Annotated in this window: 59 protein-coding genes and 3 tRNA genes (2 of these 62 only partly in view); 26 read left to right on the top strand and 36 right to left on the bottom strand. The window is 72.0% G+C overall.

Annotated features, from left to right (window positions below):
* The 3 genes from QT381_RS05620 to QT381_RS05610 form a co-directional block, all read right to left on the bottom strand.
* Positions 1-481: the 5' portion of a carbohydrate ABC transporter permease gene (locus tag QT381_RS05620; RefSeq protein WP_289247791.1), read on the bottom strand. The gene continues 473 nt to the left of window position 1, outside the view; only the first 481 of its 954 coding nucleotides appear in the window; the start codon lies at positions 479-481; its stop codon lies beyond the left edge, outside the window.
* A complete protein-coding gene (locus QT381_RS05615; protein ID WP_289247790.1) occupies positions 481-1,647 on the bottom strand; it encodes a carbohydrate ABC transporter permease in 1,167 nt (388 codons plus the stop codon). Before QT381_RS05615 ends, QT381_RS05620 begins: the two co-directional genes overlap by 1 nt.
* Before the next feature lie 121 nt (positions 1,648-1,768).
* Positions 1,769-3,115: an ABC transporter substrate-binding protein gene (locus QT381_RS05610; RefSeq protein ID WP_289247789.1), complete on the bottom strand. Its 1,347-nt coding sequence runs from the start codon at positions 3,113-3,115 to the stop codon at positions 1,769-1,771.
* 292 nt (positions 3,116-3,407) lie between these two features.
* Here QT381_RS05610 and QT381_RS05605 point away from each other — a divergent pair, with 292 nt between their 5' ends.
* Positions 3,408-4,421, top strand: a complete 1,014-nt coding sequence (locus tag QT381_RS05605) for a LacI family DNA-binding transcriptional regulator (protein ID WP_289247788.1) — start codon at positions 3,408-3,410, stop codon at positions 4,419-4,421.
* Between the two features lie 114 nt (positions 4,422-4,535).
* Here QT381_RS05605 and rplL read toward each other — a convergent pair whose 3' ends face one another.
* The 4 genes from rplL to QT381_RS05585 form a co-directional block, all read right to left on the bottom strand.
* Positions 4,536-4,925, bottom strand: a complete 390-nt coding sequence (rplL, locus tag QT381_RS05600; RefSeq protein ID WP_289247787.1) for a 50S ribosomal protein L7/L12 — start codon at positions 4,923-4,925, stop codon at positions 4,536-4,538.
* A 69-nt stretch (positions 4,926-4,994) separates the two neighbouring features.
* Positions 4,995-5,510, bottom strand: a complete 516-nt coding sequence (gene rplJ, locus QT381_RS05595; protein ID WP_289247786.1) for a 50S ribosomal protein L10 — start codon at positions 5,508-5,510, stop codon at positions 4,995-4,997.
* A gap of 264 nt (positions 5,511-5,774) precedes the next feature.
* The gene (locus QT381_RS05590; protein WP_289247785.1) at positions 5,775-7,265 is read right to left on the bottom strand and encodes a sensor histidine kinase; all 1,491 of its coding nucleotides are present in this window, start codon (positions 7,263-7,265) and stop codon (positions 5,775-5,777) included.
* Positions 7,262-8,008 (bottom strand): response regulator transcription factor, encoded by a 747-nt coding sequence (locus tag QT381_RS05585; RefSeq protein WP_289247784.1) that lies wholly within the window; start codon positions 8,006-8,008, stop codon positions 7,262-7,264. Before QT381_RS05585 ends, QT381_RS05590 begins: the two co-directional genes overlap by 4 nt.
* Before the next feature lie 106 nt (positions 8,009-8,114).
* Between QT381_RS05585 and QT381_RS05580 the strand changes: the two genes are divergently transcribed.
* Together QT381_RS05580 and QT381_RS05575 are read left to right on the top strand one after the other, a co-directional pair.
* Positions 8,115-8,732 (top strand): YqaJ viral recombinase family protein, encoded by a 618-nt coding sequence (locus QT381_RS05580; protein ID WP_502877456.1) that lies wholly within the window; start codon positions 8,115-8,117, stop codon positions 8,730-8,732.
* A 149-nt stretch (positions 8,733-8,881) separates the two neighbouring features.
* Positions 8,882-10,486, top strand: a complete 1,605-nt coding sequence (locus QT381_RS05575) for a hypothetical protein (protein WP_289247783.1) — start codon at positions 8,882-8,884, stop codon at positions 10,484-10,486.
* Between the two features lie 98 nt (positions 10,487-10,584).
* On the opposite strand, the gene QT381_RS05570 is transcribed toward QT381_RS05575, so the two are convergent.
* Complete coding sequence (locus QT381_RS05570; protein WP_289247781.1) at positions 10,585-11,208, bottom strand: Pr6Pr family membrane protein; 624 nt, start codon at positions 11,206-11,208, stop codon at positions 10,585-10,587.
* A gap of 113 nt (positions 11,209-11,321) precedes the next feature.
* Between QT381_RS05570 and QT381_RS05565 the strand changes: the two genes are divergently transcribed.
* On the top strand, positions 11,322-12,275 hold the full coding sequence (locus tag QT381_RS05565; protein ID WP_289247845.1) for an NADP-dependent oxidoreductase: 954 nt from the start codon (positions 11,322-11,324) through the stop codon (positions 12,273-12,275).
* 141 nt (positions 12,276-12,416) lie between these two features.
* On the opposite strand, the gene rplA is transcribed toward QT381_RS05565, so the two are convergent.
* From rplA to QT381_RS05545, 4 genes are all read right to left on the bottom strand, one after another.
* The gene (gene rplA, locus QT381_RS05560) at positions 12,417-13,109 is read right to left on the bottom strand and encodes a 50S ribosomal protein L1 (protein WP_289247780.1); all 693 of its coding nucleotides are present in this window, start codon (positions 13,107-13,109) and stop codon (positions 12,417-12,419) included.
* Between the two features lie 2 nt (positions 13,110-13,111).
* Complete coding sequence (gene rplK / locus QT381_RS05555) at positions 13,112-13,543, bottom strand: 50S ribosomal protein L11 (RefSeq protein ID WP_289247779.1); 432 nt, start codon at positions 13,541-13,543, stop codon at positions 13,112-13,114.
* Positions 13,544-13,695: 152 nt separating this feature from the next.
* Positions 13,696-14,088: a type II toxin-antitoxin system VapC family toxin gene (locus QT381_RS05550; protein WP_289247777.1), complete on the bottom strand. Its 393-nt coding sequence runs from the start codon at positions 14,086-14,088 to the stop codon at positions 13,696-13,698.
* Between the two features lie 10 nt (positions 14,089-14,098).
* Positions 14,099-14,362: a hypothetical protein gene (locus QT381_RS05545; RefSeq protein ID WP_289247852.1), complete on the bottom strand. Its 264-nt coding sequence runs from the start codon at positions 14,360-14,362 to the stop codon at positions 14,099-14,101.
* Here QT381_RS05545 and QT381_RS05540 point away from each other — a divergent pair.
* Entirely contained in the window at positions 14,321-14,611 is a 291-nt protein-coding gene (locus tag QT381_RS05540) for a helix-turn-helix domain-containing protein (protein WP_289247844.1), read from the top strand. The genes QT381_RS05545 and QT381_RS05540 overlap by 42 nt on opposite strands.
* A gap of 194 nt (positions 14,612-14,805) precedes the next feature.
* Here QT381_RS05540 and nusG read toward each other — a convergent pair whose 3' ends face one another.
* The 3 genes from nusG to QT381_RS05525 form a co-directional block, all read right to left on the bottom strand.
* Positions 14,806-15,873 carry a transcription termination/antitermination protein NusG gene (gene nusG / locus QT381_RS05535; protein ID WP_289247776.1) on the bottom strand — a complete coding sequence of 356 codons (1,068 nt, stop codon included), beginning with the start codon at positions 15,871-15,873 and terminating at the stop codon, positions 14,806-14,808.
* 54 nt (positions 15,874-15,927) lie between these two features.
* Positions 15,928-16,203: a preprotein translocase subunit SecE gene (secE, locus tag QT381_RS05530; RefSeq protein ID WP_289247775.1), complete on the bottom strand. Its 276-nt coding sequence runs from the start codon at positions 16,201-16,203 to the stop codon at positions 15,928-15,930.
* A gap of 124 nt (positions 16,204-16,327) precedes the next feature.
* Positions 16,328-16,400 (bottom strand) — tRNA-Trp (locus QT381_RS05525).
* A 173-nt stretch (positions 16,401-16,573) separates the two neighbouring features.
* Between QT381_RS05525 and QT381_RS05520 the strand changes: the two genes are divergently transcribed.
* The gene (locus tag QT381_RS05520) at positions 16,574-17,773 is read left to right on the top strand and encodes a pyridoxal phosphate-dependent aminotransferase (protein ID WP_289247774.1); all 1,200 of its coding nucleotides are present in this window, start codon (positions 16,574-16,576) and stop codon (positions 17,771-17,773) included.
* Between the two features lie 79 nt (positions 17,774-17,852).
* On the opposite strand, the gene QT381_RS05515 is transcribed toward QT381_RS05520, so the two are convergent.
* The 3 genes from QT381_RS05515 to QT381_RS05505 form a co-directional block, all read right to left on the bottom strand.
* Positions 17,853-19,133 carry an MFS transporter gene (locus tag QT381_RS05515; RefSeq protein WP_353889755.1) on the bottom strand — a complete coding sequence of 427 codons (1,281 nt, stop codon included), beginning with the start codon at positions 19,131-19,133 and terminating at the stop codon, positions 17,853-17,855.
* Positions 19,134-19,311: 178 nt separating this feature from the next.
* Entirely contained in the window at positions 19,312-19,947 is a 636-nt protein-coding gene (locus tag QT381_RS05510; RefSeq protein WP_289247773.1) for a GntR family transcriptional regulator, read from the bottom strand.
* An 81-nt stretch (positions 19,948-20,028) separates the two neighbouring features.
* Positions 20,029-20,604 carry a response regulator gene (locus QT381_RS05505; protein ID WP_289247772.1) on the bottom strand — a complete coding sequence of 192 codons (576 nt, stop codon included), beginning with the start codon at positions 20,602-20,604 and terminating at the stop codon, positions 20,029-20,031.
* 202 nt (positions 20,605-20,806) lie between these two features.
* Here QT381_RS05505 and QT381_RS05500 point away from each other — a divergent pair, with 202 nt between their 5' ends.
* The 4 genes from QT381_RS05500 to QT381_RS05485 are packed head-to-tail and all read left to right on the top strand — an operon-like array spanning position 20,807 to position 24,344.
* Entirely contained in the window at positions 20,807-21,682 is an 876-nt protein-coding gene (locus QT381_RS05500; RefSeq protein ID WP_289247771.1) for an ABC transporter ATP-binding protein, read from the top strand.
* Positions 21,679-22,545 (top strand): ABC transporter permease, encoded by an 867-nt coding sequence (locus tag QT381_RS05495; RefSeq protein ID WP_502877455.1) that lies wholly within the window; start codon positions 21,679-21,681, stop codon positions 22,543-22,545. The genes QT381_RS05500 and QT381_RS05495 overlap by 4 nt, the downstream gene beginning before the upstream one ends.
* Positions 22,546-23,718, top strand: coding sequence for a sensor histidine kinase (locus QT381_RS05490; protein ID WP_289247770.1), 1,173 nt, complete (start codon positions 22,546-22,548; stop codon positions 23,716-23,718).
* Entirely contained in the window at positions 23,715-24,344 is a 630-nt protein-coding gene (locus tag QT381_RS05485; protein ID WP_289247769.1) for a response regulator transcription factor, read from the top strand. The genes QT381_RS05490 and QT381_RS05485 overlap by 4 nt, the downstream gene beginning before the upstream one ends.
* Before the next feature lie 12 nt (positions 24,345-24,356).
* On the opposite strand, the gene QT381_RS05480 is transcribed toward QT381_RS05485, so the two are convergent.
* A complete protein-coding gene (locus tag QT381_RS05480; protein ID WP_502877454.1) occupies positions 24,357-24,749 on the bottom strand; it encodes a winged helix-turn-helix transcriptional regulator in 393 nt (130 codons plus the stop codon).
* Between the two features lie 91 nt (positions 24,750-24,840).
* Between QT381_RS05480 and QT381_RS05475 the strand changes: the two genes are divergently transcribed.
* Positions 24,841-25,488, top strand: coding sequence for an NAD(P)-dependent oxidoreductase (locus QT381_RS05475; RefSeq protein ID WP_289247767.1), 648 nt, complete (start codon positions 24,841-24,843; stop codon positions 25,486-25,488).
* 76 nt (positions 25,489-25,564) lie between these two features.
* Here the strand turns inward: QT381_RS05475 and QT381_RS05470 are convergent, their stop codons facing one another.
* From QT381_RS05470 to QT381_RS05455, 4 genes are all read right to left on the bottom strand, one after another.
* Positions 25,565-26,707: a UDP-N-acetylmuramate dehydrogenase gene (locus QT381_RS05470; RefSeq protein WP_289247766.1), complete on the bottom strand. Its 1,143-nt coding sequence runs from the start codon at positions 26,705-26,707 to the stop codon at positions 25,565-25,567.
* Complete coding sequence (locus tag QT381_RS05465; protein WP_289247765.1) at positions 26,707-27,111, bottom strand: MaoC family dehydratase; 405 nt, start codon at positions 27,109-27,111, stop codon at positions 26,707-26,709. The genes QT381_RS05470 and QT381_RS05465 overlap by 1 nt, the downstream gene beginning before the upstream one ends.
* A complete protein-coding gene (locus QT381_RS05460) occupies positions 27,108-27,581 on the bottom strand; it encodes a MaoC family dehydratase N-terminal domain-containing protein (protein WP_289247764.1) in 474 nt (157 codons plus the stop codon). Before QT381_RS05460 ends, QT381_RS05465 begins: the two co-directional genes overlap by 4 nt.
* Before the next feature lie 479 nt (positions 27,582-28,060).
* Complete coding sequence (locus tag QT381_RS05455; protein WP_289247762.1) at positions 28,061-28,711, bottom strand: hypothetical protein; 651 nt, start codon at positions 28,709-28,711, stop codon at positions 28,061-28,063.
* Between the two features lie 209 nt (positions 28,712-28,920).
* Between QT381_RS05455 and QT381_RS05450 the strand changes: the two genes are divergently transcribed.
* The 3 genes from QT381_RS05450 to QT381_RS05440 are packed head-to-tail and all read left to right on the top strand — an operon-like array spanning position 28,921 to position 31,785.
* Positions 28,921-29,583: a response regulator gene (locus QT381_RS05450; protein ID WP_289247760.1), complete on the top strand. Its 663-nt coding sequence runs from the start codon at positions 28,921-28,923 to the stop codon at positions 29,581-29,583.
* A gap of 1 nt (position 29,584) precedes the next feature.
* Positions 29,585-30,787 (top strand): sensor histidine kinase, encoded by a 1,203-nt coding sequence (locus QT381_RS05445; protein WP_289247759.1) that lies wholly within the window; start codon positions 29,585-29,587, stop codon positions 30,785-30,787.
* Positions 30,784-31,785, top strand: a complete 1,002-nt coding sequence (locus tag QT381_RS05440) for a DUF8320 family protein (RefSeq protein WP_289247758.1) — start codon at positions 30,784-30,786, stop codon at positions 31,783-31,785. Before QT381_RS05445 ends, QT381_RS05440 begins: the two co-directional genes overlap by 4 nt.
* A gap of 76 nt (positions 31,786-31,861) precedes the next feature.
* On the opposite strand, the gene QT381_RS05435 is transcribed toward QT381_RS05440, so the two are convergent.
* Entirely contained in the window at positions 31,862-32,095 is a 234-nt protein-coding gene (locus tag QT381_RS05435) for a FitA-like ribbon-helix-helix domain-containing protein (protein ID WP_289247757.1), read from the bottom strand.
* A gap of 79 nt (positions 32,096-32,174) precedes the next feature.
* On the opposite strand from QT381_RS05435, the gene QT381_RS05430 reads away from it, so the two are divergent.
* Genes QT381_RS05430 through QT381_RS05420 form a run of 3 tightly spaced genes read left to right on the top strand, consistent with a single transcriptional unit; the run spans position 32,175 to position 34,725 of the window.
* Complete coding sequence (locus QT381_RS05430) at positions 32,175-33,101, top strand: ABC transporter ATP-binding protein (protein ID WP_289247756.1); 927 nt, start codon at positions 32,175-32,177, stop codon at positions 33,099-33,101.
* A complete protein-coding gene (locus QT381_RS05425) occupies positions 33,098-33,910 on the top strand; it encodes an ABC transporter permease (RefSeq protein ID WP_289247755.1) in 813 nt (270 codons plus the stop codon). The genes QT381_RS05430 and QT381_RS05425 overlap by 4 nt, the downstream gene beginning before the upstream one ends.
* The gene (locus QT381_RS05420; RefSeq protein ID WP_289247754.1) at positions 33,907-34,725 is read left to right on the top strand and encodes an ABC transporter permease; all 819 of its coding nucleotides are present in this window, start codon (positions 33,907-33,909) and stop codon (positions 34,723-34,725) included. The genes QT381_RS05425 and QT381_RS05420 overlap by 4 nt, the downstream gene beginning before the upstream one ends.
* A gap of 12 nt (positions 34,726-34,737) precedes the next feature.
* Here the strand turns inward: QT381_RS05420 and QT381_RS05415 are convergent, their stop codons facing one another.
* The 3 genes from QT381_RS05415 to QT381_RS05405 form a co-directional block, all read right to left on the bottom strand.
* On the bottom strand, positions 34,738-35,268 hold the full coding sequence (locus QT381_RS05415) for a GNAT family N-acetyltransferase (RefSeq protein ID WP_289247753.1): 531 nt from the start codon (positions 35,266-35,268) through the stop codon (positions 34,738-34,740).
* 82 nt (positions 35,269-35,350) lie between these two features.
* Positions 35,351-35,424, bottom strand: a tRNA-Met gene (locus QT381_RS05410).
* A gap of 32 nt (positions 35,425-35,456) precedes the next feature.
* Positions 35,457-35,528 (bottom strand) — tRNA-Thr (locus QT381_RS05405).
* 83 nt (positions 35,529-35,611) lie between these two features.
* Between QT381_RS05405 and QT381_RS05400 the strand changes: the two genes are divergently transcribed.
* On the top strand, positions 35,612-35,926 hold the full coding sequence (locus tag QT381_RS05400; RefSeq protein WP_289247752.1) for a hypothetical protein: 315 nt from the start codon (positions 35,612-35,614) through the stop codon (positions 35,924-35,926).
* Between the two features lie 22 nt (positions 35,927-35,948).
* Here the strand turns inward: QT381_RS05400 and QT381_RS05395 are convergent, their stop codons facing one another.
* Positions 35,949-37,193 (bottom strand): MFS transporter, encoded by a 1,245-nt coding sequence (locus QT381_RS05395; RefSeq protein WP_289247750.1) that lies wholly within the window; start codon positions 37,191-37,193, stop codon positions 35,949-35,951.
* Between the two features lie 99 nt (positions 37,194-37,292).
* Between QT381_RS05395 and QT381_RS05390 the strand changes: the two genes are divergently transcribed.
* A complete protein-coding gene (locus tag QT381_RS05390) occupies positions 37,293-37,937 on the top strand; it encodes a hypothetical protein (RefSeq protein ID WP_289247749.1) in 645 nt (214 codons plus the stop codon).
* A 17-nt stretch (positions 37,938-37,954) separates the two neighbouring features.
* On the opposite strand, the gene QT381_RS05385 is transcribed toward QT381_RS05390, so the two are convergent.
* Positions 37,955-38,662: an SDR family oxidoreductase gene (locus QT381_RS05385; RefSeq protein ID WP_289247748.1), complete on the bottom strand. Its 708-nt coding sequence runs from the start codon at positions 38,660-38,662 to the stop codon at positions 37,955-37,957.
* Here QT381_RS05385 and QT381_RS05380 point away from each other — a divergent pair.
* Positions 38,625-39,353 carry a TetR/AcrR family transcriptional regulator gene (locus QT381_RS05380; protein WP_289247747.1) on the top strand — a complete coding sequence of 243 codons (729 nt, stop codon included), beginning with the start codon at positions 38,625-38,627 and terminating at the stop codon, positions 39,351-39,353. The two genes, QT381_RS05385 and QT381_RS05380, sit on opposite strands and share 38 nt — an antisense overlap.
* Positions 39,354-39,416: 63 nt before the next feature.
* Here the strand turns inward: QT381_RS05380 and QT381_RS05375 are convergent, their stop codons facing one another.
* Positions 39,417-41,270 carry a glycoside hydrolase family 13 protein gene (locus tag QT381_RS05375; RefSeq protein WP_289247745.1) on the bottom strand — a complete coding sequence of 618 codons (1,854 nt, stop codon included), beginning with the start codon at positions 41,268-41,270 and terminating at the stop codon, positions 39,417-39,419.
* A 59-nt stretch (positions 41,271-41,329) separates the two neighbouring features.
* On the opposite strand from QT381_RS05375, the gene QT381_RS05370 reads away from it, so the two are divergent.
* Entirely contained in the window at positions 41,330-43,084 is a 1,755-nt protein-coding gene (locus QT381_RS05370) for a glycoside hydrolase family 13 protein (RefSeq protein ID WP_289247743.1), read from the top strand.
* A gap of 205 nt (positions 43,085-43,289) precedes the next feature.
* Positions 43,290-43,757, top strand: a complete 468-nt coding sequence (locus QT381_RS05365; protein ID WP_289247741.1) for a hypothetical protein — start codon at positions 43,290-43,292, stop codon at positions 43,755-43,757.
* A 646-nt stretch (positions 43,758-44,403) separates the two neighbouring features.
* Here the strand turns inward: QT381_RS05365 and QT381_RS05360 are convergent.
* The 4 genes from QT381_RS05360 to QT381_RS05345 all read right to left on the bottom strand — a co-directional run bounded on the left by QT381_RS05360 (position 44,404) and on the right by QT381_RS05345 (position 47,931).
* Positions 44,404-45,303 (bottom strand): M23 family metallopeptidase, encoded by a 900-nt coding sequence (locus tag QT381_RS05360; protein WP_289247740.1) that lies wholly within the window; start codon positions 45,301-45,303, stop codon positions 44,404-44,406.
* A 59-nt stretch (positions 45,304-45,362) separates the two neighbouring features.
* Complete coding sequence (locus tag QT381_RS05355; protein WP_289247739.1) at positions 45,363-46,175, bottom strand: inositol monophosphatase family protein; 813 nt, start codon at positions 46,173-46,175, stop codon at positions 45,363-45,365.
* 26 nt (positions 46,176-46,201) lie between these two features.
* Positions 46,202-46,405 carry a hypothetical protein gene (locus tag QT381_RS05350; protein ID WP_289247738.1) on the bottom strand — a complete coding sequence of 68 codons (204 nt, stop codon included), beginning with the start codon at positions 46,403-46,405 and terminating at the stop codon, positions 46,202-46,204.
* Between the two features lie 101 nt (positions 46,406-46,506).
* The gene (locus tag QT381_RS05345) at positions 46,507-47,931 is read right to left on the bottom strand and encodes an XRE family transcriptional regulator (RefSeq protein WP_289247737.1); all 1,425 of its coding nucleotides are present in this window, start codon (positions 47,929-47,931) and stop codon (positions 46,507-46,509) included.
* A 198-nt stretch (positions 47,932-48,129) separates the two neighbouring features.
* Here QT381_RS05345 and aceA point away from each other — a divergent pair, with 198 nt between their 5' ends.
* A complete protein-coding gene (gene aceA / locus QT381_RS05340; protein ID WP_289247736.1) occupies positions 48,130-49,443 on the top strand; it encodes an isocitrate lyase in 1,314 nt (437 codons plus the stop codon).
* A gap of 44 nt (positions 49,444-49,487) precedes the next feature.
* Positions 49,488-51,125 (top strand): malate synthase A, encoded by a 1,638-nt coding sequence (aceB, locus tag QT381_RS05335; protein WP_289247735.1) that lies wholly within the window; start codon positions 49,488-49,490, stop codon positions 51,123-51,125.
* A gap of 54 nt (positions 51,126-51,179) precedes the next feature.
* On the opposite strand, the gene QT381_RS05330 is transcribed toward aceB, so the two are convergent.
* On the bottom strand, positions 51,180-52,481 hold the full coding sequence (locus QT381_RS05330; RefSeq protein ID WP_289247734.1) for a HupE/UreJ family protein: 1,302 nt from the start codon (positions 52,479-52,481) through the stop codon (positions 51,180-51,182).
* A gap of 116 nt (positions 52,482-52,597) precedes the next feature.
* Positions 52,598-53,350 carry a FadR/GntR family transcriptional regulator gene (locus tag QT381_RS05325; RefSeq protein WP_289247733.1) on the bottom strand — a complete coding sequence of 251 codons (753 nt, stop codon included), beginning with the start codon at positions 53,348-53,350 and terminating at the stop codon, positions 52,598-52,600.
* A gap of 167 nt (positions 53,351-53,517) precedes the next feature.
* On the opposite strand from QT381_RS05325, the gene QT381_RS05320 reads away from it, so the two are divergent.
* Both QT381_RS05320 and QT381_RS05315 read left to right on the top strand, forming a co-directional pair.
* Positions 53,518-54,915 carry a GntP family permease gene (locus tag QT381_RS05320; protein ID WP_289247732.1) on the top strand — a complete coding sequence of 466 codons (1,398 nt, stop codon included), beginning with the start codon at positions 53,518-53,520 and terminating at the stop codon, positions 54,913-54,915.
* Between the two features lie 75 nt (positions 54,916-54,990).
* Positions 54,991-55,237, top strand: partial view of a gluconokinase gene (locus tag QT381_RS05315; protein WP_289247840.1) — the 5' portion only. 257 nt of this gene lie beyond the right edge of the window; only the first 247 of its 504 coding nucleotides appear in the window; it begins with the start codon at positions 54,991-54,993; its stop codon lies off the right edge, out of view.

Below are 55,237 nucleotides of genomic sequence, written 5' to 3'. Positions count from 1 at the left end.
GGGAGAACAGCGACAGCAGCGGCACGAGGGTCATCTGGATCGGCACGATCTGCAGCGCGAACACGCCGACGAACAGGAAGTCCTTGCCCGTGAAGTCGATCCACGCGAACGCGTACGCCGCCATCGCGGCGATCACGAGCGGGATGACCGTGGCGGGCAGCGCGATCGAGACCGAGTTGACGAGCGACGCGAGCAGATTGTCGTTCGCGAGCACCGTCTGGTAGTTCTCGATCGTCAGGTCCCAGTTGACGAAGACGCTCCACCAGCCGGTGCGCACGACCTCCGACTGCGGCCGGAGCGAGGTCACGAACAGGCCGAAGGTGGGGATCGTCCACAGCAGGGCGATGATGAGCGACGCGATCGTGGCGCCGCGGCTCGTCAGCCGCCGCTTCGTGCGCTTGACCACGGAGCGCACGTCCGTCGCCTCGATCGCGCCCTTCCCGGAGCGCGTCACGGGCAGGTCCACCGGTGTCGCGCTCATCAGCGCACCTCCCTGGTCTTCTTGATCTGTCGGGCGTTGTAGATGACGATCGGCAGCACGAGCAGGAACAGCAGCACCGCGAAGGCGCTCGAGCGTCCCGGCTCGAACTTCTGCAGCAGGGTCACCATCTCGTTGGCGATGACCGAGGTGTCCGGATACGCGGTGCCCATGGTGCGCACGATGTCGAACACCTTGAGCGACGCGATCGAGATGGTCGTGAGCACGACGATGAGCGAGGGACGGATGCCGGGCAGCGTCACGTTCCAGAAGCGCTGCCACGCGTTCGTGCCGTCGATCTCGGCGGCCTCCAGCTGCTCGGTGGGCACGTTCTTGATCGACGCCGACAGCACCACCATGGCGAAGCCGGTCTGCACCCAGATGAGCACGACGATGAGCAGGAAGGTGTTGAGCGGCACCTGCTGCAGCCAGTTGACCGGGCTGCCGCCGACGAAGTCGACGAGGCCGTTGAGGATGCCGAACTGGTCGCCCTCGCCCCGGTAGCCGTAGACGAACCGCCAGATGATGCTGGCGCCGACGAACGAGATCGCCATCGGCATGAAGACGAGGATCTTGAAGAACTTCTCGCCCCGGGACCGGTCGATGAACACCGCGTAGGCGAGACCGGCGATCGTCGAGATCACCGGCGTCACGACGACCCACAGCACGGTGTTGCGGATGACGACGAGATTCTGCGGCTGACTGAAGATCCAGGCGAAGTTGTCGAACCCGACGAACTGCGGGTTCGCCGAGTTGTTGTTCATGAACGCGTAGATGATCGTCTGGATCGTCGGGTAGATGAGCCCCGCGATGAGCAGCAGGAACGCGGGCGCGAGGAACGCCACGAGCTGCAGCAGGTAGCCGCGTCCCGATCGGGCGCGGTAGTCGAGCAGGAACATCGCTGCGCCCAGCACCGCCCCGATGATCGCGACGACGGGCGTCCAGCCCGGGTTCGGGTTCCACGGCTCGGAGCCGAGGCCGAGCAGCAGCAGCGCGGGAACGACCACCGCGACCGCGAGGCGCAGCACGGTGTAGCCGCGCCCGGGGCGGGGGGCGACCTCGACGAAGAACAGCACGAGGGCGATGGCGACGAGGAACGCCAGGATGATGACGGGTATCTGCGCGAGCGGCGGAAGACTTCCGATCCACTCGAAGAGGTCTTTGAACACGGGATGCCTTTCGAGACGGCGTTGTCTAGGCGTACGGCGGTGGACGCGGTCGGCGGAACCGAGACTAGTGAACGGATGGGGCCGCGAACCAGGTTCGCGGCCCCATCCGTGTCACGGGTGGCTAGCTCGAGGGCCAGCCGGCCTCGATGGCCGACAGCACGGAGTCCGTCGAGTCGCCGTTCACCCAGTTGACCATCCCCTTCCAGAACGTGCCCGCACCGACGGCGCCCGGCATGAGGTCGGAGGCGTCGAAGCGGAACGTGGTGTCGGGGTTCTGCAGGATCTGGATGGCCTGCGTCAGCACCTCGCTCGACGCGTTCGCCGGGTCGAGACCCTTGTTGGCGCTGATCACGCCGCCGAGCTTCACGCGGCTGTTGGCCCAGTCCGCACTCGACAGGTACTCCTGCACCTTCTGGGTGTCGGCGTCGTTCGAGAACGCGGCGACGATCTCGCCGCCGCCCGTGACCGCCTGGCCCGCGTCGGCGTCCACCGGCGGGGTGAGGAACGCCCAGACGTCACCGTCGGGAGCGACCTTGCCGCCCGCATCCGTCAGGAAGCCGTCGAAGAACGACGCCTGGTGCGTCATCGGGCACTTCCCGTCGACGACCGCCTGCGCGACATCCGCGCCGAACGGCGTCGAGTTGATCGACGCGACGTCACCGATGCCGGCGTTCACGTAGTCCGGGTTGAGCAGGATCTCGCCGAGCGAGTCGAACGCCTGCTTGATCTTGGGGTCGGTGAACTTGACCTTGTCGGCGACCCACTGGTCGTACACGTCGGCGCCCTGCTGACGCAGCACGAGGTCCTCGATCCAGTCGGTGCCCGGCCAGCCGGTCGCCGCGTCCGAGCCGAAGCCCGCGCACCACGGCTTCGTGCCGGAGTCCGCGATCTTCTTCGTCAGGTCGAGCAGCTCCTGCCACGTGGTCGGCACCTCGTAGCCGTTGTCGGCGAAGTACTTCGGCGAGTACCAGATGAAGCCCTTGACGCTCGCCATCAGCGGCGCGCCGTAGAGCGTGCCGTCGACGGTCGCGTACTTGGCCCAGTCCTCGCTCCAGCCGCTCTTCACGTTGGCGGCCACGGCATCCGGTGCCGGCTGGATGTAGCCGCGCTTGACGAGGTCGCCGAGCAGTCCCGGCTGCGGGAAGATCGCGATGTCGGGGGCGTCGCCGCCCTGCGCGCGAACACCGATCTGGGCCTCGAACTCCTTGCTCGACTCGTACTTGATGTCGATGTTGTTGGCCTTCTCCCAGTCGGCCCACGACTGCTCGAGCAGGTCGGCCTCGGTGTCGGCGATCGTGCCGTAGATGGTGACGACGCCGTCGGCGTCGCCGGCATCCCCCGGGCCGTTGCCGCCTCCGCCACCGCCTCCTCCGCCACCGCCGCCGCCGGAACAGCCGACGAGGGTCAGACCCACGATGGCGGCGAGTGCGATGGGAGCGGCGAACCGTCGATGCAGGGTACGAACCATTCCTTTTCCTCCTCATTGAGGCCGGTCGACCGCAATCGGGCGACCAGACGGTGCAGTGCTGTCCGGACACCGCGAGCGACGGGCGCGCCATCGCAAACGGGAACCGGTTCCACGCACACCGTAGGCCACACGGGAAGCGGTATGCAACCGTTCACGGCCACGGATCGGTCACGATTGCTACACGCTCCCACGACGATGCCCTGGGACCGGTTCCACATCGGCGCCCGGTGCGCTATGGTGCGATTCGGCGACCCGAGCGCCGACCTTTCCCCCGGCCGATGGAGGTGACGGGATGAGCGGCATCACGGATGTCGCACGCGCCGCCGGCGTGTCCAAATCGACGGCCTCGCGCGCGCTCAGCGGCACCGGCTACGTGTCGGACGCGACCCGCCAGCGCGTCGTCGAGGCGGCGCGGGTGCTGGGCTTCGTCGCCTCGCAGAACGCCGCGAGCCTCGTCACGGGCCGCAGTCGCAACGTCGCCGTCGTGCTGCCCTACCTCAACCGCTGGTTCTTCGCCGAGGTGCTCGACGGCATCGAGTCGGCCCTCATCGACGCGGGCTACGACATGACGCTGTACCGGCTGCGGGACGACGAGGCCGAGCGCCAGCGCGTGTTCGAGTACTTCATCGTGCGCAAGCGGGTGGATGCCGTGGTCGCCGTCAACATCGCGCTCACCCCGACCGAGGTGCGCGCGCTCGGAGCGCTCGGCAAGCCCATCGCCGGCATCGGCGGCAACATCGACGGCATCCCGACCCTGAGCCTCGACGACGTCGAGGCGTCCCGCCGCGCGACCGAGCACCTCATCGGGCTCGGGCACCGGCGCATCATGCACCTGGGCGACGACCCGGATGTGCCCACCGAGTTCCCCGTGCACGCGAACCGGTTGCGCGGCTTCCGGCTCGCGCTCGCGGACGCGGGCATCACGATCGCCGACGACTCCCGCAGCTGCCCGTACACGATCCCCGGCGGCTACCGCGTGGCTCGCGAGGTGCTCGCCGACCCGCGCACGCGCCCCACGGCGATCGTGGCCGGATGCGATGAGATCGCGATCGGCGCCATCATCGCGGCGCGCGAGCTCGGCATCCCGGTGCCCTCGGGCCTGTCCCTCGTCGGCATCGACGACCACGACCTCGCGGAGATGTTCGAGCTCACGACGGTGCGGCAGCGCCCCGCCGAGCAGGGGCGGCACGTGATCGACCTCGTGCTGCGCTCGCTCGCCGACCCGCAGAGCACGGTCGCGCCCGAGGCGCTGCCGATCGAGATGGTCGTGCGCCGGAGCACGACCGCGCCGTCCGCCGCCGGCTGAGCGGAGGCCGGCCACGGCCGTCTCGAAGCCCCCACCGGGACGACGAACGGCCGCCGCGGGCGAACCCGCGACGGCCGTTCGGTGAAGAGGCCCCCTCGCGAACGAGGGGAGCGATCACTTGAGGGTGATCGTGGCGCCGGCCTCCTCGAGCTGCGCCTTCGCCTTCTCGGCGGCCTCCTTGTTCGCACCCTCGAGGACCGTGCTCGGGGCACCGTCGACGAGAGCCTTCGCCTCGCCCAGGCCGAGGGACGTGAGGGCACGCACCTCCTTGATGACCTGGATCTTCTTCTCGCCTGCGGCCTCGAGGACGACGTCGAACGAGTCCTTCTCCTCGACCTCCTCGACGGCGGCACCGGCGCCACCGGCGGCCGGGGCGGCCACGGCGACGGGGGCGGCGGCGGTGACCTCGAAGACCTCCTCGAACTTCTTCACGAAGTCGCTGAGCTCGATGAGGGTGAGCTCCTTGAACGCGTCGATGAGCTCGTCAGCGGTGAGCTTAGCCATTGTGTACTCCTTGTTGTGTGCTGGTCGGCGCCGCAGCCGAGGCCGCGGCGTCTGGTTCGAAAACCGCGGTCAGGCCGCGGACTCCTGCTTGTCGCGCAGCGCGTCGACCGTGCGAACGGCCTGCGCGAGGGGCGCGTTGAACACGTAAGCCGCACCGAAGAGCGAGGCCTTGAAGGCGCCGGCCAGCTTGGCCAGCAGCACCTCACGGCTCTCGAGATCGGCGAGCTTGGTGACCTCCGCCTCGGTGAGGGCGTTACCGTCGAAGTAACCGCTCTTCACCACGAGGAGGGGGTTCGCCTTGGCGAAGTCACGCAGCGCCTTCGCGACGGCGACGGTGTCGCCGTGCACGAACGCGATCGCCGACGGGCCCGCGAGGGCATCGTCGAACGCCTGGATCCCCGCGTTGTTGGCGGCGATCTTGGTGAGCGTGTTCTTCACCACGGCGTAGGTCGCGTCTGCACTGATGCTCGTGCGCAGCTGCTTGAGCTGAGCCACCGTGAGACCGCGGTACTCGGTGAGCAGAACGGCGTTCGAGTCGCGGAACTTGTCCGTGAGCTCGGCGACCGATGCTTCCTTGTTCGCCATGGCACTCCTTCTGGGATTCGTCGGCCCGACCGTGCTTCGTCGTGAAACGGAAAAAGCTCCGAGCGCAGGCGCACGGAGCTTCGGCACGGATGTCGCCATCCGCGAGTCTGATTCGTTCACCTGCGCAGGTCGTCCCTCTCGGGACTCTTCGATCGGTGTCCGCTCGCGCGCACACCGATGACCGGCGGTCTTGGGCCTCGGACAGCGTACGCGGGAACGCATCCGTGCGCAACCGCGGTCGCGCGGGCGGGTGCGGGTGCGCGGTCAGGCGCGCGGCGCCGTCGCGGCGAGCGGCAGCGTCACCGTGAACACCGTGCGACCCGGTTCGCTCGCGACGTCGACCGTGCCGTCGTGCGCCGCGACCACCGCGGAGACGATCGCGAGACCGAGTCCCGTGCTGCCCGAGCCGGAGCGCGCGCCCGAGCCCGGGCCGCCGCCGACCCGCGCCCTCGAGCCGTCACCGCGCACGAAGCGCTCGAACACGGTCGGCAGCACCTCGGGGGCGATGCCTGGTCCGTCATCCGTCACCGACACGCGCGCGACGTCTCCGTCCACCGTCACCGCCGCGACGACGTGCGTGCCGGCGGGCGTGTGCACCCGCGCGTTGGCGAGCAGGTTGACGACGACCTGGTGCAGCCGCGGCGCGTCGCCCGTCACGAGGACCGGGGTGCCGGGCGCGTCGAGCGCCCAGTCGTGATCCTGTCCGGCCGCGTAGGCGTCGCTCACCGCGTCCGCGAGCAGCGGCACGAGATCGACGGGCTGCTTCTCCAGCTCCCGGCCGTCGTCGAGGCGGGCGAGCAGCAGCAGGTCCTCGACGAGGCTCGTCATGCGCACGCTCTCCGACTCGATGCGACCGAGCGCGTGCACCACGTCGTCGGGCAGCACGTGTCCGCTGCGCCGGGTGAGCTCGGCGTAGCCGCGGATCGAGGCGAGCGGCGTGCGCAGCTCGTGGCTCGCGTCGGCGACGAACGTGCGGAGCTTGCCCTCGCTCGCGTCCCGCAGGGCGAGCGCACCGGCGATGTGCCCGAGCATGCGGTTGATCGCCGCGCCCACGCGGCCGACCTCGGTGCGGTCGTCGGCATCCGCCTCGGGCACGCGCGCCTCGAGCGCGACCCCGCCGCGCTCGAGCGGCAGCTCGGAGACGTGCGACGCCGTCGCCGTGACGCGCTCGAGCGGGCGCAGCGCCGAGCGGATGACGGCGGCGCCGGCGATCGCGGCGAGTGCGAGCACGACGAGCACGACGATGAACACGACGGCGGCCACCGTCGTCACCGTGGACGTCACCTCCGTCATCGGCAGGCCGATCGCGACCGACCCGTACACGCGCGACTCGAACGCGACGATGCGATACGCCCCGAGGCCGGTGAGCGTCACCGTCGTCGGTCGTCCATCGCGCGTGATCGCCCCGACCTCGGCGAGCTGCCGCGCGGTCAACGCGATCGGGGTCAGCACCGGCGGGCCGCCGCCCGTGCGGGACACCTCGTCGCCGAGCACGGAGCCCGCCGCCGGTTCCCCGTCGATCCGCTGCCACAGCAGCGCGCCCGGTCCGAGGCCCGCGGGACCGGGCCCCCGGCCGAGCGCCTCCCGCAGCTCCTGGTCGAGCTTGACGGTCAGGGACGTCTGCAGGGTGAGCACGCTCACCGTGCCGATCACGACGCCGAGCACCGCGAGCAGCGCGACCGTGCCGAGCACGAGGCGCCGGCGCAGCGTCCACGGCCGCGTCATCCGCTCGCGCGCCGCACCGGTTCCGGTCATGGCACCGGTTTGAGCACGTAGCCGACCCCGCGCACGGTGTGGATCATCGCCGGGCCGAGCGTGTCGATCTTCTTGCGCAGGTAGGAGATGTAGATCTCGACGACGGATGACGTGCCGCCGAAGTCGTACGACCAGACCCGGTCGAGGATCTGGTTGCGGCTGAGCACCCGACGCGGGTTGCGCATCAGGTAGCGCAGCAGCTCGAACTCCGTCGCGGTCAGCTCGACGAGCGTGTCGCCGCGGTACACCTCGTAGGTGTCCTCGTCGAGAGTGAGGTCGCCGACGGTGATGAAGGAGTCCTCCTCCCCCGCGGTGACCATCGCGGAGCGGCGGATGAGACCGCGCAGGCGCGCGACGAGCTCCTCGAGGCTGAACGGCTTCGTCACGTAGTCGTCGCCGCCGACGGTGAGACCCGCGATGCGGTCGTCGAGCGAGTCCTTCGCGGTGAGGAAGAGGATGGGCGTCTGCACCCCGTCGTTGCGCAGCCGGGTGAGCACCTGGAACCCGTCGATGTCGGGCAGCATCACGTCGAGCACGATGACGTCGGGGCGCACCTCCCGCGCGGTCGAGAGCGCCTTCTGCCCGTCGGCCGCGATGCGCACCTCCCAGCCCTCGTAGCGCAGGGCCATCGAGAGCAGGTCGGTGAGCGACTCCTCGTCGTCGACGACGAGCGCGCGGATCGGGCTGCCGTCGGCCCGGGTGATGCGCGGCAGCGGCTGGCGGGGGGCGTGCGTCTCGGTCACCCTCCCCAGTATTGAGAGTTTCCTATGAGCGGCCTGTGTGGCCGGGCCGTCGCTGCGACGCGCGCGGCGTCGCGCGGATGTCGTCGCCGGCGGCGATGATGGAGCGGTGACCGCCGTGCAGCCCACCCTCGCGCTGTGGGACGAGCCGGTCGCCCCGCGCCGTCCGCACACCCAGCGCGTCGTCGCCTCGGCGAGCGACCGGGTCGCCTGGCTGCGCGCCCGCGCCCACGGCGTCACCGCGACGGATGCCGCCCGCCTCACGAGCGTCCGCGCGGCCGAGCAGGTGGCCGTCGACAAGCTGCTCGGCACCGGGTTCGGCGGCAACGACTTCACCGCGCACGGCCGCGCACGCGAACCGGAGATCGCCCGCTGGGTGTCGCGCGAGCACCGCATCGCGCCGAACGAGCTGCTGTTCCACGCCGACGCCGACGTCCGGCACCTCGCCACTCCCGACGGCGTCGCCGTGCACGACACGACGCTCGTGCTGTGCGAGATCAAGACGACGGCATCCGCCTGGCGCTCGATCCCGCGGTCCTACCTGCGTCAGGTGTGGTGGCAGCAGTACGTGCTCGGCGCGGAGCGCACCCTCGTCGTCTGGGAGCAGCACCGCGACTTCGTGCCCGTGGACGCCGAGCCGCAGTGCCGCTGGGTCGACCGCGACGAGAACGAGATCCACATGCTGCTCGCCTACGCGGAGCACGTGCTGACCCGACTGCGTCGCTGACGCGCGCGGATCGGACGCCGGGCGCCGGGCGCCGGGCGCACGACATTGGGTCTTCCTCGCGGTCCCTGCGGGTCTATGCTCACGAGTGGGGACGAGTTCGTCTCGACTTGGCCAGGGCGGCCGAGTCCACCTCTGCAAAGGAGCAGCACGTGAAACCCACCTACGCACGACGCCTCATCGGCGTCACCGCGGCCGGGGCTCTGGCCCTCGGCGGCACTCTCCTCGGCACCACCGCTGCGTCAGCCGACGCACCGCCCGTCACTCTCACCGGCACCGTGCTCGACGCGGGCGCACCGGCCACGGGCGTGTGGGTCGAGCTGGAGCGGCTCGACCCGGCGAGCGGCAACTGGTACTGGGTCGACGACGAGCTCACCGACGCGTCCGGCGCCTGGAGCCTCACCGACACGCTGAGCGACGGGAGCTACGCGTTCTGGTTCTCGCCGACGAGCTCCAGCTCGGCGATCTACTCGACCGAGCAGACCTCGACCGGATCGGACGAGTGGAGCGACATGGCCCCGCAGTTCACCGTGACGAGCGGCGCGGCATCCGTCACGACGTTCCCGCAGACGCTCGCCCGCAACGCGGGGGCGGTGTCCGTCACCATCCAGGACGTCAACGGGGTGACGCTCGGGGCTCCGGGCACCTACTCCGGCAGCGCCCAGATCAACAGCGGGTACGACGCCCAGGGCAAGTACGTGGGAGGCCGCGACGCCTACTCGGCCGAGCACTACGACCCCGTGGCGGCGACCTGGGTCTCGGACTTCGCGGGCACGGTCGTGGTCGGCGGGCTCAAGCCCGGAACCTACTACGGCGGCAGCGCGTGGGCGAGCGGCTACCCGAGCGAGTACTTCGACACCGTGATCCCGGTCGCCGTCGGCGCCACCACGGACCTCGGCGCCGTCCGACTGCCCGCGACCGCTGCCGCGCCGAAGGCGCTGACACTGCTCACCGCGCCGCGCAAGGTCGCGGTCACCGGTGAGCCGAAGGTCGGCTCGCTGCTCACCGCCACCCTCCCGGCCGGCGCCGTCACCGCGAGCTACCAGTGGTACGCCGACCACGGCGTGATCCCCGGGGCGACCGCGCAGACCTTCGCACCGACGACCGCGCAGCTCGGCCAGAGCCTCAGCGTCACCGCCACCGTCCGCCAGGTGGGCTACGGCAGCTCGCAGCTGTACTCGGAGAGCACGGTCCCGGTCGCGCTCGGCGACCCCGACGCGCCCGTCGTCACGCTGGCCGGCACCGCCACGTTCGGCAAGGCCCTCAAGGCGGTCGTGTCGGCTCCCACCGTGGGCGGCGCCGTGTACACGTACCACTGGTACCGCAACGGCGCCCCGATCGCGGGTGCCGACGGCAGCTCCTACACGATCGCCAAGGGCGATGTCGGCAAGAGGATCCGTGTCGGCGTCTCCTCGTTCGCGCAGGGACACTCGGATGGCGTGATCCCGTCGGCCGAGGTGCTCGCCAAGGACACCACCAAGCTGACGGTCACGCCGGCGTCGAAGAAGATCACCGCGAAGACCAAGCTCAAGGTCAAGGTCGCTCTCAGCAAGGGCGGCTCGACGGTGAGCCCGAAGGGCACGGCGAAGGTCTACTACAGCACGACCAGATTCACGTCGGTGTCGCTCAAGGGCACCAAGGCGAAGTCGGTCACGCTGCCCAAGCTCAAGAAGGGCACCTACACGATCAAGGTCGTGTTCGAGTCGGGCACGTTCACGGCGGCGACGAAGACGTTCAAGCTGAAGGTCACGAAGTAGCCGGTCACCGCATCCGCGGGCGATGATCGCGGCAGGGCGGTCCGGAGCTCTCTCCGGACCGCCCTGTCGCGTGAAGCGCCCGGGTCAGCGCGCCAGGATCAGCGCGCCCGGATGATGCCGCGCCAGCGACTCGCCCACCACACGAGCGCCCCGACGAGAACGAACGCGACGGCGATCACCGCGACCCAGAACCAGACCCCGGCGCCGAGGCGCGCGAGGTTGAGGAACGGGTAGGGCACCCATCCGCCGGCACCCTCGGCGACCTGGCGGAGGAGCACCACCGCGACCCAGACGATCGGATACCCGAGCACGAGCGGCAGGCGCGACCAGCGCAACGCCGGCCGGTCGCCGACGACGAGCCAGTCGACGGCCGCGTACACCGGCAGCACGACGTGGAGCACGGCGTTCGTCCACGGCACGACCGTTCCCACGTCGACTCCGGTCAGCAGGGTGTTGTAGACGAGCCCGACGATCACGATGTACACCGTCGCGGCGGCCCGCGCGAACACGAGCACGGTGCCCTGGCGCCCGCCCGTCAGGCCGGCGATGCCGGCCGCCGCGAACACGGCGACGCAGATCAGGTTGCCCTGCACGGTGAAACACCCGAAGAAGTTCACGAGCACGAACCGGCCCGCATCGAGCGAGCCGTGGGCCGTGACCACGACGGCCGTGGCGGATGCGATCGCCGCGATCAGCCGGATCGCGCCGACGCCCTGTCCCATGACCCCGCATCCTACGGTCCGCATAGTTTCCACCGAGGTGACACCCTCGTAACAGCGCCGAATCATTGCCTGCGTTGACTGGTCGTCGACCAGGAAGGGTTGCAATGGGCACCATGCGGGCCGTCGTCATCGAAGGCGCGGGCGGACCGGACGCGTTGACCGTCGCCGAGCGACCACTCCCCGCGAAGGTCAATGCCGAGTTCCTCGTCAAGGTCGTCGCCGCGGGCGTGAACCCGATCGACGCGAAGACGCGTTCGGGCAAGGGCGTCGCGGCGTCGCTCGCCTATCCGGCGATCCTCGGCAACGAGTTCAGCGGGATCGTCGTCGAGTCGCCCTACGAGGCGCACCCGATCAAGCCGGGCGACGAGGTCTACGGCATCACGCCCGTGCCGCGCTCGGCGGGAAGCTACGCGGAGTACGTCACGGCATCCGCTCTCCACCTCACGCGCAAGCCGGCCGCGCTCTCGCACGTCGAGGCGGCGGGGGTCCCGCTCGCCGCGCTCACCGCGTGGGGCATGGTCGTCGAGATCGCGAAGGCGCACGAGGGCCAGCGCATCCTGATCCACGCCGGGGCGGGCGGGGTCGGTCATTTCGCCGTGCAGTTCGCCCAGTACTTCGGTGCGTACGTCATCGCGACCGCCTCGACGCGCAACGTCGGCTGGTTGCGCGAGCTCGGCGCGGCCGAGGTCGTCGACCACTCCGTCGACCGGTTCGAGGACGCCGTCTCGAACGTCGACGTCGTCATCGATCTCGTCGGCAACACCGCGGATGAGACCGGCACCCGATCGCTCCGCGTGCTGCGGCCCGGCGGGCTGCTCATCAACGCCCCGACCGGCAGCTGGCCGAGTCTCATCGACGACGCCGCCGCCGCGGGCGTGCGCGCCACGACGTTCAAGTACACCCCCGACGGATCGACGCTCGCGGTCGTCTCGCGGCTGCTGCAGTCGGGCGACGTGCGGGTCTACGTCGATCAGGTCTTCGACCTCGACGACGCTGCGGCAGCGCACACGGCGCTCGAGACGGGGCACACGCGCGGCAAGATCGTGCTCAAGGTCTGCGACGGCTGAGCCCTCGCGAGCCGGACGTGATGGGGGTCGCGTCCGGAACGACGAAGGCTCCGCGCGTGCTGCGCGGAGCCTTCGTTTCGTGAGGCGTTCGCCGGGCTGAGGAACCCGCCGAGGAGGCCGGTTACGGCCGTCTCGAAGCGCTCAGGCGAGGGTCGCGACATCCACCGGGATGCCGGGGCCGAACGTCGTCGAGACGGTCGCCTTCGTGATGTAGCGGCCCTTCGAGCTCGACGGCTTCACGCGCACGATCTCGTCGATCGCCGCCTTGAGGTTCTCGTTGAGCTGCTCCGGCGAGAACGAGGCCTTGCCCGCGACGAAGTGCACGTTGGCGTGCTTGTCGACGCGGAACTCGATCTTGCCGCCCTTGATCTCCTCGACGGCCTTGGCCGGGTTCGGGGTGACCGTGCCGGTCTTCGGGTTGGGCATGAGACCGCGCGGGCCGAGCACCTTGCCGAGTCGGCCGACCTGGCCCATGAGCTCCGGGGTGGAGACGGCCGCGTCGAACGACGTGTACCCGCCCGCGACCTTCTCGATGAGCTCGGCGCCGCCGACCTCATCCGCTCCGGCCGCGATCGCGGCCTCGGCCGCCGCACCCGTCGCGAACACGATGACGCGAGCGGTCTTGCCCGTGCCGTGCGGGAGGATGACGGTGCCGCGCACCATCTGGTCCGCCTTGCGGGGGTCGACGCCGAGCTTGAGCGCGACCTCGACGGTCGAGTCGAACTTCGCCGAACCGGTGACCTTCGCGAGGTCGACCGCCTCGGCCGTCGTGTAGAACCTGCCGTCCTCGATCTTCTCGGCGGCGGTGCGGTATGCCTTGGACTTGGTCGCCATGATTACGCCTCCACCGTGATCCCCATCGAGCGGGCGGTGCCCGCGATGATCTTCTCGGCCGCCTCGATGTCGTTCGCGTTGAGGTCGACCTGCTTCTGCTCGGCGATGGCGCGGACCTGCTCACGCGTGAGCTTCGCGACCTTGACCGTGTGCGGCGTGGACGAGCCCTTGGCGACGCCCGCGGCCTTCTTGATGAGCTCGGCCGCCGGCGGGGTCTTCAGGACGAACGTGAACGAACGGTCCTCGTAGACGGTGATCTCCACCGGGATGACGTTGCCGCGCTGCGACTCGGTCGCGGCGTTGTACGCCTTGCAGAACTCCATGATGTTCACGCCGTGCTGACCGAGAGCCGGTCCGATCGGCGGAGCGGGGTTGGCCGCACCGGCCTGGATCTGGAGCTTGATGAGCCCCGTCACCTTCTTCTTGGGCGCCATGAAGCGCTCCCTTCTGTCGTGCGTCCTGCGGACGCGCTCCCGACATCCGGGCGACTCCCGGATGCGGTGGTGCTGCGCGCGGGCACGCCAGCGCCCGGACAACCTGTTCATGATACGCGGATGGTGGGGTTGCCCGCCAGTGCGGTGACCGGTCAGTCGCCGGCGCGACGCACCACCGCCACGCCCTCCGCACGGGCGGCTCCTGCGAGCCGCTCGTCGAAGGTCGCCAGCCGGGCGCCGTCACGCAGCGCGGCGTGAAGCACGCAACAGTCCGGCATCTTCAGCCCATGGCGCGCGCGAAGCTGCGCCAGCACGCGCGGATCGTCGGGCTCGTCCAGTCGTCCGACTCCCATCGCGTCGAGAGCCGAGGCGACGGCATCGTCCTTGCCCGCGCCCGCTGGGCGCACAAGCACCTCGGCGAGCGTGATCCGATGAGCCACGAGACGCTCACGGCCGGCGCTGCGGAGGATGGCTTTCGCCCGGCGGAAATGGGCATCCGTCCGATCGAGTGCGGCGATCATCACGCTCGCGTCGAGCACGATCACGTCGGCCCGCTCACTCGGGCCAGTCGGAACGGAGCTCCTCGAGATAGCCCTCGGGGTAGACCCCGGCGAAACTGCCCGCAAGCGAGTCGACGGCGGCAGCGCGACGAGCGGCCTCCTCCTCGGTCAGCTCGGCGACGCGGGCGCCGTTCTCGATGACGAGGCGCACGAGCAGGCGCGATCGCGGCTCACCGGGCCACCGGCGCTCGGCCGCGTCGAGGGCGCGCGCCACCTCATCCGTCTCGGTGATCTGGTAGCGCGGGCGGGTGGTCGGCATCGACCGAGTGTACCACCGCGGGCGCGGTGTACCACCGGCTGGCCGTCAGTCGGACGACAGCTCGCCGCCGCGACAGACATCGACTCGTCGAACATCCGCGCCTACGAGGGCGGACGCGGGATGCCGAACGTGCACTCGCTCGTGCGCATCGCTGCCGCGCTCGGCGTCGAGCCGGGAGACCTGCTCGAGGGGCTCGACCTCGCGATGTTCATTCCGCGTGCGCAGGACGGTCGGCGCCGCTCGGCGTGAGGTGCGTCGACGGGCCGGCTGACGGCATCCGTTTGGACGACGAAGCGGGCGGCACCGGGGTGCCGCCCGCTTCGGGGCAATGCGTGCTGTGGTCTCGAGACGCGTACTCGCTACGCTCGTGCGCTCCTCGACCAGCGGAGGAGGTGCGCTCCTCGACCAGCGGAGCGGGTGCGCTCCTCGACCAGCGGAGCGGGTCAGAGCTTCGTGACCTGGTCGAACGACAGCTCGACCGGCGTCTCGCGCTCGAACAACGACACGAGCACCGTGAGCTTGCCGCTCTCCGGCTTGATCTCGTTGATCGTGCCCGGAAGACCCGCGAACGAGCCCTCCTTGATCGTGATCGTCTCGCCGATCTCGAAGTCGACCTCGGCCGGGATCGAGCGGCTGACCGCCTTGCCCTTCGAGGCCGCGCCGCCCGCGGCGCTCTTCGCGGCCGGGGCCTCGACGACCTGCACGAGGCTCTTGAGCATGCTGAACGCCTCGTCGAAGCGCAGCGGCGTCGGGTTGTGCGAGTTGCCGACGAAGCCCGTCACGCCGGGGGTGTGACGCACGACCGACCAGCTGTCCTCGTTGAGGTCCATCCGCACGAGCACGTAGCCCGGGATGCGCACCCGGTTGACGAGCTTGCGCTGGCCGTTCTTGATCTCGACCACGTCCTCCATCGGCACCTGCACCTCGAAGACGTAGTCCTCCATCGACATCGAGACCTTGCGGTTCTCGATGTTCTGCTTCACGCGCTTCTCGAAGCCCGCATAGGAGTGGATGACGTACCACTTGCCCGGCTTGCCGCGCAGCTCGAGCTTGAACTCCTCGTACGGGTCGACCTCGACGGCCTCCTCCGCCTCGATCTCCGCCTCGACGATGTCGGCCGGGTCGGTGTACTCGGTCGGACGGTCATCGGGACCGTTGACGTCCGGGCCGTCGTAGGGCGTCACGTCGTCGTCCTCCTCGTCTCCGTCGTCCTCCTCGTCGTCGGTCGCCTCCGCGGCGGCCTCCGACTCGTCGTCCGAGTCGATGTCCAGGGCGTCGTCGACGACGGCATCCGCCTCGGTGTCGACGGCCGCGTCGAGCGCGTCGAGCAGTCCCTGGAGGTCGCCGGCGTCATCCGCCGACTCGTCCTCGACGTGCAGGGCGCGGTGCTCGGCCGAGTCGACGCTGCGCTCCTCGGCGGCGAGGGTGTCGCCCTCCTGGGCCTCGTCCTCCTCCGACGACTGCTCCGCAGCGGTCGCGAGGTCGATGTCGTTCTGGTGGTTGTCCGCCACGATTCTCATTCCATTTCGTGTGGGCCGGCGAACCGGCCCGGTCGCCGGGCGACCCTACTGCTCGTTGCTGCCGAAGACGACGTTCACCGCGAGGGAGAACACCCAGTCGAGCGCGCCGACGATCGCCATCATGATGATGACGAAGACGAGCACCACGAGCGTGAAGCTCACAAGTTCCCGCCGCGTCGGCGTGACGACCTTGCGCAGCTCGGCGATGACCTGGCGGATGAACAGGGCGACCCGCGCGAACGGGTTGCGCCGTTCGGCGCGATCCTTCCGCGCGTTGGCGACGACGTCCTCACTGGGCTCGTCGATGATCTTGCGTGCCACTCTCGTCCAACCTTCCGACAGTTTCGTCGTTCGGATCACTTGTCATCCGAGATCACCGGCCGGCATCCGCACGGATGCCGAACCGCGTTCACTCGAACACCGCGTCCATTCGAACACGGCCCTGCAGGGCGGACAGGAATCGAACCTGCAACCTGCGGTTTTGGAGACCGCTGCTCTGCCAATTGAGCTACCGCCCTAGGCGCCCGGATGGCCGGACCGCCGAGGGGAGGAGTTCCGCGCGACCGTGCGCCGCCGACCAACGTTCATCGCCGGTTAGCGGGCACGGCGAAGCTTGGTGCTCCCCACCACTTCAGTCGAGTGTACGTCATCCGGCCGGGCCGGGGAATTCGGCGCCGGTACGCTGGACGTCGTGCCGAGCCCCCACCGCATCTCCTCCCGCATCGCCGCCATCGCCGAGTCCGCGACCCTCAAGGTCGACGCGAAGGCGAAGGCACTGAAGGCGGCCGGCCGGCCGGTCATCTCCTACGCGGCGGGAGAGCCGGACTTCGCGACGCCCGCGCACATCGTCGAGGCGGCATCCGCTGCGGTGCTCGATCCGAAGAACTACCGGTACACGCCCGCCGCCGGCCTGCCGGAGCTGCGCGAGGCGATCGCCGCCAAGACGCTGCGCGACAGCGGGCTCGCCGTGCCCGCATCGCAGGTGATCGTCACCAACGGCGGCAAGCAGGCGGTGTACCAGGCGTTCGCGACGCTGCTCGACGACGGCGACGAGGCGCTGCTGCCCGCGCCGTACTGGACGACCTACCCCGAGGCGATCAAGCTCGCCGGCGGCGTGCCCGTCGAGGTGTTCGCGGGTGCCGGCCAGGAGTACAAGGTCACGGTCGAGCAGCTCGAGGCGGCCCGCACGGAGCGCACCAAGCTGCTCGTGTTCGTGTCGCCGTCGAACCCGACCGGCGCCGTGTACACGCCCGCCGAGACGGAGGCGATCGGCCGCTGGGCGCTCGAGCACGGCGTCTGGGTGGTCTCGGACGAGATCTACCAGAACCTGACCTACGACGGCGTGACCGCGGTCTCCATCGTGCAGGCCGTGCCGGAGCTCGCCGCGCAGACGATCCTCGTCAACGGCGTCGCGAAGACCTACGCCATGACCGGATGGCGGGTCGGCTGGATGATCGGCCCGGCCGACGCGATCGCCGGCGCCGCGAACCTGCAGTCGCACCTCTCGTCCAACGTCTCGAACGTGTCGCAGCGCGCCGCGATCGCCGCGCTCACCGGGCCGCAGGAGTCGGCATCCGTCATGCGCGACGCGTTCGACCGGCGTCGCAGGCTCATCGTCGCGGGACTCTCCGCGATCGACGGCGTGATCTGCCCGACGCCGCACGGCGCGTTCTACGTCTACCCCGACGTGCGCGGCCTGCTCGGCCGCAGCTGGGGCGGCGTCACCCCGACCACGACGCTCGAGCTCGCCGACCTCATCCTCGAGCAGGCCGAGGTCGCCGTGGTGCCGGGCGAGGCGTTCGGGCCCTCGGGCTACCTGCGGCTCTCGTACGCCCTCGGCGACGACGACCTGCTCGAGGGCGTCGCACGCCTGCAGCGGCTCTTCGCCTGATCGCCGTGCCGCCGGATCGCCCGCTGCGCGGCCGTCGGCGCGGCCGGGGCAGGTGCGCGCGGCCGCTGCCGGGCGCTCGTCAGCGCGGCAGCGGCAGGTGCGCGCGGTAGCGGAGCGCGACGACGCCGCAGCAGATCGCGGCGGCCACCACGCCGACGAGGAACAGCGCCGGGTAGCCCCAGGCGACGGATGCGATCGCGAGCGCGGCCGGCACGAAGAAGCCCAGGTAGCTGATCGAGTAGTAGACGGCGGTGAGCCCGGCGAGGTCGTCCGGGCCGGCGATGCGCTGCACCTCGAGCAGCCCCGAGACGAGCAGCAGGCCGTAGGCCGCGCCGAGGGCCGCGGCCGCGACGAGCCCGATCGCGACGCTCGCCGCGAACGCCGCCACCGCCGCGAGCCCCATGCCGAGCGCGGCGACCGCGAGTGCGACGACGATCGCGCGCGCCGAGTGCGGCGAGTCGATGCGCTTCGCCGCCTGCTGGCTGAGCACGCCCGCGCCGATCGCCACGAAGCAGAACAGGCCGGCCGCGCCGACGCCGAACCCCGGCATCCGCCACGACAGCACCACCGGCAGCACGGCGTAGGCGCTCGCCGCCGAGCCGAACACCCAGGGCGCCATGGGCACGACCACGAAGAGGAAGCGGCGGTGCCGTGCGGCCGGCACCCGCAGGTCGTCGCGGAGCCGCCCGGGCGCGGCGGACCGGGCCCGCGTCTCGGGCGACGCGGACAGGAGCGCCCACGCCGCGAGCGTCGCCACGACGTTCACGGCGTAGGGCAGCACCTCCGGCAGCGGCGAGAACTGCGCGAGCAGTGCCGCGGCGACCGCGCCCGTGCCGAACCCCACGGTGAGGGCGAGGGATGCCCGCCGCGCCCCCGCACCGGACGTGCCGCGCGGGTCGAACGGCGGCTCGGAGAGCTCCTTCACCCAGCTCGTGCCGACCGCCATCACGACGCCGAGGGCGAGGCCCGAGAGCAGGCGTCCCGCGAGCAGCGCGCCGGGGAACAGATCGCCGAGCGCGAGCACGCCCGACCCGAGCACGCACAGTGCCGCCGCGACGTGCATGAACGGCCGGCGGCCGTAGCGGTCGGACAGCGGTCCGCCGAGCAGCAGACCCGGGACGATGCCGAGCACGTACACGCCGAGCAGCACGTCGACCGCGAGCGCCGTCAGGCCGTCCGCCTGCCGGTACAGCACGAGCAGCGGGGTGAACTCGTTGCCGCCCCAACCCACCGCGACGAGCGCCGCGGCGCCCCCGAGCCAGGCGCGCGGGCCGGTCCGGCCTCGCGGACGGATGCGGCCCCGCGCTGGGGCGGCGGAGCGGACGCTCCGCACGGGAACGGTGCCTGTATCGGCCGTCACCGGTCGTTCTCCTTCGTCGTGGTCGGGTGCCGCGCTGGTCGTGCTGGGTGCTGGTCGTGCTGCGTTGGTCACGCTGCGTGCTGGTCGCTGCGTTGGTCGTGCTGCGTGCTGGTCGGGTGCTGTGTTGGTCGTGCTGCGTGCCGGTCGCGCCGTGCGGCAGTCGTGCTGCGCGCTCGCGCTAGTCCGCGGTGAGCTCGCGGTGGATGTCCGCGAAGTGCCGCTCGAGCACCTCGGCGAACGTGCTCCCGGCGCCGAGCGCGGCCGCCAGCCGGCGGTGCTGCTCGACCACCCGGTCCAGGCGTGCCGGCTCGGCGGCGACGGCCCGGGACGTCATCCGCCGCTGCCGGTCGTCGAACCCGCGGTACACCGCGGAGAGCACGTCGTTGCCGCCGGCGTCGACGATCTCCTGGTGGAACCTGGCGTCGAGGCGCGCGAACTCGTCGAGGTCACGCGTGCCCGCGACGCGCTCCTGCTCGTCGGCGAGCTCGACGAGGCGTTCCGCGAGGGCCGCCCGCGCCGCGTCGTCGAGGCCGGATGCCGCCCACTCCTCGATCACGCGGCGTGCCTCGAGCACGTCGCGGGCCTCGCGCCGGCCGATCGGCACGACGACCGCTCCGCGCTTCGGGTAGAGCTGCATCCAGCCCTCGGTCTGCAGCCGATGGAACGCCTCGCGCACCGGCGTGCGGCTCACCCCGAGCTGCGCGGCGATCTCGTTCTCGCTCACGAGGGAGCCGCCCGGCAGCTCGCCGTCGAGGATGCGCGCGCGCATGGACGCATAGGCACGACTCGCCGCGGACTCGCTCGTGGCCGGCATCCGTTCCTCCTTGTATACAAGTTGCATACTACACGCTCGCCGTCGGAGCGCCATCGCTCGCCGCTGAGGGGACGCATCCGGTCAATATCCGCTCCCCCATTCCGACGGAATGCGACCCCTCAGCTGGTCGTCAGAGCAGCTTGCCTCGCGCTCGCGCGCCGAGAGCCGGTCGAGCTCGTCGTCGGTCGACGCCTGCTCCCCCGCGACCGCGCCGAACGCGTCGAGCACGATGCCCGCCAGGCGCGGCGAGAACACCGCGTCCCCGGATGCCACGGCCCGCACCCCGGCAGACACCTCCGCCCCCGACGAGCCCTTCGTGATGTACCCGCGGGCGCCCGACCGGATGACGCCGACGACGTCCTCCGCCGCGTCGGAGACCGAGAGGGCGAGAAACCGCACCGCACCCGCACCAGCACCAGCACCAGCACCAGCACCAGCACCCGCGACCACCCGCCGCACCACCTCGGCCCCGCGCCCGCCGGCGCCGCCGGGCAGGTGCACGTCGAGCAGCACGACCACGGGGGTGAGGCGCCCGATGGCGGCGACCGCCGCATCCGCGTCCCCGGCCTCGCCGACCACCTCGAGGTCCGCGTCCAGGTCGGCGCGCAGTCCCGAGCGGAAGATCGAGTGGTCGTCGACGATGAGCACGCGCGTCATGCGGGAGCCTCCAGGTCTGGGGCGGGGCGGTCGTCGTCGGGGCGCTCGTGGTGGGCGGATTCATCCTGCTGCAGGGCCTGCTCGCGCTCCTGCGGCGCACCCAGCGCCCCTGAATCCCGGCCCCCGGGTCCACCGGTCGGTGGAGGGCGGGTCGAACGGATGGGGGCTGCCGCCCGTGCCGGCACCCGGGCACGCTGAGGGCATGGAATCAGTCGTCAGCGTGCGGAACCTCCGCAAGAGCTACGGGGAGCACCCGGCCGTCGAGGACGTGAGCTTCACGATCGAGCGCGGGGAGACCTTCGCGCTGCTCGGCCCGAACGGGGCCGGCAAGTCCACGACCATCGAGATCCTCGAGGGCTACCGCGACCGCACGGGCGGCGAGGTGAGCGTGCTCGGGGTCGACCCGGCGCACGGCGGCCTCGACTGGAAGGCGCGGCTCGGCATCGTGCTGCAGTCCACCGGCGAGACCGGCTCGGCGACGGTGCGCGAGCAGCTCGCGCAGTTCGCCGGCTACTACGCGCACCCCCGGGACGTCGACGAGGTGATCGCCGCGGTCGGCCTCGCCGACAAGGCGCGCAGCCGCATCTCGCGACTCTCCGGCGGCCAGCGCCGCCGGGTCGACGTCGCCCTCGGCATCATCGGCCGGCCCGAGCTGCTCTTCCTCGACGAGCCGACGACGGGGTTCGACCCGCAGGCCAGGCGCGCGTTCTGGGACCTCATCCGTCAGCTGCAGGCCGAGGGCACCTCGATCCTGCTCACGACGCACTACCTCGACGAGGCCGCGCAGCTCGCGACCCGCGCGGGCGTCATCGCGAACGGGCGGATGCTCGCCCTCGGCCCGCTCGACGAGCTCGGCGGGCCGACCGCGCGGGTCCCGATCGTGCGCTGGCGGACGGATGCCGGCGACCGCGCCGTGCGCACCGACGAGCCGGGTGCGCTCGTCGCCCGGCTCCTCGCGGAGAACGGCGGCGCGGAGCCGTCCGAGCTCGAGATCGTGCGCCCGAGCCTCGAGGACATCTACCTCGGCCTCGTCGGCGAACCCGAGACCGACAGCGCAGAACGGGAGGACGCGCGATGAGCGACGACACGACGACGGGGCGTCGAGACGGCGCCGGCGCGGGCTCCGCGACGCCCGCGCAGCCGGCGGGGGTGCGCACCGTCCGGCTCGGGCTCGCCCGCGCCCGGTACGAGGTGCGCAGCTACTTCCGGCAGGGCGACACGGTGTTCTTCACCTTCCTGTTCCCGCTCGTGCTGCTGACGATCTTCTCGGTGGCGTTCAGCGAGCAGCCGTTCGGGCCCGGGGTCTCCGCGGCCCGGTTCTACCTGCCGGCCATGCTCGCCGCGGGCGTGCTGCTGTCCGGCCTGCAGAACATGGCGACCGACATCGCGCAGGAGAAGAGCGACGGCACGCTCAAGCGCCTCGCGGGCACCCCCCTGCCGGTGGTGAGCTACTTCATCGGCAAGATCGGCCAGGTGCTCGTGACCGCGACGCTGCAGGCCGCCCTCATCCTGCTCGTCGCACGGTTCGCGTTCGGGGTCGAGCTGCCGGCGGATGCCGCGAGCTGGCTCACCTTCGCGTGGGTGTTCGTGCTCGGCGTCGCGACATCCGCGGTGCTCGGGATCGCGCTGTCCGGCATCCCGCGCTCCGGTCGCAGTGCGACGGCGGTCATCATCCCGATCACGCTCGTGCTGCAGTTCATCTCGGGCATCTACCTGCAGTTCTCGCAGCTGCCGGGCTGGCTGCAGAACGTCGCGAGCGTGTTCCCGCTCAAGTGGCTCGCGCAGGGCATGCGCAGCGTGTTCCTGCCGTCGGCGTTCGAGAGCGCGGAGGCCAGCGGCTCGTGGCAGCTGCCGGAGGCCGCGATCGTCACGGGCGTCTGGCTCGTCGCCGGTCTCGTGCTCTGCCGGATCACGTTCCGCTGGATCCGCAAGGATGGCTGAGTGACCGAGGCGCGCGGATGGACGGTGGCGGTCGCGGTGGTCGCCGCCGTCTGCGTCGGCGTGCTGCTCGCGATCCAGCCCGACGGATGGCGCATCGCGCTCGGCGCATCGGCGGCGGCCGCGCTCGTGACGGGCTGGCTGCTCGTCGGGCGCCGCAGCACGGAGGACTCGGCCGGCGCGATCGCGTTCATCGTCATCGTCGTCGTCGCCTCGGCCGCGATCACGTACGCCCATCCGTCGCTCGCGACCGTGCAGTGCATCGCGTTCCCGCTCGTGTGGACCCAGCTCGACCGCCGCACCGGCATCCTCGTCGCGAACCTCGCGCTCGCGACGAGCGTCGGCGTGGCCATGGCGGTGAGCTACCCGCCCGATGCGAGCTCGATCGCGCAGGCCGTGGTCATCGAGCTCATCTCGCTCGGCTTCAGCCTCGCCTTCGGCGCGTGGATCTCCGGCATGGCGCGGCAGAGCGAGGAGCGCCGGCGCCTGCTCGACGAGCTGCGCGCCTCGCAGGAGGCCGTCGCCGCGCTGCACCGCGAGGCGGGCGTCACCGCCGAGCGCGAGCGCCTCGCCCGCGACCTGCACGACACCGTCGCCCAGGACCTCGCGGGCGTCGTGCTGCTCGCCCAGCGCGCCCGGCGCGAGGTCGGCCGCGAGCTCGCGGCGGACGCCGCCGGCGCGCCGGAGACCGCCGGCCCCCTCGCGACGCTCGACCTGCTCGAGGAGGCGGCGCGGGCCGCGCTCGGCGAGACGCGCGCGCTCGTCGCGGCGACGGCATCCCCCGGGCTCGAGGGCGGGATCGGCGCCGCACTGGGCCGGCTCGCGGCGCGCTTCGAGCGGGAGACCGGCATCCGGGTGTCCGTCGACGCGGAGCGCGTCGACACGGCGCTCGACCGCGACGCGGAGGTCGTGCTGCTGCGCTGCGCGCAGGAGGCGCTCGCGAACGTGCGCTCGCACGCGGGAGCGGCATCCGTCGCCCTGCGCGTGACCGCGGACGCGGGCGTCGAGCTCACCGTCGCCGACGACGGGCACGGCTTCGACGCGTCCGCGGTCTCGACGGGCTTCGGCCTCCCGGGCATGCGCGAGCGGCTCGCCCTCGTACACGGCTCGCTCGCCGTGGCCTCGGGCGATCGCGGCACGACGCTGAGCATCCGGCTGCCGGGGGCGGCGTCGTGATCCGGGTGCTCGTGGCCGACGACCACCCGATCGTGCGGGGCGGCATCGTCGCGCTGCTCGACTCCGCCGACGACATCGAGGTCGTCGGCACGGCCGCGACCGGCGACGAGCTCGTGGAGCGCGCCCTCGCCCTCGACCCCGACCTCGTGCTCACCGACCTGCGGATGCCCGGGCTCGACGGCGACGCCGCGACCGCGCGCATCCTGGCTGAGCGCCCCGGCATCCGGGTCGTCGTGCTCACGACGTACGAGACGGATGACGCGATCCTGTCCGCGATCGAGGCGGGCGCGAGCGGCTACCTGCTCAAGGCGGCGCCCGAGGCGGAGGTGCTCGCCGGCATCCGTGCCGTGGCCCGCGGCGAGGTCGCGCTCGCGCCGTCGCTCGCGGCCGCCCTCGTGCGCCGGGTCGCGGCGCCGCCGCCCGCCGCCCCCGCGGTGTCGCTGAGCCCGCGCGAGCTCGAGATCCTGCGACTCGTCGCCGGAGGTGCCTCGAACCCGTCCATCGCGCGACAGCTGTTCATCGGCGAGGCGACCGTGAAGACGCACCTGCTGCACGCGTTCGAGAAGCTCGGCGTCAACGACCGCACCCACGCGGTGACCCGCGCGATGGAGCTCGGGCTGCTCTGACCCACCCGCTCCCTAGGGACGGACCGCGTCGCCGTCGTAGCCCGCTTGCGACGCCTCGACGTCGCCGAGATGCTCGATCGCCCAGCGCTGGAGGGCGCGCAGCGGATCGAGCAGGGTGCGTCCGGCATCCGTGAGCGCGTACTCGACCCGCACGGGCACTTCGGGGTAGACCGTGCGGCGCACGAGCCCATCGCGCTCGAGACCGCGGAGGGTCTGCGTGAGCATCTTCTGCGAGATGCCCTCGATGCGGCGCAGCAGCACGGAGAAGCGCGCATCGCCCTCGCCGAGCACGCCGACGACGAGCACCGTCCAGCGGTCGCCGATGCGGTCGAGGATGCGGCGCGTCGCGCAACCGGCCTGGTACGGATCGGGTGCGAGCGCCACCGCGGATGTGCTGATTACCACCAGGTACCTTCTTCCCCTCGGTGATCTGCCTACCTAGAGTAACCGAGGCGACCGCCACCCTCGGTCGCGCATCACCGAACGAAGGGCTTCCATGTCTCGCATCACAGTTCTCGGCGGCACCGGCTACGCCGGATCGGCCATCGTCGCGGAAGCCGCCGCGCGCGGCCACGAGATCACGGCACTCAGTCGTTCCGTACCCCCAGAGCCCGTGGACGGCGTGCACTACGTGCAGGGCGACGTGACGGATGAGGCGACCCTGGCATCCGTCATCGAGGGCGCGGATGTCGTCGTCGGAGCCCTCTCGCCGCGCGGAGCGCTCGCGGACGGCTTCCGCGACGTGTACCGCTCGGTCGCGCGCATCGCCGACGCCGCCGGGGCGCGCCTCTACCTCGTCGCCGGCTTCTCGTCGCTGCGTCCGGCGCCCGGCGCCCCGCGGTTCGTCACCGACCTGAGCCATGCGCCCGCCGAGTACCACAACGAGCTCTCGACGGTCTCGGCGCTCGTCGCCGACGACCTGCCGGCCACGCCGGAGACCCTCGACTGGGTCGCCGTGAGCCCCGCGGGGAAGTTCGGCGCGCACGCCCCGGGCGAGCGCCGTGGCGAGTACCGGGTCGGCGACGACGTCGCCCTCGGCGGCCCGACCGGCGGCGAGATCTCGGGACCGGACTACGCCCTCGGGCTCGTCGACCTCATCGAGAGCGCCGACCACCACCGCGCGCACCTGAACCTCGCGCACTGACCCCTCCTCGTTCGCCGAGATGCCCTAGATCGCCCCGAAATGGGCCGAATCTGGGGTGTTCTAGGGCAACTCGGCGTCAGAGGGTCAGGTTGATGAGCTGGGGTTCGGGCTGGAGCACCACGCCGAACTCCGACGCGACGCGCAGCTGCACGTAGCGGGCGAGCTCCGCGACATCGGATGCCGTCGCACCGCCGCGGTTCACGAGCGCGAGCGTGTGCTTGCTCGACACCGCCGCGCGGGAACCCGGCAGGGCGAAGCCGCGCGCGACGCCCGCGCGCTCGATGAGCCACGCCGCCGAGAGCTTCACGCGCGCGTCCAGCACGGGCGGCGGCGCCGGCTCGGCGCGCCCCGCCGCGACCGCGTCGAGCGGCACCGCCACATCCGTCGGCTCCGGCGCGACCGGGTAGCGCGGCGCATCCGGAGGCAGGGTGGCGGCGACCGAGGACGCGACGATCGGGTTCGTGAAGAACGAGCCCGCGGATGCGGAGTCCGGGTCGGCGGGATCGAGCAGCATGCCCTTGGACGCGCGCAGGCGCAGCACGGCAGCGCGCACGTCGGCGACGGCGGCGCGCTCGCCGATCCCGATGCCGAGCACGGTCGCGAGCTGCGCGTAGCGCACGGGCGTGCCGACCGAGGCAGCACCACCGCGACCGGCCTCCTCGGCCACCGGGCCCGTGGCGAGGCGCACCTCGATCGCCGTGACGATCCCGCGGCGACCCTGCTTGACGACCGACGTGCGGTAGCCGAGCTCCAGGTCGAGCGCGGTGAGCCGCCGGGCCGCGTCGCCGAACTCGTCGAGGAAGTCGACGGCGACGAGCGTGTCCGACAGCTCCTGGCCGTACGCGCCGATGTTCTGCACGGGCGCCGCGCCCACCGTGCCGGGCACGCCGCTCATCGCCTCGATCCCGGCGAGCCCGCGTTCGACGGCGAAGCGCACGAGCGCGTCCCAGTCCTCCCCCGCCTCGGCGCGCACGACGACGGATGCCGCATCCTCCCCGACCACGGAGATGCCCCGGGTGCGCACGGCGATCACCGTGCCGTCGAAGCCCTCGTCGGCGACGAGCAGGTTCGAGCCGCCGCCGAGCACGAGCCACTCCTCGCCGCTCGCCCAGACCGCGCGCACCCGATCGACGAGCGTCGCCGGGTCGTCGAGGGTGACGAACTCGCGGGCCGGTCCGCCGACGCCGAGGGTCGTGAGGTCGGAGAGCGGGCGCGTCATCAGGCCAGACTGACGCGCGCCTGCGCCTTGCCGAGCACGGTCTGCCCGTCCACGGTCACGGTGAGGTCGATGCGCGCGCTGGCGTCGTCGATCGCGCCCACCTTCGCGACGACCGTGACCGTCGCGCCCGCCTCGGGGTCGACGACGACGGGCCTCGTGAAGCGCACCTGGTAGTCGAGCACCCGGCCGGGGTCGCCGATCCAGTCGATGACCGGCTGCACGGCGAGGCCCATCGTGAGCATGCCGTGCGCGAGCACGCCCGGAAGGCCCACGGATGCCGCCACGTCGTCCCGGTAGTGGATCGGGTTGAAGTCGCCCGAGGCGCCCGCGTAGCGCACGAGGGAGTGTCGGCTCAGCTCGATCGTGCGCTCGGCGACGACCTCGCCGATCTCCGCGACGGTCATGCGTCGTCCTCGGCCTGCTCGGCCGACTCGTCGGCGCGCACCACGAGCGTCGAGATCGCCGTCACGACGTGCTCGCCCGCGGCATCCGTCATCGTCGACTCGGCCGTGACCATGGCGTTGCCGCCGAGCGTCTTGACGCTCGTCACCGCGAGCGTCGCGGTGAGCTCGTCGCCCGCGACCACGGGCCGGGAGTACGTGAAGCGCTGGTCGCCGTGCACGACCCGGCTGAAGTCGATGCCCGCGTCGGGCTCCGCGAGCAGCTGCTGCAGCGTGTGCTCCTGGACGACGACGGGGAAGGTCGGCGGCGCCACCACATCCGGGTACCCGGCGGCGCGCGCCGCGTCCGGGTCGAGCGTGATGGCGGAGGTGGCGAAGACGGCCCGCGCGAACTCCCGCACCTTCTCGCGGCCCACGAGGTAGGGCGCGACGGGCGGGAACGTGCGGCCGACGAGGGCGGGGTTCACTGGCACCGCACCAGTCTGCCCGACCGCGCCGCGCGCGGCGCCCGGACATGCGAAAGGCCCCGGTCCGCTGAGCGGGCCGGGGCCTTCCGGGTGAACGCTGGGTGCCCAGCGCCGGTGGTCGGTGACTCGAGGTCAGTGACTCGAGGTCAGTGACTCACTGGCAGCTGTCGCACTGCAGGAGGTCCATCGGGTCGACGGGAACTGCGTAGCCGCCGACGTTGTCCTCGTTGTCCATGGGCAACTCCTCTCCGTCTGTGGGCCCGAACGCGGTGCTCCGCGCGGGGGTTCCCACTATATAACGGGAATCACACGGATGTCATTCCCCAAGATGTTGTGGTCCGTTCGGCGTGTCGTAACCGACCGTACGCCGGGGGTCCGACATCCGGGCGGCGCCCGAAAACGAAGGAGGACGCGCGCGGATGCCGCCGGAAGCGGACGGAAGCGGCCCGGAACGACCCGGGCTCCTTCGTTTTCGGGAGCGGGGATCAGGCGGGGTCGGCGAAGCGGATGCCGGCGAGCGCTCCGAGGGCGACCGCGACGATGTCGTCGTAGACGCCGACGCTGTGGGCGTCGAGTTCGAGCTGAACCGCGTGCGCGGCCACATCCGGGAACACGGTCGTGACGCAGCGCTCGATGACGTCGGCGCCGGCGGGGAACTCCGCGACCGCGAACTCGTGCACGACCTCGGCCGGGAACCTGCCGACCGTCGCGAGCGCGACCGTGTGCAGCCAGCTCACCGCGCCCGCGCCGAGCGCGCCCGCGCCGCCCGCGCCCGAGCCGAGCGCGCCCGAGCCGCCCGCGCCCGAGCCGAGCGCGCCCGCGCCGGAGGCGGCGGCGAACTCCGCTGCCGCGCGCTCGTCGGCGGCGACCTCCGCGGACTGCACCCGCAGCGAGGCGAGCCCGTGCACGACGCTGAAGTCGTCCGGGTCGGTCACGAGCAGCCAGGCGCCGTCCCGCGCACGGGCGAGCGCGAACGACGCCGCGATGCGCAGGTCGGCGGCGAGCTGCGCGCGACGGCCGGCCGGCGCATTGCTCTCCTCGATCCACTCGAAGATCCAGCCCTCGCCGGCGAGCACGCTCGCCGGAGGCAGCTCGCGCCAGCCGCGCGGGAGGTCGAGCTCGACGGATCGAGCCACCGACACGATCACCGCGATGCCCTCGCGGTCTCGGCGCCCGGAACGGCCGGCGCTGTGACGCGCGTCGACCTCCGGGTGTTCCGCATGCGCCCCACCGTGACACGTAAAGAACGGTCTGACCAGGGAGCCGTTCTGGTGGCACCCGTTCGGGGGGACCGCCCGCTTCGGGCTATCGTGGGGCCCATCGGGATGCTCGCGGGGAGTACGGCATGACGGATGAGATCGACGCGACCACGCGCGCCCCGTTGCGGATCGCTCTCGTCGACGATCACGAGATCGTGCGCGTCGGGATCATGGAGCTGCTCGCCCCGCATCCGACGGTCGAGGTCGTGGCATCCACCTCGACGGTCGCGGAGCTGTTCGCGCTCGACGCGTCGCCCGAGCTCGTGGTGCTCGATCTGCGGCTGAGCGACGGCTCGACGCCCGGCGAGAACGTCACGGCCATCCGCTCGCACGGCCTCGACACCCTCGTGCTCACGGGCGGCGACGACCCGCGGCTCGTGCGGTCGGCCGCCCGCGCGGGCGTGCTCGGCGTCATCCGCAAGGCCTCCCCCGCCGCGGAGATCGTCGACGCGCTGCTGCGCGCGGGCGTCGGCGAGACCGTGCCCACGACCGACTGGGCCGCCGCGCTCGACGCGGATGTGGAGCTCACCGACGCGCGGCTCAGCGCGCGCGAGCGCGAGATCCTCGCGCTCTACGCCTCGGGCGAGAAGGCCCAGGCCGTCGCGTTCCGCACCGGTCTCTCGCGCGACACCGTCGCCAACTACATCAGCCGCATCCGCGTGAAGTACGCGAACGTCGGCCGTCCCGCACTCACCAAGGTCGACCTCCATCGCCGCGCGATCGAGGACGGTCTCATGCCGGACAGCTGACATGCTCGCCCTCGAGGCGTCGGGCGAGGGCACCGCGGTCGCACGGATGACGCGCATCCTGTTCGTCGGCACCGCGGCCTTCGGCCTCGCGTTCACGGCGCTCGCCACGGGCTCGATCGTGGCGCAGTGGCGGCTGCTCGCCGAGCCGTACGCGATCACGATCGCCCTCGTCCTGGGGCTCGGGCCGATCGTGCTCATCGCGATCGCCGGCTGGGCGCCGCTCGGTGCCGTGCGTGCCGTCGCCGCCGGCTACCTCATCGCGTACTCGTCGGCGCTCGTGACGTGGCCGGCCGCGCAGCGGGTCGACCGCATCCCGGACGGCTCGCAGCCGTGGGTCATCACCCTGCTGCCGATGGCGGTCTTCGCGGCCGCGGTGCTGCTCGGCCGGATCGGCGCGTGGGTCGCCCTCGTCGGGCTGTGCCTCGTCGCGGGCGGGCTGCGCTACGTCGCCGACGGCGCCCGCTCGCTCGAGATGCCCGTCGAGGACACCCTGTTCAACGTCATGACGATCGCGGTGTTCGTCGCCATCATCATCGTGACGCTGCGGGCGGGACGGCGACGCGACGAGACGGCGCGGGCCACGGCCCAGGATGCGGTGCTCGCGGCCGCGGCGGAGGCTCAGGACCTGCAGCGCGCCCACGTCGCCGCGCTCACCCACGACGACGTGCTGTCGACGCTGCTCGCCGCGGCGCGTTCGACGGAGGCATCCGTCGACCTCGTGCGCCGCCACGCGCGCCGCGCGCTCGACCGTCTCGCCGAGCTCGGCGCCGACCCGGACGACCACGACCTGCTGGTGAGCACCGAGACCCTCGTGGCGTCGCTGCGCGACACGGTGGCCGCCCTGTCGGGCGACGTGCGCTTCGTCGTGGCGGGCGCCGAGACCGGCACGCTGCCGGGCGTCGCTGCGCGCACCCTCGTCGAGGCCACCGCCGAGGCGGTGCGCAACACGCTGCGGCACGCCGGCTCGTCGACCGACCGCCGGGTCACGGTGAGCATCGGAGCGGATGCGGCCGCCGTCGAGGTCCGCGACGACGGCCCCGGCTTCGACCCGCTCGCGGTGCCCGAGGACCGGTTCGGCGTGCGCTTCAGCATCACCCACCGGATGTCGCTCGTGTCGGGCGGATCGGCGATCATCGACTCCGCGCCGGGGACGGGCACGCGCATCCGGCTCGTCTGGCGACCCGACGACGCGGGGACGCGATGACCACGCCCGAGCGCGCGGCGGCCGCGGGCATCCTGCGCCTGACCAGCGCGGGCGCCCGGGTGATCCTCGCCCTGTTCCTCGCGGTCGACCTCGTGCTCGCGATCGCGACCCTCGACAACGTGCTGAGCCCGTGGCCGGCGCTCGTCGCGCTCGTGCTCGTCGCGGCATCCGCGCTGCTCGTCACCTGGCCGCGCGACGGGGTGCTGCCGCGGTCGCGCGCGATCGGGGTCGTCGCGCTCACCACGGCGGCGGCGATCGTGTCGACGCCGAACCTGCCGGTCGCGCCGGTGGCCGGGTACGCGACCTGGCACCTCGGCGCGATCACCCTCGTGCTGCTGTTCGTCGGCATGTGGGGACGCTTCGCGCTCGCCTGGACCGGGTTCGGGCTGCTCGTCGTCGTGACCGCGGTGTGGACGTTCACGCTCGGCGGCGGCAACCCGTACGTGCTCGCGCTGCTGCCGAACCAGTCGGGCACGCTCGTCGTCGGCACGCTCTTCGCGATCGGGCTGCGGCGCACGAGCCGGCGCATCGCCGAGCTGCACGCGCGCCAGGCGGCGATCGCGGCGGCGGACGCCGCGACGCGCGCTGCGGCGACCGAGCGCGCCGAGCAGGCCGAGCTGCTCAACGCGACCGCGCGTCCCGCGCTCGAGCGCATCGCGGCCGCCGAGCGCTACACCGACGCGGAGCGCGAGGCGTGGGTGCGGCTCGAGGCGTCGATCCGCGACCGGCTGCGCGCCTCGGCGCTGGTGTCGAGCGAGCTCACCGCGGCGACGGATGCGGCCCGCAGCCGCGGCGTCGACGTCACCCTGCTCGACGACAGCGCCGGCGCCGCGATCCCGGGCGCCGAACGGTCCCGGCTCGAGCGCGCGCTCGTGCGGGAGCTCGACGCCCTGCGCTCCGGACGGCTCATCGCCCGGGTGCTCCCGCCCGGCCGCGACCACGTCGCCACGATCGTCGTCGACGAGGAGGGCGGGGACAGCCGGCGCATCGACGTGTGACGCCCGGGCTTCGCGGTGCTCCATAACGTCGACGGCGCAGCGGATGCGTCGATGACGGCCACGCCGCCGACGGCCGTCACGCGCGGCCGGCGTCGAGATCGGCCAGCACGTCGGCGACGCTCACCGGGCCGCCGTCCGCGGCAACGCGCCGCGCATCCGCGAGCCAGCCGTCCACGCTCGGTCGGGATGCCGGCCCTTCGAGCTCGCGGGAGAGGTACTCCGGGAGCGATCGTCCCGACGCGGCGGCCTGAGCCGCGAGCCGGTCACGTGTCGCGGCCGGCACGTGGCGGATGGTGATGGCGACGGGCATGCCTGCCTTTTTACTGCACCGGGTTTGCTGCACCGGGCTCGCCCTCGCGGGTGTCGCGGGTGCCGGTTAGTCTCGATGGGTGCCCGGCCCCGTCATCATCGCTCGCGCCCTGACCAAGTCGTACGGGGAGTTCCGCGCCGTCGACGGCATCGACTTCGAGGTCGCGACGGGCGAGTCGTTCGGCCTGCTCGGGCCCAACGGCGCCGGCAAGTCGACGACGATGCGGATGCTGTCCGCCGTGTCGACGCGCACGAGCGGCGAGCTGTCCATCCTCGGTCTCGACCCGGACCAGCACGGTCCCGAGATCCGCGCGCGACTCGGCGTCGTGCCGCAGAGCGACAACCTCGACGGCGAGCTGCGGGTGCGCGACAACCTCATCGTCTACGGCCGCTACTTCGGCATCCCCCGCCGCCGCGTCGCCGAGAAGGCCGACGAGCTGCTCGCCTTCGCCCAGCTCGAAGACAAGCGGGATGCCCGGGTCGAGTCGCTCTCCGGCGGCATGAAGCGGCGCCTCACCATCGCCCGCGGACTCGTCAACGAGCCCGAGATCCTGCTGCTCGACGAGCCCACGACCGGCCTCGACCCGCAGGCGCGCCACCTGCTCTGGGACCGGCTGTTCCGGCTCAAGGAGCAGGGCACGACGCTCGTGCTCACGACGCACTACATGGACGAGGCTGAGCAGCTCTGCGACCGGCTCATCGTCGTCGACAAGGGCGCGATCATGGCCGAGGGCAGCCCCGCCTCGCTCATCCGCGACCACTCCAGCCGCGAGGTGCTCGAGGTGCGGTTCGGCTCCGACCGCAACGCCCTGGTCGCGGAGCGGATCGCGGATGTCGGCGACCGCGTCGAGGTGCTGCCCGACCGCGTGCTCGTCTACGCCGGCGACGGCGAGGCGGCGCTGCGCGAGGTGATCGGCCGCGGGCTCGATCCGATCACGTCGCTCGTGCGCCGGTCGAGCCTCGAGGACGTCTTCCTGCGCCTCACCGGACGGAGCCTCGTCGAATGACCTCGACCGCCGCATCCGCTCGTCCGCGTCGCTACGGCGCGCTGTACGTCACCGAGCACCGGCTGCGCCTCGTGCGGTCGTGGCGCTGGACGTTCATCGCCACGACGCTCGGCAACCCGATCATCTACCTGTACTCGCTCGGCGTCGGTCTCGCGACTCTCGTGCACACCGCGATCCCGATCGGCGACGGCCGCGAGGTGTCGTACCTGGTCTACGTCGCGCCCGCGCTCATCGCGAGCGCCGCGATGACGGCCGCCGTGGAGGAGTCGATGTTCCCCTACCTGGAGGGGTTCAAGTGGAACGAGACGTTCTTCGCGATCAACTCCGCGCCGATCACCGGCCGGCAGATCGTCGACGGAACGACGATCTGGATCGCCATCCGCGTCGTGCCCACGACGATCGTCTACCTCGTGATCGCCGCGCTGTTCGGCGCCGTGACGAGCGCCGGCGCCGGGCTCGTCGTCGTCATCGCGACCGCCGCGGGCCTCGCGATGGGCCTGCTGGTGTCGTCCTACACGGCGACGATCCGCGAGGACCGCGGCCAGATGGCGATCATCATGCGGATCATCGTGATGCCGCTGTTCCTGTTCTCGGGCACCTTCTTCCCCCTCGAGTCCCTGCCGATCGGGCTGCAGTGGATCGGATGGGTGTCCCCGCTCTGGCACGGCACCCAGCTGAGCCGCGTGGTCGCGTTCGGGCTCGCCGAGCCGATCTGGCTCACGGTCGCGCACGTCGGCTACCTCGCCGCGCTCGCGGCGCTCGGCCTGTGGCGCACGCGCGCCGTCGTGACGGCGAGGCTCGACCGATGACCGGCACCATCGCGCCCGCGCCGCAGCGCACCCGCCTGCTCGGGTCGATCTACGCGGGCAACGCGGCATCCGTTCTCGACCGCGGACTGCGCGCGACCCGCTCGTCGAACTGGGTCGTGATGCTCTCGGGCGTCTTCGAGCCGATCTTCTACCTGCTCTCGCTCGGCATCGGCCTCGGGCAGTTCGTGGGCACGGTCGACGTCGGCGGCGGGCAGGTGTCCTACGCGGCCTACATCGCGCCCGCACTGCTCGCCGTGTCGGCGATGAACGGGGCCGTGTACGACTCGACCTGGAACGTGTTCTTCAAGATGAAGTACGGCCGCGTCTACGAGGGCATGCTCGCGACCTCGCTCGGCCCGCTCGACGTGGCGATCGGCGAGATCCTGCTCGCCCTCCTGCGCGGCGCCCTCTACGCGATCGCGTTCATGCTCGTCATGCAGGCGCTCGGACTCAACCTGTCGTGGACGGCCCTGCTCGCCCTGCCCGCGATCGCGCTCATCGCGTTCGGCTTCGCGAGCCTCGGGATGGGCATCACGAGCTACCTGAAGACGTTCCAGCAGATGGACTGGGTGAACTTCGTGCTGCTGCCGATGTTCCTGTTCTCGGCGACGTTCTACCCGGTCACGGTGTACCCGGTGTGGCTGCAGTGGGTCGTCGAGGCGCTGCCGCTGTGGCACGGCGTCGAGCTCGTGCGCGGCCTCACCACGGGGGTGCTCAGCTGGGCGACCCTCGGTCACGTCGCGTACTACCTCGTCATGGTCGCCATCGGGCTCGTCTTCACGACGCGGCGACTGCGGGCGCTCTTCCTCAGCTGAGGGGGCGCGCGCTCAGGAGAACTCGCGGTCGAGGATCGAGTAGACGGCCTTGTCGTGGAACACCCCGGCCACCTGCCACGCCTCGCGGAGCCGGCCCTCGAACGTCATGCCGACCCGCTCGGCCAGCGCGATGCTGCGCACGTTGTCGCTGCGGCAGCGCCACTCGGCGCGGTGCAGTCCGCGCACGTCGAACGCGTAGCGCAGCAGCTCGCGCACGGCCGCGCCGACGTGTCCGTGACCTTCCCCCGCGGGCTCGGACCAGCATCCGATCTCGCAGACGCCGGTGCCGGCACTGAACTCGACGAACATCACGCCGCCGATCAGCGTGCCCTCCGACCAGATGCCCCAGATGCGCGCGCCGTCGCGCGCTGTGGATTCGGCGTAGCGCGCGAGCGTCGCGCGGGCACCGCCGAGATCGGTGCTGACGAACGACGGACCCACCCACGGCCGGATGTGCTCGCGGGCGCGATCCAGGTGGGCGGCGAACTCGTCGGCGCGCCAGGGCTCGAGCGGCTCGAGCACCCCACCCGTCGGGAGGATCATCGCGGGCTCCCTGCCCTGAAGGTATCGGTAGACCTCTGCAGTGTCGTCGTTGCGGGCGTCTGCATGCACCCCGGAGGAACGGTAGCTGAGGCGGGGCACGATCCCGCGACCTCACGATTATGAGTCGTGCGCTCTAACCAACTGAGCTACTCAGCCACGAACGCCGCCCGCTCGTGACGGGAGGCGAGAGCCCCCTGTGGGAATCGGACCCACTACCTCTTCCTTACCAAGGAAGTGCTCTACCAATGAGCTAAGGGGGCGCGACGACGGGCTCGGCCCGTCGAGGCACCAGGAGACTCTAGCATCCGCCCCGAACGTCCCCGAACGCCGCTACCGTGCTCGCATGGGCCGGTACACGACGGATGCCGCCGACGCCGCCTTCGCCCCGATCGTCGCCCGGTTCGCGGGCGTGCTCGACCGCGGGACGATGATGGGCCGCCCCATCCTCAAGCACGCCGGACGGATGGTCGCGTGCCTCGACGGGGACGGCCTCGGCATCCGTCTCGGGCGTGAGTCGGCGGCCTTCGCCGACGCGATGGCGCTGCCCGGCGCGGTGCTGTTCTCGCCCGGCGCCTCGGGCCGCGACTTCGCCGACTGGGTGCGGTTGCCCGTGGCGCTCGAGGACCACTGGGAGGAGTTCGTCGCCCGGGCGCTGTGACGCCCTGCTCGGCCGGCCCGCCCTACTCGGCCAGCACGGCGCGCGACGCGCGGGCCACACGCAGAGCCGAGCGGCCCGAGGGCAGCGCGACCGCGGTGCCGAAGACGACGATCATGAGCGCACCGCCGATCACGAGCAGCGCCTGCACGCTGATCAGGTCGGCGAACGGACCGAACACCGTCATGCCGATCGGGGTCGCGAGCGCCATGACGATGCCGACGTAGCCGAACACCCGGCCCTGCATCTCGGGGGCCGTCGTCTCCTGCAGCAGGGTCGTGAACGGGCCCGAGAACAGCGGCACGAGCAGTCCGATGCCGAACATGAAGCCGTAGAACACCGGCAGCGTCGGGCTCAGCCCGCAGCCGATCGTGAGCACGCCGAAGCCGACGCACGAGACGACGACGAGCGAGAGCCGGTTCGCCTTCGCGAGCACGGTCGACAGCAGCAGACCGCCGAGCAGCATCCCGACGCTGAACGCGACCTCGAGCAGCGTCACGAGCAGCACGTCCTCGCCCCAGGTGCGCGCGACCATGAGCGGCGTGACGAACGACGGCGCGACGGTGAGCAGGAAGATGATCGCGAACACGACGAGCAGCCAGCGCACCACCGGCTGACCGCTCACGTAGCGCGCCCCGGCGACGAGGTCCTGCCGGAACGAGCTCGTGCTCTCGGCGACCGCCCGCAGCGTCGGCACCGCGACGAAGAACAGGATGCCGATGCCGAGCGCCGCGGTGACGACGTCGATGAAGAACACCGGCACGATGCCGAACAGGCCGAACACGGCGCCGGCGGCCGCGGGGGCGGCGAGCGCCATGGCGGCCTGCACGGTGCCCACGACGCCGTTGATGCGCAGCAGCTGGTCGGCGGGCACGAGCTGCGGGATCATCGCCTGCACCGCGGGCTGCTGCACGCCCGCGCCCACGGAGCGCACGCCGACCGCGAGCAGGATGACCCACAGCTCGGTCACGCCGAGCGACATGAGCATGGCGAGCGCGAGCGTCACGACCGCGATCGTGCCGTCGGACACCATGACGAGCACCCGCCGGTTGAACCGGTCGGCGAGCGCGCCGCCGAAGACCGACACGAGGCCCTGCGGCAGGAACGCGGCGAGCGCGTAGAGCGCGACCGCCCCGCCGCTGCCGGTCTCGAACGTGACGTACCACATGACCGCGTACTGCACGACGGCCGAGCCGAACAGCGACACCGTCTGGCCGGTGAGGAACAGGGCGACATTGCGCTTCCAGCCGGCGGGGGCCTCGGTGTCCATGCGGACGAGGCTACGAGGTGCCGCCGTCACGCACCACGGGGGCCCGGCCGCACACCGATCGCGCCACGGGATGGTTGCATGGGTGCCGGGGGTGAACGGATGCCACAGGACACCGCGCGATCGGTGCGGCTGCGGCCGCGACCGAACACCCGGATCGCGGGGCTCGCGATCGCCGTGCTGCTCGGCGCGCCGATCGTCGTCGCCGCGCCCCAGGAGCCGCGCGTGCTGTGGGGGCTGCCACCGCTCGCGCTGATCCTGCTGCTGACCCGCGCGCTCACCGCATCCGTCGTCATCCGCCCGGGTGTCGACGCGCGCTGGCGCGACGTGCTGCTGCGGCCGCGCGCGCTGCCGATCGACGCGAGCACGCGGATGTGGACGACCCTCGCCGCGGATGCCACCTCCGGGCCGGCGCGCCGGCTGGGCACGCCGCACGGCGTCTACAACGCGATGTGGGTCGCCGTGCGCACGGACGGCGCGCGGCCCGTGCTGCGGCTGAGCCGGCAGCAGTGGCCCGACGAGAGCATCGACCGCGTCCGTGACCTGCTGCCCGCGCCGCTCGAGGCGGGCACCGCGGGCCTGCCGGCGCGCGAGCTCGTGCGGGCGCAGCCGTGGATGTACACCTGGCTCGAGCGGCACTACCGCGTCTTCCAAGCCCTCTACGTCGCCACGATCCTGTGGCTGTGCGTCACGGTGCTGTTCACGATCGGCAGCGCGCTCCTCGTCACCGGGCAGCTGCCCGGCTAGTGCGCCGGCGCAGGACGTCAGCCGCCGAGGTGTGCTCCGCCGTCGGCCTCGATCACGGTTCCGGTGATGTTCGGGTTCGTCGCGAGAAGCGCGAGAACCTCCGCGACGTCATCCGCGGTGGCGATCCGCCTCGTCGGAAGGTTCGCGGCGACCTGGGCGAACAGCCCTTCGCGGTCGGCGTCGGGAACCATGCTCCACCACGGCGTGTCCACATATCCGGGAGAGACCGCGTTCACGCGCACGGGCGCGAGCTCCGCGGCCAGCGGGGCGACGAGCCCTTCGACGGCGGCGTTGAGTGCGCCGATGCCGGCCGTCCCGGGGATGCCGGCCCGGGCGGTGACCGCCCCGACGAGCGTGATCGAGCCGGACGGGGCGAGGTGCGGGAGCGCCGCCTTGATCGCGGAGATCGTCGGCCAGAACTTCTCCTCGAACGCGGTGTGCAGCACGTCGAGGTCGAGGTCGGGCAGGGGTCCCGCTCCCTGGTTGCCGCTGAGCGTGATGACGAGGCGGTCGATGCTGCCGAGCTCGACGGCCAGCGCTTCGACCGCTCGCGCGTCGCGCGCGTCGAGGGCGTGCGGATGCAGCACGGGGTGCGCGTGCGTCGCGGCCGCCAGGGTCTCGGCGCGACGGCCTGCGATGTGGACCGAATCCCCCAGCGCTGCGAGCCGGACCGCGGTGGCGAGTCCGATGCCGGAGCTGCCGCCGATGACGAGGGTGGTGGACATGAATGGTTCCCTTCACGAGACGTTGCGGTTCGTATTTACGGTAGCAGAAATACGGTCCGTGGCGTCTCGTTTTGGTAGCCTCGACGGCATGACGCAGACCGAGCCCGCCCGCCGCGGCCCGAAACGCAACGAGCGGGCCCGCCTGGCGATCCTGTCCGCCGCATTCGAACTCACCCAGGAGGTCGGCTACCGGGGCCTGACGATCGAGGGCATCGCTGCCCGCGCGGGTGTGGGCAAGCAGACGGTGTACCGGTGGTGGCCGACCAAGGCGGACGTGCTTCTCGAAGCCGGCGCCCTGAAGGCGGATCTGCGCGTGTCGACGGCCGACCACGGCTCCTACCGCGGCGACCTGGAGCAGTTCCTGCGCGACTCCTTCACGCTCCTCGGCCTCCCGGGACTCCCCGGCCTGTTGCGCAGCCTGATGGCGGAGGCGCAGGTCGATCCTGACTTCGCGGCCCGCTTCCGCGCCGGATTCCTGAACCGGCGCCGCGACGCCCTCACCGCGATCCTCGATCGCGCCCGGACGCGCCATGACGCGCCCGATGCATCCCCTGCGGACCTGCTCGCCGACGTCGTCTTCGGCGTGATCTGGTACCGCCTGCTCGCGACCGAGCGGCCGCTCGGAGCCGCCGACGTCGCGCCGCTGCTCGACCTGCTCGCTCCCGTGCGCCGCGGCCGGCCCCGCCCCTGATCCGAAGGAGGAGCGCCTGCCCCGCCCGGTGGCACGGCCGGCACCTTCCCGGACCCGCCCCGGCTAGAACGCGGGCAGCTCGATCCCGGGCAGCTGCCACGCGGTGAACGACGGGCCGGGCCCGCTGAGCCGGATGCCGTCCGGCGCGTGCGCGGCGCTCGCGTCGCCGACGATCGCCACCGGTTCCCCCGCGATCGCGTGCACGGGCAGCGTGACGTCGAAGGCGTTGCGCGCCGCGACGACGAGCACGCTCTCCGCCGCGCTCTCGCGCACGAACGCCACGAGGTCGTCGCCGACGTGCAGCCAGCGGAAGCCGCCGCCGTCCAGGGCCGGATGCTCGCGCCGCACCGCGACGAGCCGGCGGTACAGCGCGAAGGCGGCCGCCGCATCCGTCTCCTCGTCCTCGAGCGCGGTCCACGGGATCGGCGTGCGCGAGTGCTCGCCGTCGTCGCCCGTGAGCGCGAACTCGTCGCCCGCGAAGATCACCGGGATGCCCGGCAGCGTGAGCGAGAGCCCGAGCGCGACGGGCACCGCGCCCGGCAGCGCGTGCGTGCGGAAGCGCGGGGTGTCGTGGGTGTCGAGCGCGTTCATGGTGTGCAGTCGCACGCGCCACGGCACGGGCGCGGTGAAGCGCCGATGGGCCTCGGCGAACTGCTCGGCCGTGAACGGCGGGATGACGCCGAGCGGCATGTTGAGGCCGCCGCGGGCCGGCGAGCCCGGCTCGCTCAGCCAGCTCCACACCGGGCGGGTGAAGTTCGCGTACGTCATCGCGCCGTGCCACGCGTCGCCCTGGAAGTCGGCCGTCGCGTCGTTCGTCGACTCCCCGAGCAGGATCGTGTCGGGGTTGACCTCGAGCATCGTCGCGCGGATAGTGCGGCGCACGACCTCGTTGAGGTCCTCCTCGAGGTAGCGGCCGGTCATGTTCGCGACGTCGATGCGCCAGCCGTCGAGGGAGTACGGCGGCTCGAGCCACTTCGCGACGACCGAGCCTGCGCCCTCGATGAAGCGGCGGCGCAGCTCCGCCGAGTTCCAGTTGAACTTCGGCAGGCTCGGCACACCCAGCCACGCCTCGTAGGAGCGCTGCTCGGCGTCGTGCCAGTAGTAGAAGTCGCTCTCGGGCGCCCCCGGCGTGAGGTGCGACGACGTGAACCACTCGTGGGCGTCGCCGGAGTGGTTGCTCGTCAGGTCGCCGATGACCCCGAGGCCGGCCGCGTGCGCGGCTTCGACGAGCGACACGAGCGCCGCGTCGCCGCCGAGCAGCGGGTCGACCGAGTGGAACGAGAGCGCGTCGTAGCGGTGGTTGGAATGCGCCGGGAAGATCGGCGTCAGGTAGATCATGGTCGCGCCGAGCGCGGTCACGTGGTCGAGGTGCTCACGGATGCCGTCCAGGTCGCCGCCGTAGAACTGCCGCGGCGTCGACGGGCCGATGTGCACGACCTCGTCGGTCCACGCCGCGGGCTCGGCCCACGCGGGAGCCTCGCGCGCATCCGCTGCGCCCGAGCGCGCGAACCGGTCGGGGAAGATCTGGTACAGCACGGTCGACCTCGCCCACTGCGGCGGCGGCGCGTGCGTGACGAGCTTGAAGTCCTCGGTGTCGAGCGTCTCGGTCCACGACCAGCCCCCGGCGCTCAGCCAGCCGACCCGGCCGTCGGCGAGCTGCACGAGGAACCGGTAGCCGTGCACCGGGTTCTCGACCGTGATGTCGGCCTCCCACCACTCCCAGCCGTGCTCGGCGTGCACGGGCGAGGCGACCGTGTACTGCGGCTCCCGGTTGGGGTTCGACCGGGTGCGGATGCTCGACACCGGCCCGAAGGTCGCTGGCACCCGCACGCGCACCCGCACGGTGTCGCCGAGTGCGGGCGCATCCGTCGACACGTACAGCGGCGACCCGTCGTGGTGCGGGAGGAGCTCGGGCATGGCGGGAGCGTAACCGGCGGTGATTTCGGCGCGGTTACCCGTGTCCCTAGGCTGGAGCGATGACCGACGCCATCGCCACCGTCGACGAGACCCCCGAGTCCGAGCCGGCCCCGACGACGACCGCAGCCCCCGCCGCCGAGTGGTGGCGCACCGCGGTGATCTACCAGATCTATCCGCGCAGCTTCGCGGATGCCGACGGCGACGGCATCGGCGACCTCCCGGGCATCACGCGCCGGCTTCCGGCGCTCGCCGACCTCGGCGTCGACGCGATCTGGCTCTCGCCGTTCTTCACGAGCCCGCAGAACGACGCCGGCTACGACGTCGCCGACTACTGCGACGTCGACCCGCTGTTCGGCACCCTCGCCGACTTCGACGGGATGCTCGCCGAGGCCCACCGCCTCGGCCTGCGGGTGATCGTCGACCTCGTGCCCAACCACTCGTCGAGCGCGCACCGCTGGTTCCAGGAGGCGCTCGCCGCCGGTCCCGGCAGCGCCGAGCGCGCCCGCTACCTGTTCCGCGAGGGGCGCGGCGAGCACGGCGAGCTGCCGCCGAACAACTGGGAGAGCGTGTTCGGCGGCGCCGCGTGGACCCGCGTGAACGCCGACGACCCCGCCGACGGCCAGTGGTACCTGCACCTGTTCGACTCCTCGCAGCCCGACTTCGACTGGCAGAACCCGTGGGTGCGCGAGCAGTTCCGCGGCGTGCTGCGGTTCTGGCTCGACCGCGGCGTCGACGGCTTCCGTGTCGACGTCGCCCACGGGCTCGTGAAGGCCGACGGCCTGCCCGACTGGACCCCGCCCGAGCACGGCGGCTCGATGGGCGGCAGCACCCCCGCGCTCGAGGGCGTGCCGCTCGAGGAGGAGATCAGCTCCGACCTCGACGAGCACGCCGCGCCGTACTGGGCGCAGGACGGCGTGCACGAGATCTACCGCGACTGGCACCGCGTGCTGTCCGAGTACGAGGGCGACCGCGTGCTGTGCGCCGAGGCGTGGGTCGAGCCGCTCACGAAGCTCGCCCGCTGGGTGCGACCCGACGAGATGCAGCAGGCGTTCAACTTCACCTACCTCGAGACGCCGTGGAGCGCGACCGCGCTGCGCCGCGTGATCGACACGTCGATCGCCTCGTTCGCGACGGTCGGCGCGCCGAGCACCTGGGTGCTCTCGAACCACGACGTCGTGCGCCACGCCTCGCGCCTCGCCCTCACCGCCGAGAACCCGCAGGGCGCCGGCATCGGCCCCGACTCGCCGGGCCTGCCCGATCCGGTGCTGGGCCTGCGCCGGGCGCGCGCCGCGACAGCCGTCATGCTCGCGCTCCCGGGCAGCGCCTACGTCTACCAGGGCGAGGAGCTGGGACTGCCCGAGGTGATCCACCTGCCAGCGGACGCCCGTCAGGACCCGACCTGGTTCCGAACGAACGGCGAGAAGTACGGTCGCGACGGATGCCGCGTGCCGATCCCGTGGGAGGCCGGCGCCCCCGCGTACGGGTTCAACGACTCGGGCGAGTCGTGGCTCCCGCAGCCCGGCGAGTGGGCGGCCCTTGCGCGCGACGCGCAGGACGGCGTGCCCGGCTCGACGCTCGAGCTCTACCGCTCGCTGCTGCGCGAGCGCGCCGGGCACGAGCTCGCGACGGGCGCGATCGAGTGGCTGCCCGGATTCGGCGCGGATGTGGTGGCCTTCGAGAACCGGGGCGTCACGGTCGTCGCGAACCTCGGCAACGACCCCGTGGAGCTGCCGGCCGGGGCGAGCGTGCTCATCGCGAGCGACTCGGTCGAGGGCGGCATCCTGCCGCCCGACACTGCCGTCTGGCTCGCCTGACGCTGCGGGGCGAGGTGACCCGCTACCCGGCGGCGACAGCCGTGGCACCGGTGCACGCTGGTCTCGCCGTCGCATGCTCACCCGGACCCGCAGTGGGGACACCCCCGATCAATTCTTCGACGCGGGGCATGCCGGATCACAACAGCGGCACTAGCTGTGTCATCCTTACGTCATCCCGTCATGCGAAACGGTGAGGGAGTCGTTCGTGCCCCGTCCATCTCTTCTCGCGATCGTTGTGATCGTTGCGGGCTGCCTCGGTACCCTCTCGGCATGTACCGCCGTGTCGGCGGATGCGAACGCCGAGCCCGAGACGCCCGCTGCGTCCCAGCCCGGCATCGGATCCGGCACCGCCGATGTCACGTGGACACGTCTCGTGGCCGAGTTTCCCTTCGAGCTCGCCCCGGGCTACTCATGGCCAACCGCGGCCCCGAAAGCCTACTTCGTCGCGGGAGGGCGGGTTGAGGACGGCGTTCTCGACTTCGACGTCGCGCAGTACTGGCTGTGCGGGTGGGAGACGACCGCGGTGACGGCACATGATGCCACATCCGTCGATGCGGCTCTTGACGAAATCGCGAAATTCAAGTCGATTCCCGCCGTGGATAGATGGTATATCGACGAAGACGTTTGGGAAGCTACGGTCGTGCACCCTGCCCCCGCGGCGACCTCTCCGTGATGAGGGAGGATGTGCAACAGAATTGCACCATCCTTGACGAGGAGGGTTAGAGATCCGAACGAGCGTGAGACGCCTGATCGCCTTGTTGACAGCTCTTATTGTCGGCATCGCGATCGCGGTCTTTCCGGGCACGGCGTCCTTCGGGACGACGACCACGCTCAATGGTGGATCGCCGGTGAACGGCGCTGTGTATGTATTCGCTCCAGGGTGATATCACGCCTCCAGTTCGAATAGCGAGCATATCGATATCACTATGACGTGGGAATCGGCGTGTAATCTCGGCGACCCCATCGACACAGCCCTGGCAACTAGCGGCGGCGCCCAAAGTGCTTGGATACAGATGAGTTCGATCCTCCATAAATTCTCCCGACTTTCGGGAGCCACATATAACTGACCCGATATCAACTTCCGCATTCAGACGTTGATCGCTTCGAGTTACTGTGGTGGAACAACGTCGGGAGTGAATGTCGACTGGACGGCCACACTGCGCTATTGAATCCTGACCCCCTCTCCCTGGTCGAGAGTTAGTGCACGACTCAAGCGCGCGCCATGACTCGAAGCGGTCGGCGCCGAAGCCCGATAGGCGCCGAAGCCCGAGGAGCTTCGAGACGCGCTGGCGCGCCCCCGCAGCCGACAGAGGAGGAGGTCAGCGGGCGTTCTTCGTGAGCCACGCGTACGGGTCGACCGCGACACCCTCGACGTGCACCTCGAGGTGCATGTTGGCTCCTGTGACCGTGCCGGTCGAGCCGACCTTGCCGACCATCTGACCGACCTTGACGGTGTCGCCGGCCTTGAGGGGGCTCGAGTTCATCTCGAGGTGACCGTAGACGCTCGTGATGCTCCGGCCGTCGATGACGTGGTCGATGACGACCTCGTTGCCGAGTCCGGCGTTCGAGACGATCACCGACTGCACCGTGCCGGCCGCGATCGCGTAGGTCGGCACGCCCTCGCCCGGTGTGAAGTCGATGCCCTTGTGGAACGTCGAGCAGCCGGCGCACGGCGCCTTGCGCGGCCCGAAGCCGTCGGAGATCGAGGTCGAGAACGGGAACGGCCAGCGCACCGAGCCCGTCGTCGGCGTGAACGTGTGGCCGCCGCTCGTCGTGGCCCACTCCCGCGCCTGCACCTCGGCGGCGGAGGCCGACGAGTACTTCGCGCGGGCTGCGAGCGCCGCGCCGACGTCGGCCGAGACGGCGACCGACTGCCCGTCGACGATCACGGTGAAGCCGCCCGGGTCGAGCCCCGGGGTGATGAACGCCGCCGCCGGCAGCGAGGTGCCGAGGGCGAGGGCGCCCGCGAACAGCAGCGCGCCCGCCGAGAGCAGGCGGTCGTGCACCGCGCGCGCGAACGGACGGCGTGCGGCATCCGTGTACGCGGCGACGGGACGGTCGGCCGCCCTCGTGCCCCGGCCGCCGGCCCCCTCGGCACGCGCGGCCGCTCGCTCGGCCCGGACGGTGCGGCGGCGCGACGGCGGCTCCCGGCGCTCGCGCAGCGCACGTCGCGTGAGGGCGGGCGACGCGTCGGGCACGTCTCGCTCGGTGACCGTCATGAGGGTCCCCAGGGTACCCGCGGCCCCGTCGGGCCCGCGACCCCCGTTGCGCGCGCGGCTCAGTAGCCGAGCTCGCGCAGCGTCTCCTCGAGCCGCGGCACGAGCGCGGGCTTGCCGGCGAGGATGAGCTCGCGCCCGGCCGCGTCGTCGCCCCAGCCCTTCACGATCGCGCCCGCCTCGCGCGCGACGAGCGCACCGGCGGCGTGATCCCACGGGCTCAGGCTCGACTCGTAGTACGCGTCGACCCGGCCGGCGGCGACCGCGCACAGGTCGAGGGATGCCGCCCCCAGCCGGCGGATGTCGCGCACCCGGGTGACGAGCCGCGCCGCGACCGCGCCCTGGTGCGCGCGCGTCGCCTCGTCGTAGACGAAGCCCGTCGCGACGAGCGACTCGGCGAACGGCGGCGCCGGGGCGAGCTCCAGCCGCGCGCCGTTGAGCGAGGCGCCCGCCGCATCCGCCGCCGTGTACACCTCGCCGATCGCCGGGTTGACGACGGCGCCGGCGAGGGCGCGCCAGGTCTGCGGATCGGGGCCGTCGCTCGCGCCCGCGGCCTCGACGACCGCGATGCTGACCGCCCAGTGCGGGATGCCGTAGAGGAAGTTGACGGTGCCGTCGATGGGGTCGACGATCCAGGTGAGCCCGCTCGTGCCCGAGTCGCCGCCGGACTCCTCGCCGAAGAAGCCGTCGGCGGGCCGGGCGTCGGCGATGCGCGAACGGATGAGCTGCTCCGCCTCGCGGTCGGCCGCGGTCACGATGTCGACCGCGTTCGACTTGGTCGCGACGACCCTTACGCCCTCGCGCTTGCGCGTCAGGGCGAGCTCCCCGGCCTCGACGGCGATCGTGCGGGCGAGGTCGAGGAGTTCGGAGGTCACACCGGCAGGCTACCGATCGCGAGCGGTCAGAGCGCGCCGCTCTCGCACGTCTCGCACCAGAAGCCGCCGACGACCGCGATCATCGGGTTCGAGCACGTCGAGCAGGTGGGTGCGACGGTCAGGTCGGGAGCGGATGCCGCGGCCGACGCCGCGTGCTTCTTCTGCTCGCCGTGCCACTCGTAGGTGGCCGACCCGCCCTCCAGGTTGGCACTGCGATCGAAGATGGACATGGGTCAAGAGTGCCCCCGTTCCCCGTGAATCCGCAGCATCGATCCCCAGGCGCACGCGACCCGCCGGCGACGTGGCCGTTCGTCTCGACCGCCGGATGCCATCAGTCGGACGCGTGCGAGTCGAGGAACTCGAGCACCTCGCGACGGTCGGCGCCGGCGAAGGAGCCCGCGGGCAGCGCCGCGAGCAGCGAGCTGGAGATCTTCGGGGTGGGCAGCGCGGCCTCGCCCCACCGGCTCTGCAGCTCGGCGGAGGGCTCGCGGCAGCACGCCGGATCGGGGCACGTCGAGGTCAGCCGGTGCGGCGTCGACCGCCCGCGGAACCACTTCGTGTGCGCGAACGGGGTGCCGACGCTCACCGAGAACAGCCCCTGCGAGGTCTGCTGGATGCGGCTCGAGCACCAGTAGGTGCCGTTCGGCTTGTCGGTGTACTGGTGGTACGCGCCGAAGCGGTCCTCGGCGTCGAACACCCGGCGGGCGCTCCAGTTGCGGCACACGGTCTGGCCCTCGACGGCGCCGAGCACGTCCTGCGGGAACATCACGCCGTCGTTCTCGTACGCCTTCGAGATCGCGCCCGACGCGTGCACCTTGACGAAGTGCACGGGGATGCCGAAGTGGTGCGTGACGAGGTTCGTGAACCGGTGTCCGGCCGACTCGTACGATGTCGCGAACGCGTCGCGCAGGTCCTCGACCGCGAGCTCGCGGCGCTCCTTCGCGTCCGCCAGGAAGGCGACCGCGCTGTCCTCGCGGATGAGCAGCGCGCCCGCGAGGTAGTTCGTCGCGACCCGCTGGCGCAGGAAGTCCGCGTAGGTCGCGGGCGCGTCGAGGCCCAGCACGTGCCCGGCGAGCGCCTGCAGCATCGCGACGCGCGGGTCGCGTCCCACCGCCTCGTCGACCGGCAGGTACATCCGTCCGTGCGCGCGGTCGATGATGCTGCGCGTCGAGCCGGGCAGGTCGGGCACGTAGTGGATCGAGAGCCCGACGTGCGCCGCGAGGTCGGCCGCAGCGCTCCGCGAGAGCGGCCCGTCGTGGTGGCCGACGGCGTCGAGCAGCTCGGCGGCGATGCGCTCCAGGTCCTCGTAGTGGTTGTCGAGGCTCTTCATCTCCTCGCGCAGCGCCGCGTTCGCGCGGCGCGCCTCCTCGGGGGTCGCCGCCCGCTGCTCGTGCATCTCGCGCAGCGCCTCGTGCAGCCCGAGCAGCGCGCGCAGCACGTCGTCGGACATGGTCGCGCGCGCGGCGATGCGCGGCAGCCCGAGCGAGCCGTAGAGCGGACCGGCCTGCGCCTGCTCGAGGGCGACCTCGAGGGCGATGCGCTCGCTCGGCGCGTCCGCCGAGAGCAGCGCGTCGGGTGCGACACCGAGGATGTCGGCGAGCCGGTGCAGCTCGCTGAGCCGCAGCTCGCGCTTGCCCGACTCGATCGTCGAGAGCTGGCTGATCGACCCGCCGAACCGCTCGGCGACCTGCCCGAGCGTCATACCGGTGCGCTTGCGCGCGGCGCGCAGCTGGTGTCCCACCATGAGCGTGTCCATCGCCCCAGCGTCGCCGACCGCCCGCGCGCGCGGCAAGACCCCCGTCGTGAAATTCCGCGTTTTTTCACGACAGCGGGAATTCGGCGGCGGGAACGGCGCCCGATTTCAGGGAGTCGGATGCCGCATCCGCCCGCGGATCCCGTCGACGCTGGGAAACGAACCGGCTCTCGTCGAGCCGGACCGACGAAAGGACCCGCCATGAACCCCCGCCCCGGAGACGCCGTGCAGACCGCCGAGGAGCTCGAGCTGGAGTGGCGCGCCGACCCGCGCTGGGCGGGCGTGCGCCGCGACTACACGGCCGCCGACGTCGTCGCACTGCGCGGCCCGGTGCAGGAGGAGCACACCCTCGCGCGCCGCGGCGCCGAGGCGCTCTGGCGGCTCGTCGAGCGCGACGACGGGCGGTGGATCGCCGCGCTCGGCGCGCTCACCGGCAACCAGGCCGTGCAGCAGGTGCGCGCCGGGCTCGAGGCGATCTACCTGAGCGGCTGGCAGGTCGCGGCCGACGCCAACCTCGCCGGCCAGACCTACCCCGACCAGAGCCTCTACCCGGTCGACTCGGTGCCGGCCGTGGTGCGCCGCATCAACAACGCGCTGCTGCGCGCCGGGCAGATCGATGCTTCGACCGGCTCAGCACCCGATGCGGGGCAGCCGCCCCGCGACTGGATGGTGCCGATCGTCGCGGATGCCGAGGCCGGCTTCGGCGGACCGCTCAACGCCTACGAGCTCATGCGCTCGATGATCGAGGCCGGCGCCGCGGGCGTGCACTGGGAGGACCAGCTCTCGAGCGAGAAGAAGTGCGGGCACATGGGCGGCAAGGTGCTCGTGCCCACCGGCCAGCACATCCGCACCCTGAACGCGGCACGCCTCGCGGCCGACGTCGCGGGCGTGCCGACGATCGTCGTCGGCCGCACCGACGCGCTCGCGGCGACGCTCATCACGAGCGACCACGACGAGCGCGATCGCGAGTTCCTCACCGGCGAGCGCACGGCCGAGGGCTTCTTCGCCGTGCGCCCCGGCATCGAGCCCGTCATCGCGCGCGGCCTCGCCTACGCCGAGTACGCCGACCTGCTCTGGGTCGAGTCGGACAGGCCCGACCTCGAGCTCGCCCGCCGCTTCGCCGAGGCGGTGCACGAGCGCTTCCCCGGCACGAGGCTCGCCTACAACTGCTCGCCGTCGTTCAACTGGCGCAGCCACCTCTCGGACGCCGCCATCGCGAGCTTCCAGCGCGAGCTCGCGGCGATGGGCTACGCGTTCCAGTTCATCACCCTGGCCGGCTTCCACTCGCTCAACCACGCGATGTTCCAGCTCGCCTCCGACTACCGCGATCGCCAGATGAGCGCCTACGTCGACCTGCAGGAGGCCGAGTTCGCGGCCGAGGCGAACGGCTACACGGCGACCAGGCACCAGCGCGAGGTCGGCGCCGGCTACTTCGATCGCGTGTCGAGCGTGCTCAACCCCGACAGCCGCACCCTCGCGCTCGTCGGCTCGACCGAGACCGCGCAGTTCCACTGACCCCCCGACCTCCGACCCCCCGGACCCCCGAAGGAAGAACACTCATGTCCCGCATCGACATCATCGCCCCGCTCGAGCCCCGGTTCGACGAGGTGCTCACCGACGGGGCCCTCGACCTCGTCGCCGCCCTCCACGACCGCTTCCTGCACCGCCGCGCCGAGGAGCTGCACCGCCGCGGCGAGCGCGCGCTCGCGATCGCCAACGGCCGCGACCCGCGGTTCCTCGACGAGACCCGCGCCGTGCGCGACGACCCGGGCTGGCGCGTCGCGGGCGCGGGCCCCGGCCTCACCGACCGCCGCGTCGAGATGACCGGGCCGACCGACCGCAAGATGACGATCAACGCGCTCAACTCGGGTGCGAAGGTCTGGCTCGCCGACCACGAGGACGCCCTCAGCCCGACCTGGCACAACGTCATCGACGGCCAGCTCAACCTCGCGGACGCGATCCGCGGGACGATCGACCACGAGACGCCGGACGGCCGGGTCTACGCGGTCACCGCATCCGCCGTGCCGACGATCGTGTTCCGGCCCCGCGGCTGGCACCTCACCGAGAAGCACCTGCGATACTCGCGCGACGGGGCGCCCGCGCAACCCGCGTCGGCGTCGCTCGTCGACTTCGGCCTCTACGTGCACCACAACGCCCGCGAGCTCGTCGAGCGCGGCACCGGGCCCTACTTCTACCTGCCGAAGCTCGAGAGCCGGCACGAGGCCCGGCTGTGGGACGACGTGTTCAGCTTCACGGAGAACCGCCTGCGCCTGCCGCACGGCACGATCCGCGCGACCGTGCTCATCGAGACGATCACGGCGGCGTTCGAGATGGAGGAGATCCTGTGGGAGCTGCGCGACCACTGCGCGGGCCTCAACGCCGGTCGCTGGGACTACCTGTTCTCGATCATCAAGAACTTCCGCGACCGCGGCCGGCGCTTCGTGCTGCCCGACCGGATCGAGCTCACGATGGAGGTGCCGTTCATGCGCGCCTACACCGAGCTGCTCGTCGCGACCTGCCACCGGCGCGGCGCACACGCCATCGGCGGCATGAGCGCGTTCATCCCGAGCCGGCGGGATGCCGCGGCCAACGAGCGCGCGTTCGCCCGCGTCACCGCCGACAAGCAGCGCGAGGCGCGCGACGGATTCGACGGCACCTGGGTCGCGCATCCGGACCTCGTGCCGGTCGCGCGAGCGGTGTTCGACGAGCGCCTCGGCGATCGGCCGAACCAGCTCGACCGGCTGCGCGACGACGTCGAGGTGAGCGCGCGCGACCTGCTCGACGTCGCGATCGACGGCGAGGTGACGGATGCCGGCGTGCGGCAGAACGTCTCGATCGCCCTGCGCTACCTGGCCTCGTGGCTCGCGGGCACCGGCGCCGCGGCCCTCGACGGGCTCATGGAGGACGCCGCGACGGCCGAGATCAGCCGCTCGCAGCTCTGGCAGTGGATCGCCCAGCGGGTGGTGACGCGCGAGGGCACGCCGGTCACCCGCGAGCACGTCGGCGCGCTCGCCGCCGAGGTCGCCGCGCGCCTCGGCGAGCACGGCCCCGGCGAGCACGGCCCCGGCGAGCGTGCCGGCGACGCGCTCGAGGTGTTCCGCGAGGTGACCCTCGGCGACGAGTTCCCGTCGTTCCTCACCTCGGTCGGCTACGCGCGCTTCCTCGCCGACGACGCCCGCGTGCCGGTCGCCGCCTGAGCCGGGCCGGCGCGACGTGACGGATGCGGCGCCCACCGCATCCGTCGCGTCGTGCTACTGCACGCCGGGCACGGCCGGCCAGTCGCTCACGCCGAGCAGCCGCTCGGCGAACCAGACGAGGCCGACCACGACGACGAACGCGGTGAGGGCGCCCGTGACCCACAGCGAGGCCCGGTGCGCGCGGCGGCGCAGCAGCATGAGCGGCGGGAACAGGATGAGGATGAGCCCGATCTGCACCGCCTCGATGCCGACGTTGAACACGAGCAGCGACCACAGCAGCTGCCAGGAGAACGCCTCCCGGATGCCGAGCGCGCCCGCGAACCCCAGTCCGTGGATGAGGCCGAACGCGAACACGATCGCGAGCCGCAGCCAGCCGGCCCGGTCGAGCGCGAAGTGGTTGTCCCCCGCCACGACGAGCTGGTCGGCCGTGTCGCGCTTGCGGATCAGCCGGATGAGGTACCAGCCCGCGACGGCGGCGATCGACAGCGCGATCGTCGGCTCGACGAGGATCGCGGGCGGGCTCACGACGCCGAGCGCGGCGAGGATGAACGTGATCGAGTGCGCGACCGTGAACGAGGTCGCGGCGAGCACGACCTCGCGCAGGCGGCGCGACCCGGCGATGAGCGCGAGCAGGAACAGGATGTGGTCGGGCCCGGTGAGCAGGTGCTCGGCGCCGAGGCGGAAGAACTCCGCGAAGCGCTCGTACCAGGCCTGCTCGGTGGAGAACGTGGTCTGCCGCTCGTCGAGCGTCGCCGATCCGCTCCGGTCGTCGACGTCGTAGACGACGATCGTCGTCGTGCCCTGGCTGACGAACCCCTCGGCGTTCGGGAACAGCGTCGAGCCGATCGTGTGCCCCGCCTCGGTGCGTCCCATCGCGGGGCAGGCGAAGTCGGCGACCACGGTCGCGTACGGCACCTGCTGCGTGTCGTTGAGCCTCACGTCCACCGAGTCCCCGAGCGTGCCCGCGCACGCGGCGCCGCCGTAGGCCGCGACCGTGACGTGGTCGAGGACGTAGCCGCCGACCGCGCCGAGGTGATCCCGCACGGCGGCGATCATGCCGGGGTAGTCGCCGTTCTCCCAGGCGGGCTGACCCTCCTGGAAGAGGCCGTCATCCTGCTCGCTCGTCGCGGCCGACACGAGCAGGAGGTCGTACTCGAGCTGCAGCGTCACCCGCACCGTGGCGGGCGCGGGCGAGGTGACGTCCGCGTAGGCCACCGACGAGAACCCGTGCGCGCTCGCGGCACCCGCGCCGCCGAACACGGCGAGCGCCGCCGCGGCGAGCATCGTCGCCACCCCCGCCAGGAGAACGGATGCGGTGGGGCGCGCCGAGCGGCGCCGGCGGGGGACGGACTGCACCCCTCGACGGTGCCGAGCCCGGGTGACGCGCGGGTGGACCGCGAGGAACGTCGAGGTGAACGCGCCGCGGCGACCGCCCGGCGCGCGGCGCGCGGCGCGCGGCGACCGCGCGGCGCTCAGGCCGGCGCGGACTCCGGGTCCTCGCGCCGGAACTCCACGACCGTCTGCGCGATGAGCTCCCAGGCCCAGCGCTGGGCGCCGTCGGGGTCGGCGGCCGCGATCGCCGCGGCGAGCTCGCTGTGCCGGTGCGCGGAGGCCGGGGTGTACTCGCTCACGGCGAAGCGCGGCTCGCTCTGCCTGGTGCGCAGCAGTGCGGCGACGGTGTCGGCGAAGTTCGCGAACACGTGGTTGCCGCTGCCGCGCAGGATGACGCTGTGGAACTCCACGTCGGCGCTCAGGAACCCGTCGTCGTCGCCGCGCTCGGTGGTGATGCGCAGGCGGTCGGCGATCGCGACGAGCCCGGCGGTCTCGGCGGGCGTCATCCGCTCGGCCGCGAGCCGCGCGGCCACCGGCTCGATCCCCCAGCGCAGCTCGAGCAGCTCGTGCATCTGCTGGAAGTACTCGCGGCCGTGCCCGCGCCACGCGATCACGTACGGGTGCAGCAGGTTCCACGACTCCCGCGGCAGCACCTGGGTGCCGACGCCCTGGCGCGGGCGCACCATGCCGAGCGACTCGAGCACGCGTAGCGCCTCGCGGATCACCGACCGGGACACGCCGAACTCGACGCTCGCGGCCCCGGGGTCGATGACCCCCGCGACCGGGATCACGCCGTCGACGATCTGCGTGCCGAGGTCGAGCAGCACGCGGCCGTGCAGGCCGCGGCCGACCGCCGTGCGCGCGGCGGCGGGCCGGGACGAGATGCGGTCCATGCGGCCCCTTCCTCGCGGGTTCGTCGCGCGTTGACGAGAATCAGGATGCCATGGCACGATGGCAAAACCGATTATCGGATTATCCGAGAGAACGGGCACCCGGGCGCACGGATGCGGAGCACCGGCCGCCCACGACCTGCACAGTCGCAGTCGAGAAGAGGACGACGATGACCACTGCCCCCCACCCGACCCTGCTCGGAGCCGACGTCATCGAGCCGGCGGGCTCCACCGCGCAGCTCGTCACCGCCGCGCTCGTCGGCATCGTCGTGATCGTCGCACTCATCACCTGGCTCAAGGTGCACCCGTTCGTCGCGCTCACCCTCGGCGCCATCGGCGTCGGCATCGGCGCGGGGCTCGCTCCCGGCGCCGCGGTCACGAGCTTCACGAACGGCTTCGGGTCGACGGCCGGCGGCGTGGGCGTGCTCATCGGACTCGGCGCGATGTTCGGCAAGCTGCTCGCCGACTCCGGCGGCGCCGACCGCATCGTCGACACGCTCGTCGCCCGCGCGGGCGTGCGCTCGCTGCCGTGGATCGTCGGCCTGATCGGCGCCCTCGTCGGCCTGCCGATGTTCTTCGAGATCGGCCTCGTGCTGCTCATCCCGATCGTGATCCTCGTCGCCCGGCGCACCCAGACCCCGCTGATGCGCGTCGCGATCCCCGCCCTCGCCGGCCTCTCGGTGATGCACGGCCTCGTGCCCCCGCACCCCGGCCCGCTCACGGCCGTGACCACGCTGAACGCGGACCTCGGGCTGACGCTCGCGCTCGGCCTGCTCATCGGCATCCCGGTGATCGTGCTCGCGGGTCCGGTGTTCTCCCGGTTCGCGGCGCGCTGGGTGCCCGTCGCGGCGCCGCAGCCGCTCAGCGAGACGGAGGCCGACGAGGCCGAGGCGCGTCCCCGGCCGAGCTTCGTGGTCGCGGTGCTCGGCATCCTGCTGCCGATCGTGCTCATGCTGCTGCGCAGCATCGCGGATGCCGTCGCCCCGACCGCCACGGACGGCGGCAAGGGCCTCATCGACTTCCTCGGCACGCCCGTCGTGGCCCTGTCCATCGCCCTGCTCTACGCGATGATCTTCTTCGGCCGGGCCGCACGGATGGGGCGCGCCGGCGTGCAGGCCTCGCTCACCTCGTCCCTGCCCGGCGTCGCCGGCATCCTGCTCATCGTCTCCGCGGGCGGCGGCTTCAAGCAGGTGCTCATCGACACCGGCATCGGCACCGTGATCGCGGACGCCGTGAGCAACACCGGCATCTCGGTCGTGCTGCTGGCCTGGGTCGTCGCGGTGCTCATCCGCGTCGCCACCGGCTCCGCGACCGTCGCCACGGTGACCGCGGCCGGCATCATGGCCCCCATCGCGGCCAATCTCGCCGGACCCGAGGTCTCGCTCATCGTGCTCGCGATCGGCGCCGGCTCGCTGTTCCTCTCGCACGTCAACGACGCCGGCTTCTGGCTCGTCAAGGAGTACCTCGGCCTCTCCGTGGGTCAGACCCTCAAGAGCTGGACCGTCATGGAGTGCATCATCTCCGTGCTCGGCCTCGGCGGCGTGCTCATTCTCGACATCTTCATCTAGGACAACCCCGTGACCGACAACGCTCCCCGTCCCGCCGTGCTCGCCGACCTCGCGACCCCTCCCGTGCTCATCGTGATGGGAGTCGCGGGCAGCGGCAAGTCCACCCTCGCCGCGACGCTCGCCGAGCGGCTGGGCTGGCCGTTCGCCGAGGGCGACGCGCTGCATCCCGAGGCCAACGTCGCCAAGATGGCCGCCGGCACCCCGCTCACCGACGAGGACCGCTGGCCGTGGCTCGAGCGCGTCGCGGCCTGGATCCGGCAGCGCGAGGAGGCCGGCGAGCCCGGCGTCGTGACCTGCTCGGCTCTCAAGCGGGCGTACCGCG

This window comes from Galbitalea sp. SE-J8 (genome assembly GCF_030345695.1).
Taxonomy (GTDB): Bacteria; Actinomycetota; Actinomycetes; order Actinomycetales; family Microbacteriaceae; genus JAUASV01.
This window is presented reverse-complemented; position numbering and strand designations above follow the sequence as displayed.

Coding starts and splice junctions, on each gene's coding strand:
- QT381_RS05610 (WP_289247789.1), bottom strand. CDS start 3,115: ATGGTTCGTACCCTGCATCGACGGTTCGCCGCTCCCATCGCACTCGCC.
- QT381_RS05605 (WP_289247788.1), top strand. CDS start 3,408: ATGAGCGGCATCACGGATGTCGCACGCGCCGCCGGCGTGTCCAAATCG.
- rplL (WP_289247787.1), bottom strand. CDS start 4,925: ATGGCTAAGCTCACCGCTGACGAGCTCATCGACGCGTTCAAGGAGCTC.
- rplJ (WP_289247786.1), bottom strand. CDS start 5,510: ATGGCGAACAAGGAAGCATCGGTCGCCGAGCTCACGGACAAGTTCCGC.
- QT381_RS05590 (WP_289247785.1), bottom strand. CDS start 7,265: ATGACCGGAACCGGTGCGGCGCGCGAGCGGATGACGCGGCCGTGGACG.
- QT381_RS05570 (WP_289247781.1), bottom strand. CDS start 11,208: ATGGGACAGGGCGTCGGCGCGATCCGGCTGATCGCGGCGATCGCATCC.
- QT381_RS05565 (WP_289247845.1), top strand. CDS start 11,322: ATGCGGGCCGTCGTCATCGAAGGCGCGGGCGGACCGGACGCGTTGACC.
- rplA (WP_289247780.1), bottom strand. CDS start 13,109: ATGGCGACCAAGTCCAAGGCATACCGCACCGCCGCCGAGAAGATCGAG.
- rplK (WP_289247779.1), bottom strand. CDS start 13,543: ATGGCGCCCAAGAAGAAGGTGACGGGGCTCATCAAGCTCCAGATCCAG.
- QT381_RS05545 (WP_289247852.1), bottom strand. CDS start 14,362: ATGCCGACCACCCGCCCGCGCTACCAGATCACCGAGACGGATGAGGTG.
- QT381_RS05510 (WP_289247773.1), bottom strand. CDS start 19,947: ATGCCGGCCACGAGCGAGTCCGCGGCGAGTCGTGCCTATGCGTCCATG.
- QT381_RS05505 (WP_289247772.1), bottom strand. CDS start 20,604: ATGACGCGCGTGCTCATCGTCGACGACCACTCGATCTTCCGCTCGGGA.
- QT381_RS05500 (WP_289247771.1), top strand. CDS start 20,807: ATGGAATCAGTCGTCAGCGTGCGGAACCTCCGCAAGAGCTACGGGGAG.
- QT381_RS05495 (WP_502877455.1), top strand. CDS start 21,679: ATGAGCGACGACACGACGACGGGGCGTCGAGACGGCGCCGGCGCGGGC.
- QT381_RS05475 (WP_289247767.1), top strand. CDS start 24,841: ATGTCTCGCATCACAGTTCTCGGCGGCACCGGCTACGCCGGATCGGCC.
- QT381_RS05470 (WP_289247766.1), bottom strand. CDS start 26,707: ATGACGCGCCCGCTCTCCGACCTCACGACCCTCGGCGTCGGCGGACCG.
- QT381_RS05465 (WP_289247765.1), bottom strand. CDS start 27,111: ATGACCGTCGCGGAGATCGGCGAGGTCGTCGCCGAGCGCACGATCGAG.
- QT381_RS05450 (WP_289247760.1), top strand. CDS start 28,921: ATGACGGATGAGATCGACGCGACCACGCGCGCCCCGTTGCGGATCGCT.
- QT381_RS05445 (WP_289247759.1), top strand. CDS start 29,585: ATGCTCGCCCTCGAGGCGTCGGGCGAGGGCACCGCGGTCGCACGGATG.
- QT381_RS05440 (WP_289247758.1), top strand. CDS start 30,784: ATGACCACGCCCGAGCGCGCGGCGGCCGCGGGCATCCTGCGCCTGACC.
- QT381_RS05435 (WP_289247757.1), bottom strand. CDS start 32,095: ATGCCCGTCGCCATCACCATCCGCCACGTGCCGGCCGCGACACGTGAC.
- QT381_RS05425 (WP_289247755.1), top strand. CDS start 33,098: ATGACCTCGACCGCCGCATCCGCTCGTCCGCGTCGCTACGGCGCGCTG.
- QT381_RS05420 (WP_289247754.1), top strand. CDS start 33,907: ATGACCGGCACCATCGCGCCCGCGCCGCAGCGCACCCGCCTGCTCGGG.
- QT381_RS05415 (WP_289247753.1), bottom strand. CDS start 35,268: ATGATCCTCCCGACGGGTGGGGTGCTCGAGCCGCTCGAGCCCTGGCGC.
- QT381_RS05400 (WP_289247752.1), top strand. CDS start 35,612: ATGGGCCGGTACACGACGGATGCCGCCGACGCCGCCTTCGCCCCGATC.
- QT381_RS05395 (WP_289247750.1), bottom strand. CDS start 37,193: ATGGACACCGAGGCCCCCGCCGGCTGGAAGCGCAATGTCGCCCTGTTC.
- QT381_RS05390 (WP_289247749.1), top strand. CDS start 37,293: ATGCCACAGGACACCGCGCGATCGGTGCGGCTGCGGCCGCGACCGAAC.
- QT381_RS05380 (WP_289247747.1), top strand. CDS start 38,625: ATGCCGGAGCTGCCGCCGATGACGAGGGTGGTGGACATGAATGGTTCC.
- QT381_RS05385 (WP_289247748.1), bottom strand. CDS start 38,662: ATGTCCACCACCCTCGTCATCGGCGGCAGCTCCGGCATCGGACTCGCC.
- QT381_RS05375 (WP_289247745.1), bottom strand. CDS start 41,270: ATGCCCGAGCTCCTCCCGCACCACGACGGGTCGCCGCTGTACGTGTCG.
- QT381_RS05370 (WP_289247743.1), top strand. CDS start 41,330: ATGACCGACGCCATCGCCACCGTCGACGAGACCCCCGAGTCCGAGCCG.
- QT381_RS05360 (WP_289247740.1), bottom strand. CDS start 45,303: ATGACGGTCACCGAGCGAGACGTGCCCGACGCGTCGCCCGCCCTCACG.
- QT381_RS05350 (WP_289247738.1), bottom strand. CDS start 46,405: ATGTCCATCTTCGATCGCAGTGCCAACCTGGAGGGCGGGTCGGCCACC.
- QT381_RS05345 (WP_289247737.1), bottom strand. CDS start 47,931: ATGGACACGCTCATGGTGGGACACCAGCTGCGCGCCGCGCGCAAGCGC.
- aceA (WP_289247736.1), top strand. CDS start 48,130: ATGAACCCCCGCCCCGGAGACGCCGTGCAGACCGCCGAGGAGCTCGAG.
- aceB (WP_289247735.1), top strand. CDS start 49,488: ATGTCCCGCATCGACATCATCGCCCCGCTCGAGCCCCGGTTCGACGAG.
- QT381_RS05325 (WP_289247733.1), bottom strand. CDS start 53,350: ATGGACCGCATCTCGTCCCGGCCCGCCGCCGCGCGCACGGCGGTCGGC.
- QT381_RS05320 (WP_289247732.1), top strand. CDS start 53,518: ATGACCACTGCCCCCCACCCGACCCTGCTCGGAGCCGACGTCATCGAG.